The 43821-nt window shown below is 62.9% G+C and carries 49 protein-coding genes, 1 tRNA gene and 1 pseudogene; 14 read left to right on the forward strand and 37 right to left on the reverse strand.

The window, feature by feature from the left end; translation table 11 throughout:
• Together CIC12_RS08410 and CIC12_RS08415 are read right to left on the reverse strand one after the other, a co-directional pair.
• Nucleotides 1-422: aminopeptidase P family N-terminal domain-containing protein (locus tag CIC12_RS08410; RefSeq protein WP_174771965.1), on the reverse strand; the 422-nt coding region annotated here is incomplete at its 3' end.
• A 19-nt stretch (nucleotides 423-441) separates the two neighbouring features.
• On the reverse strand, nucleotides 442-696 hold the full coding sequence (locus CIC12_RS08415; protein ID WP_168663685.1) for a hypothetical protein: 255 nt from the start codon (nucleotides 694-696) through the stop codon (nucleotides 442-444).
• Between the two features lie 204 nt (nucleotides 697-900).
• On the opposite strand from CIC12_RS08415, the gene CIC12_RS08420 reads away from it, so the two are divergent.
• The 7 genes from CIC12_RS08420 to CIC12_RS08450 all read left to right on the forward strand — a co-directional run bounded on the left by CIC12_RS08420 (nucleotide 901) and on the right by CIC12_RS08450 (nucleotide 7094).
• Nucleotides 901-1611, forward strand: coding sequence for a response regulator transcription factor (locus CIC12_RS08420; protein WP_168663686.1), 711 nt, complete (start codon nucleotides 901-903; stop codon nucleotides 1609-1611).
• A gap of 74 nt (nucleotides 1612-1685) precedes the next feature.
• On the forward strand, nucleotides 1686-2972 hold the full coding sequence (gene hemA / locus CIC12_RS08425; protein WP_168663687.1) for a glutamyl-tRNA reductase: 1287 nt from the start codon (nucleotides 1686-1688) through the stop codon (nucleotides 2970-2972).
• Nucleotides 2973-3095: 123 nt separating this feature from the next.
• Complete coding sequence (gene prfA / locus CIC12_RS08430) at nucleotides 3096-4178, forward strand: peptide chain release factor 1 (RefSeq protein ID WP_168663688.1); 1083 nt, start codon at nucleotides 3096-3098, stop codon at nucleotides 4176-4178.
• A 5-nt stretch (nucleotides 4179-4183) separates the two neighbouring features.
• Nucleotides 4184-5092 carry a peptide chain release factor N(5)-glutamine methyltransferase gene (gene prmC / locus CIC12_RS08435; RefSeq protein ID WP_168663689.1) on the forward strand — a complete coding sequence of 303 codons (909 nt, stop codon included), beginning with the start codon at nucleotides 4184-4186 and terminating at the stop codon, nucleotides 5090-5092.
• A gap of 101 nt (nucleotides 5093-5193) precedes the next feature.
• Nucleotides 5194-5505 carry a Grx4 family monothiol glutaredoxin gene (grxD, locus tag CIC12_RS08440; protein WP_121315820.1) on the forward strand — a complete coding sequence of 104 codons (312 nt, stop codon included), beginning with the start codon at nucleotides 5194-5196 and terminating at the stop codon, nucleotides 5503-5505.
• Between the two features lie 44 nt (nucleotides 5506-5549).
• Nucleotides 5550-6149 (forward strand): UbiX family flavin prenyltransferase, encoded by a 600-nt coding sequence (locus CIC12_RS08445; protein ID WP_168663690.1) that lies wholly within the window; start codon nucleotides 5550-5552, stop codon nucleotides 6147-6149.
• 159 nt (nucleotides 6150-6308) lie between these two features.
• On the forward strand, nucleotides 6309-7094 hold the full coding sequence (locus tag CIC12_RS08450; protein WP_168663691.1) for a DODA-type extradiol aromatic ring-opening family dioxygenase: 786 nt from the start codon (nucleotides 6309-6311) through the stop codon (nucleotides 7092-7094).
• 130 nt (nucleotides 7095-7224) lie between these two features.
• Here CIC12_RS08450 and CIC12_RS08455 read toward each other — a convergent pair whose 3' ends face one another.
• On the reverse strand, nucleotides 7225-8820 hold the full coding sequence (locus CIC12_RS08455; protein ID WP_168663692.1) for an amino acid permease: 1596 nt from the start codon (nucleotides 8818-8820) through the stop codon (nucleotides 7225-7227).
• A 432-nt stretch (nucleotides 8821-9252) separates the two neighbouring features.
• Here CIC12_RS08455 and CIC12_RS08460 point away from each other — a divergent pair, with 432 nt between their 5' ends.
• Nucleotides 9253-9456, forward strand: a complete 204-nt coding sequence (locus CIC12_RS08460; protein WP_007180251.1) for a cold-shock protein — start codon at nucleotides 9253-9255, stop codon at nucleotides 9454-9456.
• Nucleotides 9457-9569: 113 nt separating this feature from the next.
• Here the strand turns inward: CIC12_RS08460 and CIC12_RS08465 are convergent, their stop codons facing one another.
• A complete protein-coding gene (locus CIC12_RS08465) occupies nucleotides 9570-10820 on the reverse strand; it encodes an Hsp70 family protein (RefSeq protein ID WP_168663718.1) in 1251 nt (416 codons plus the stop codon).
• Nucleotides 10821-11006: 186 nt separating this feature from the next.
• On the opposite strand from CIC12_RS08465, the gene CIC12_RS08470 reads away from it, so the two are divergent.
• Nucleotides 11007-12482 carry an MFS transporter gene (locus CIC12_RS08470; protein ID WP_168663693.1) on the forward strand — a complete coding sequence of 492 codons (1476 nt, stop codon included), beginning with the start codon at nucleotides 11007-11009 and terminating at the stop codon, nucleotides 12480-12482.
• Nucleotides 12483-12532: 50 nt separating this feature from the next.
• Here CIC12_RS08470 and CIC12_RS08475 read toward each other — a convergent pair whose 3' ends face one another.
• Together CIC12_RS08475 and CIC12_RS08480 are read right to left on the reverse strand one after the other, a co-directional pair.
• Complete coding sequence (locus tag CIC12_RS08475) at nucleotides 12533-13126, reverse strand: nitroreductase family protein (protein WP_174771966.1); 594 nt, start codon at nucleotides 13124-13126, stop codon at nucleotides 12533-12535.
• 204 nt (nucleotides 13127-13330) lie between these two features.
• Nucleotides 13331-14614, reverse strand: coding sequence for an MFS transporter (locus CIC12_RS08480; protein WP_168663695.1), 1284 nt, complete (start codon nucleotides 14612-14614; stop codon nucleotides 13331-13333).
• Between the two features lie 160 nt (nucleotides 14615-14774).
• Between CIC12_RS08480 and CIC12_RS08485 the strand changes: the two genes are divergently transcribed.
• Both CIC12_RS08485 and CIC12_RS08490 read left to right on the forward strand, forming a co-directional pair.
• Nucleotides 14775-15413 carry a TetR/AcrR family transcriptional regulator gene (locus CIC12_RS08485; protein ID WP_168663696.1) on the forward strand — a complete coding sequence of 213 codons (639 nt, stop codon included), beginning with the start codon at nucleotides 14775-14777 and terminating at the stop codon, nucleotides 15411-15413.
• A 126-nt stretch (nucleotides 15414-15539) separates the two neighbouring features.
• A complete protein-coding gene (locus tag CIC12_RS08490; RefSeq protein WP_168663697.1) occupies nucleotides 15540-16094 on the forward strand; it encodes a DUF1415 domain-containing protein in 555 nt (184 codons plus the stop codon).
• A 106-nt stretch (nucleotides 16095-16200) separates the two neighbouring features.
• Here CIC12_RS08490 and CIC12_RS08495 read toward each other — a convergent pair whose 3' ends face one another.
• A complete protein-coding gene (locus CIC12_RS08495) occupies nucleotides 16201-17043 on the reverse strand; it encodes a class I SAM-dependent methyltransferase (RefSeq protein WP_168663698.1) in 843 nt (280 codons plus the stop codon).
• 382 nt (nucleotides 17044-17425) lie between these two features.
• Between CIC12_RS08495 and CIC12_RS08500 the strand changes: the two genes are divergently transcribed.
• The gene (locus tag CIC12_RS08500; RefSeq protein ID WP_042329129.1) at nucleotides 17426-17746 is read left to right on the forward strand and encodes a hypothetical protein; all 321 of its coding nucleotides are present in this window, start codon (nucleotides 17426-17428) and stop codon (nucleotides 17744-17746) included.
• 105 nt (nucleotides 17747-17851) lie between these two features.
• Here CIC12_RS08500 and CIC12_RS08505 read toward each other — a convergent pair whose 3' ends face one another.
• A complete protein-coding gene (locus CIC12_RS08505) occupies nucleotides 17852-18061 on the reverse strand; it encodes a DUF1059 domain-containing protein (protein WP_168663699.1) in 210 nt (69 codons plus the stop codon).
• Nucleotides 18062-18494: 433 nt separating this feature from the next.
• On the opposite strand from CIC12_RS08505, the gene CIC12_RS08510 reads away from it, so the two are divergent.
• Complete coding sequence (locus tag CIC12_RS08510) at nucleotides 18495-19775, forward strand: TIGR03862 family flavoprotein (protein WP_168663700.1); 1281 nt, start codon at nucleotides 18495-18497, stop codon at nucleotides 19773-19775.
• A 298-nt stretch (nucleotides 19776-20073) separates the two neighbouring features.
• Here the strand turns inward: CIC12_RS08510 and CIC12_RS08515 are convergent, their stop codons facing one another.
• From CIC12_RS08515 to CIC12_RS08550, 8 genes are all read right to left on the reverse strand, one after another.
• Nucleotides 20074-21198 carry a methyltransferase gene (locus CIC12_RS08515; RefSeq protein WP_168663701.1) on the reverse strand — a complete coding sequence of 375 codons (1125 nt, stop codon included), beginning with the start codon at nucleotides 21196-21198 and terminating at the stop codon, nucleotides 20074-20076.
• An 882-nt stretch (nucleotides 21199-22080) separates the two neighbouring features.
• Nucleotides 22081-22156: transfer RNA gene (locus CIC12_RS08520), tRNA-Thr, on the reverse strand.
• A gap of 19 nt (nucleotides 22157-22175) precedes the next feature.
• The gene (locus tag CIC12_RS08525) at nucleotides 22176-22697 is read right to left on the reverse strand and encodes a ClpXP protease specificity-enhancing factor (RefSeq protein WP_168663702.1); all 522 of its coding nucleotides are present in this window, start codon (nucleotides 22695-22697) and stop codon (nucleotides 22176-22178) included.
• Between the two features lie 68 nt (nucleotides 22698-22765).
• A complete protein-coding gene (locus CIC12_RS08530) occupies nucleotides 22766-23377 on the reverse strand; it encodes a glutathione S-transferase N-terminal domain-containing protein (protein WP_006052302.1) in 612 nt (203 codons plus the stop codon).
• Between the two features lie 95 nt (nucleotides 23378-23472).
• A complete protein-coding gene (locus CIC12_RS08535; protein ID WP_168663703.1) occupies nucleotides 23473-24228 on the reverse strand; it encodes a cytochrome c1 in 756 nt (251 codons plus the stop codon).
• Nucleotides 24229-24250: 22 nt separating this feature from the next.
• Entirely contained in the window at nucleotides 24251-25630 is a 1380-nt protein-coding gene (locus CIC12_RS08540) for a cytochrome b (RefSeq protein WP_168663704.1), read from the reverse strand.
• The gene (gene petA, locus CIC12_RS08545) at nucleotides 25630-26253 is read right to left on the reverse strand and encodes a ubiquinol-cytochrome c reductase iron-sulfur subunit (protein WP_168663719.1); all 624 of its coding nucleotides are present in this window, start codon (nucleotides 26251-26253) and stop codon (nucleotides 25630-25632) included. The genes CIC12_RS08540 and petA overlap by 1 nt, the downstream gene beginning before the upstream one ends.
• Nucleotides 26254-26473: 220 nt before the next feature.
• Nucleotides 26474-27220: a Nif3-like dinuclear metal center hexameric protein gene (locus CIC12_RS08550; RefSeq protein WP_168663705.1), complete on the reverse strand. Its 747-nt coding sequence runs from the start codon at nucleotides 27218-27220 to the stop codon at nucleotides 26474-26476.
• A 19-nt stretch (nucleotides 27221-27239) separates the two neighbouring features.
• On the opposite strand from CIC12_RS08550, the gene CIC12_RS08555 reads away from it, so the two are divergent.
• Complete coding sequence (locus CIC12_RS08555; protein ID WP_121315836.1) at nucleotides 27240-28460, forward strand: Do family serine endopeptidase; 1221 nt, start codon at nucleotides 27240-27242, stop codon at nucleotides 28458-28460.
• A gap of 156 nt (nucleotides 28461-28616) precedes the next feature.
• Here CIC12_RS08555 and tatC read toward each other — a convergent pair whose 3' ends face one another.
• From tatC to CIC12_RS33015, 21 genes and pseudogenes are all read right to left on the reverse strand, one after another.
• Complete coding sequence (tatC, locus tag CIC12_RS08560) at nucleotides 28617-29399, reverse strand: twin-arginine translocase subunit TatC (RefSeq protein WP_168663706.1); 783 nt, start codon at nucleotides 29397-29399, stop codon at nucleotides 28617-28619.
• Nucleotides 29400-29433: 34 nt separating this feature from the next.
• Entirely contained in the window at nucleotides 29434-29952 is a 519-nt protein-coding gene (gene tatB, locus CIC12_RS08565) for a Sec-independent protein translocase protein TatB (RefSeq protein ID WP_168663707.1), read from the reverse strand.
• 39 nt (nucleotides 29953-29991) lie between these two features.
• The gene (gene tatA, locus CIC12_RS08570) at nucleotides 29992-30231 is read right to left on the reverse strand and encodes a Sec-independent protein translocase subunit TatA (protein WP_168663708.1); all 240 of its coding nucleotides are present in this window, start codon (nucleotides 30229-30231) and stop codon (nucleotides 29992-29994) included.
• Nucleotides 30232-30494: 263 nt separating this feature from the next.
• On the reverse strand, nucleotides 30495-30860 hold the full coding sequence (locus tag CIC12_RS08575; RefSeq protein ID WP_168663709.1) for a histidine triad nucleotide-binding protein: 366 nt from the start codon (nucleotides 30858-30860) through the stop codon (nucleotides 30495-30497).
• Nucleotides 30861-30941: 81 nt separating this feature from the next.
• Complete coding sequence (locus CIC12_RS08580) at nucleotides 30942-31337, reverse strand: DUF4870 family protein (protein ID WP_121315841.1); 396 nt, start codon at nucleotides 31335-31337, stop codon at nucleotides 30942-30944.
• An 84-nt stretch (nucleotides 31338-31421) separates the two neighbouring features.
• On the reverse strand, nucleotides 31422-31805 hold the full coding sequence (locus CIC12_RS08585; RefSeq protein ID WP_168663710.1) for a phosphoribosyl-ATP diphosphatase: 384 nt from the start codon (nucleotides 31803-31805) through the stop codon (nucleotides 31422-31424).
• Entirely contained in the window at nucleotides 31802-32212 is a 411-nt protein-coding gene (hisI, locus tag CIC12_RS08590; protein WP_342030512.1) for a phosphoribosyl-AMP cyclohydrolase, read from the reverse strand. Before hisI ends, CIC12_RS08585 begins: the two co-directional genes overlap by 4 nt.
• Nucleotide 32213: 1 nt before the next feature.
• On the reverse strand, nucleotides 32214-32987 hold the full coding sequence (gene hisF / locus CIC12_RS08595; RefSeq protein ID WP_121315843.1) for an imidazole glycerol phosphate synthase subunit HisF: 774 nt from the start codon (nucleotides 32985-32987) through the stop codon (nucleotides 32214-32216).
• Between the two features lie 212 nt (nucleotides 32988-33199).
• Nucleotides 33200-33952, reverse strand: coding sequence for a 1-(5-phosphoribosyl)-5-[(5-phosphoribosylamino)methylideneamino]imidazole-4-carboxamide isomerase (hisA, locus tag CIC12_RS08600; protein WP_168663711.1), 753 nt, complete (start codon nucleotides 33950-33952; stop codon nucleotides 33200-33202).
• A gap of 214 nt (nucleotides 33953-34166) precedes the next feature.
• Complete coding sequence (gene hisH, locus CIC12_RS08605) at nucleotides 34167-34808, reverse strand: imidazole glycerol phosphate synthase subunit HisH (RefSeq protein WP_168663712.1); 642 nt, start codon at nucleotides 34806-34808, stop codon at nucleotides 34167-34169.
• Between the two features lie 128 nt (nucleotides 34809-34936).
• Complete coding sequence (gene hisB / locus CIC12_RS08610; RefSeq protein ID WP_042329170.1) at nucleotides 34937-35524, reverse strand: imidazoleglycerol-phosphate dehydratase HisB; 588 nt, start codon at nucleotides 35522-35524, stop codon at nucleotides 34937-34939.
• 67 nt (nucleotides 35525-35591) lie between these two features.
• Nucleotides 35592-36662 (reverse strand): histidinol-phosphate transaminase, encoded by a 1071-nt coding sequence (gene hisC / locus CIC12_RS08615; protein ID WP_168663713.1) that lies wholly within the window; start codon nucleotides 36660-36662, stop codon nucleotides 35592-35594.
• 194 nt (nucleotides 36663-36856) lie between these two features.
• Nucleotides 36857-38191, reverse strand: a complete 1335-nt coding sequence (gene hisD, locus CIC12_RS08620) for a histidinol dehydrogenase (protein ID WP_168663714.1) — start codon at nucleotides 38189-38191, stop codon at nucleotides 36857-36859.
• A 63-nt stretch (nucleotides 38192-38254) separates the two neighbouring features.
• Nucleotides 38255-38941 (reverse strand): ATP phosphoribosyltransferase, encoded by a 687-nt coding sequence (gene hisG / locus CIC12_RS08625; protein ID WP_042329176.1) that lies wholly within the window; start codon nucleotides 38939-38941, stop codon nucleotides 38255-38257.
• Nucleotides 38938-40293: a UDP-N-acetylglucosamine 1-carboxyvinyltransferase gene (gene murA / locus CIC12_RS08630; protein ID WP_446727995.1), complete on the reverse strand. Its 1356-nt coding sequence runs from the start codon at nucleotides 40291-40293 to the stop codon at nucleotides 38938-38940. Before murA ends, hisG begins: the two co-directional genes overlap by 4 nt.
• A gap of 18 nt (nucleotides 40294-40311) precedes the next feature.
• Nucleotides 40312-40551 carry a BolA family protein gene (locus CIC12_RS08635; protein WP_007180203.1) on the reverse strand — a complete coding sequence of 80 codons (240 nt, stop codon included), beginning with the start codon at nucleotides 40549-40551 and terminating at the stop codon, nucleotides 40312-40314.
• 15 nt (nucleotides 40552-40566) lie between these two features.
• Nucleotides 40567-41331 (reverse strand): ABC transporter permease, encoded by a 765-nt coding sequence (locus tag CIC12_RS08640; protein WP_168663715.1) that lies wholly within the window; start codon nucleotides 41329-41331, stop codon nucleotides 40567-40569.
• Nucleotides 41328-42260, reverse strand: coding sequence for an ABC transporter ATP-binding protein (locus CIC12_RS08645; RefSeq protein WP_042329180.1), 933 nt, complete (start codon nucleotides 42258-42260; stop codon nucleotides 41328-41330). The genes CIC12_RS08640 and CIC12_RS08645 overlap by 4 nt, the downstream gene beginning before the upstream one ends.
• A 326-nt stretch (nucleotides 42261-42586) precedes the next feature.
• Nucleotides 42587-42889 (reverse strand): STAS domain-containing protein, encoded by a 303-nt coding sequence (locus CIC12_RS08650; protein WP_168663716.1) that lies wholly within the window; start codon nucleotides 42887-42889, stop codon nucleotides 42587-42589.
• A complete protein-coding gene (locus CIC12_RS08655) occupies nucleotides 42886-43518 on the reverse strand; it encodes an MlaC/ttg2D family ABC transporter substrate-binding protein (protein ID WP_168663717.1) in 633 nt (210 codons plus the stop codon). The genes CIC12_RS08650 and CIC12_RS08655 overlap by 4 nt, the downstream gene beginning before the upstream one ends.
• A 114-nt stretch (nucleotides 43519-43632) precedes the next feature.
• Nucleotides 43633-43821: pseudogene (locus tag CIC12_RS33015) on the reverse strand (MlaA family lipoprotein); the annotation flags it as partial.

Raw genomic sequence — 43821 nt, forward strand, 5'->3', positions numbered from 1 at the left:
CGCGCGCTCAACGCCTGACCCAACGCCCGCGCCGCCGCCACGCCGAGCACCGCCCCATCCACGCCGACCGTGCCGCCCCTCGCCACGTTCTGCGCAAGCCATTCGAAATGCGGCGAGGTCTGCTGACCGCCGGTCATCTTCATTAATTGCACGCCGGTGCCGGTTAATTGCGCGCTAGCCTGTTCCCAATAGCGGCTGTCCGTCCAGACGCCGGCGAAGTCGGCGGTGACGATCAGCGTGCCGGCTGAGCCGGTGAAGCCGGACAGCCACTGACGGCCTTGCCAGCGCTCAGGCAGATACTCGGACAGGTGCGGGTCCGCGGACGGCACCAGATAGGCGGCGACGCCTTCGCGCGCCATCGCGCTGCGCAGGCTCGCGAGCCGTTCGGGGATGGAGGAAGTTTCGGGGAGTCGGGCATTCATGGGAGTCACCTGCAAAGATTCATCGACGGGAAAGCAACCCGAGCGTCGCGGCAACGGCGATTACCGCGATGGCGGTGCATACCGGCCATTCCAGTGTATCGCCGTCATGAAAGAGACCGGTCACGTTGCCGGCCATGCGCGCGACGCTCGTGCCGAGCACGCCGGCCAGCAGCGCCATCCACCAACGCGCGCGGCTCGCGCGGCGCAACGGATGCAGCCACCAGCCCGCCAGTCCGATCGCCACCCCCAACACGATGATGCCGGGCCAACCCATTAGCGGCCGATCTCGCGCACTTTCAGATTTGTCTGATATTCGCAAGGGGGCAACACAGCTAGCATTTTTGTCTCATTAACTTTAGGAAGTTCAGCACGGCGCTTTCCGCATAGCGGTTGAGTTTAGGGGTCGGGATGATGTTAGGCAAGCCGCAAACTGTGCGGAAAAATCCAACTCCCGGTCGTTGCCAGCTGAAGCCGCGCCATGCGAATCGCCCTCATCGAACCGGATGTGCAACACGCCAAACTGGTCGAGCGGCTGATCTTCGCGGGCGGCCATGTGTGCCAGCCGTTCATTGCCAGCGCGCCCTTCCTGCAGCGTGCCGCCGACGAGTTCTTCGATCTTCTGATCACCGCCAGCTGGGCCGGCGACCATTGCGCCGAAGACGTGATCGCGCGAGCCCGCTCCATCCTGCCGAGCCTGCCGGTCATCGTGCTGATGTCGGCGCCGCGCGAAAGCCAGATCGTCGCCGCATTACACGCCGGCGCCGACGATTGCCTCAACAAACCGGTTCGCGGCCCGGAAATGCTGGCCCGGGTGGACGCGCTGCTGCGCCGAGCGGGCCTGCGGCGGCCGGCCAACCGGCGACGGGACACGATCGGCGGCTATGCATTCGACACCGCGCATTTCGCCGTCACCTTCCGCGGACTGACAGTCATCCTGACCCCCAAGGAATTCCGCCTCGCGCTGCTGCTGTTCAACAATCTGGCACGCCCCGTGTCGCGCGCGCATATCCTCGAAACCGTCTGGGCGCGCCGCCGCGACGTCAAGTCGCGCACCATCGACACGCACGCCTCGCGGGTTCGCAGCAAATTGCAGCTCCGCCCTGAACTCGGCTATGCCCTCACTCCGGTGTACGGCTACGGCTATCAGCTCGACACGATCCCGCCAGAGGCCGTCGCCGAGGCGGATTGAAGGCGGCTTGACGGGTCCAGGATGTAAGAATCGTGAAAACGCTATAATATTGGGCTAAATCATAGCTCCCCAAAATGCAGCTCCTAACGATCGGAATCAATCACCACACTGCGCCTGTCGCCTTGCGCGAACGCGTGGCGTTTCCGCTCGAACAAATCAAGCCTGCACTGGACACGTTCAAGAGCGTCTGGCTCGGCCGCACGGCTCGCACGGCGCCGGAAGCGGCGATTCTGTCCACTTGCAACCGCACCGAACTCTACTGCGCCACCGACGATCAGGCCGCGCGCGAAGCCGCGATCCAGTGGTTTTCCAGGTATCACAAGCTGCCCATCGACGAACTCGCGCCGCACGTCTACGCGCTGCCGCAGTCGGAAGCTGTGCGCCACGCGTTCCGCGTCGCGTCGGGGCTCGACTCCATGGTGCTCGGTGAGACGCAGATTGTCGGACAAATGAAGGACGCGGTTCGCACCGCGTCCGAAGCCGGCGCACTCGGCACCTATCTGAACCAGTTGTTCCAGCGCACCTTCGCCGTCGCGAAGGAAGTGCGCAGCACGACGGAAATCGGCGCGCAGTCGGTTTCCATGGCCGCCGCCGCAGTGCGACTCGCCCAGCGGATTTTTGACAAGGTCTCGAACCAGCGCGTGCTGTTCATCGGCGCGGGCGAAATGATTGAATTGTGCGCGACGCACTTCGCCGCGCAGCATCCGCGTGAGCTGGTGGTCGCCAATCGTACGGCCGAGCGCGGTTCGCGGCTCGCCGAACGCTTCAACGGCCGGGCTATTCCGCTCTCGGAGCTGCCGGCGCGGATGCACGAGTTCGACATCATCGTGTCGTGCACCGCGTCCACATTGCCGATCATCGGGCTCGGCGCGGTCGAGCGGGCAGTCAAAGCGCGCCGTCACCGGCCCATTTTCATGGTCGACCTCGCCGTGCCGCGCGATATCGAGCCCGAAGCCGGCCAGCTCGAAGACGTCTTCCTGTACACCGTCGACGACCTCGGCGCGATCGTCCGCGAAGGCAATGCGTCGCGGCAAGCCGCGGTCGCGCAGGCCGAAGCGATCATCGAAACGCGTGTGCAGAATTTCATGCAGTGGCTCGACGCGCGCAGCATCGTGCCGGTGATCCGTCACATGCATACGCAGGCCGACGTGCTGCGCCGCGCCGAAGTCGAGCGTGCGCAGAAGATGCTCGCGCGCGGCGACGACCCCGCCGCAGTCCTCGAAGCGCTGTCGCAAGCGCTCACCAACAAGCTGATCCACGGCCCGACGCACGCGCTCAATCGCGCAAGCGGCGATAACCGCGACACGCTCATCGAACTGATGAGCGGTTTCTACAAGCACTCCGGTTCCACCGAGCGTTAGCGGCGCAGCCAGCGCCGCGCTGTCCGCGCCGCCCGCGAGTGGCGCGCGACGTGCTCCCGATCAGGGCATCCGCCCACTCCCCTAGTCGCCGTCCTTGCCGGAGCCCGCTCCGAAACCCGTCCGATGAAAACGAGCATGCAACGCAAGCTCGACCAGCTCACCACGCGGCTGGCCGAACTGAACGACCTGTTGAGCCGCGAGGACATCACCTCGAACCTCGATCAATACCGCAAGCTCACGCGCGAGCACGCCGAGCTCGGGCCGGTGGTCGAGCATTACGCGCTGTGGCGCGAGGCGCGCAGCGACGAGGAAACCGCCGAGGAACTGCTGGCGGACACGTCGATGCGCGACTTCGCGGAAGATGAAATTCGCGCGGCGCGCGACCGGATGGAGCAGCTCGGCGCGGAGCTGCAGAAAATGCTGCTGCCGAAAGATCCGAACGACGACCGCAATATCTTCGTCGAAATCCGTGCGGGCACGGGCGGCGACGAGTCCGCTCTGTTTGCGGGCGATCTGCTGCGCATGTATCTGCGCTTTGCCGAGCGCAATCGCTGGCAGGTCGAGATGATGTCGGCGAGCGAATCGGATCTCGGCGGCTACAAGGAAGTGATCGTGCGGATCGCCGGCGAAGCCGCGTATTCGAAGCTGAAGTTCGAGTCAGGCGGACATCGCGTGCAGCGCGTACCGGCCACCGAAACGCAGGGCCGCATTCACACGTCTGCGTGCACGGTCGCGGTGATGCCCGAGGCTGACGAAATCGGCGAAGTCGAGATCAATCCCGCCGATCTTCGCATCGACACGTTCCGCGCGTCCGGCGCGGGCGGGCAGCACATCAACAAGACCGACTCCGCGGTGCGCGTCACGCACTTGCCGACCGGCATCGTCGTCGAGTGTCAGGACGACCGCTCGCAGCACAAGAACAAGGACCGCGCGCTGAAGGTGCTGGCCGCGCGCATCAAGGACAAGCAGTCGCACGAACAGCATGCAAAGGAAGCCGCCACCCGCAAGAGTCTGATCGGCTCGGGCGACCGTTCGGAGCGGATTCGCACGTACAATTTCCCGCAAGGGCGGCTGACCGATCACCGGATCAACCTGACGCTGTATCGGCTCGACGCGATCATGGATGGAGATCTCGACGAACTGATCGCGGCGCTCGTCAGCGAGCATCAGGCAGAGTTGCTGGCCTCGCTAGGCGACGCGGACTGACACCGATGATGCCCGCCACGCCAGACAACCCCGCCGACCGGGCGACCCCGGCCACGGCCAGCACGCCCGCCGCGCTGCTGCGCGCCTCGCCGCTGCCGCCGCTCGAAGCGCGGATTCTGCTCGCGCACGTGCTCGGCTGGCGGCACACGCAATTGATCACGCGCAGCGATGAAGCGCTCGACAGCGCGAGCGGCGAGCGTTACCTGACACTGCAAGCGCGGCGCGTGGCCGGTGAGCCGGTCGCGCAACTGGTCGGCGCGCGGGAATTTTTCGGGCTGGATTTCGAAGTCACGCCGGATGTGCTGATTCCGCGTCCCGAGACTGAATTGCTGGTCGAAACCGCGCTGGCGGCGATGGAAAACATCGCGGGGCCACGCGTGCTCGATCTCGGCACCGGCACCGGCGCGATTGCCGTGGCGATTGCCTCGACGCGACCCGATGCGCGGGTCTGGGCGCTCGACCGTTCAGCCGAAGCGCTGGCGGTGGCCGCGCGCAACGCCGCTCGCCTGCTGGACGCGAAACGCCCGGGCGGCGCTATGACCTTGAAGCAAAGCGACTGGTACGACTCGCTCGACCCCGCACTGCGCTTCGACATCATTGTCAGCAATCCGCCGTATATCGCGAGCGGCGATCCGCATCTGTCGGAAGGCGATTTGCGTTTCGAGCCGCGCGGCGCGCTCACCGATGAAGCCGACGGGCTCAGCGCTATCCGCGTCATCGTCGCCGGTGCGCCCGCTCGCCTCGCCGGTCATGGCGCATTGTGGATCGAGCACGGCTACGATCAGGCCGAAGCCGTGCGCGAATTGCTAACCGCACAAGGCTTCGCGCAAGTGCGCTCGCAGTACGATCTCGCCGGTATCGAGCGGATCAGCGGCGGGCGGCTCCGAGATCAGGCGCCCGCATGCGCTGAATAACCACAGTCGACGCACGGGCAACGCGCCCCTCGGCCGGCCGTACCGAAATCCGCTATCATTTCAGCCTATTCCCTACACATCACGGAACCGCAAGGTCAGTCATGGATACGCAACAACGCATCAAGCAAATCGTCGACGAAAACAACGTCGTCCTCTTCATGAAGGGCACCGCCCAGTTCCCGATGTGCGGCTTCTCCGGCCGCGCCATCCAGATTCTGAAAGCGTGTGGCGTCGGTGAGCTCAAGACCGTCAACGTCCTCGAAGACGACGAAGTCCGCCAGGGCATCAAGACGTTCTCGAACTGGCCGACCATTCCGCAGCTTTACGTGAAGGGCGAGTTCATCGGCGGCTCGGACATCATGATGGAAATGTACGAATCCGGCGAACTGCAGCAACTGTTCGCCGCGGCCTGAGCGGCCCCTGCCGTTCCGTTTATCCCGATAAGGCGCCGCGAGCCATGGAAATACGCGCTGCGGCGCCACGCCGGCTGATCGTCGCGATCACCGGCGCGACCGGCGCCATTTACGGCATCCGGTTGCTCGAGACGCTGCGCAGGCTCGGCGGCGTCGAGAGCCATCTGCTGATTTCAAGCGCGGGCTGGCTCAATATCCAGCATGAACTTCAGTTGAGCAAGGAAGACGTGCATCCTCTCGCGGATGTCGTCCATTCGGTGCGCGATGTCGGCGCGAGCATCGCGTCCGGCTCGTTCGCCACCGACGGCATGGTGGTCGCCCCCTGCTCGATGAAGACGCTCGCAAGCGTCGCGCACGGCTTCTCCGACAACCTGATCACCCGCGCCGCCGACGTCACGCTCAAGGAGCGTCGCCGCCTCGTGTTGCTCGTTCGCGAGACGCCGTTCAATCTCGCGCATCTGCGCAATATGACGGCCGTCACCGAAATGGGCGGCGTGATCTTCCCGCCGCTGCCTGCGTTCTACAACCAACCGGCCTCGGTCGACGAAATGGTCGATCACACTGTCGCGCGCGTGCTGGACCTGTTCGCGCTCGGCCCGGCTTTGTCGCGTTCGTGGACGGGATTGCGCGACGCTCAGCCGTAGCAGACGTCCTCCTACCGCCTCCCGGTGGACGGCGCGCCTGAATTGATAACAACGGCGACACAATCAATTCTCTTTTGGATCGTTTATCAAACGATGGTGCGGGTCTATATTGATAGCAACCCAACTTCTGCGCCGTATCCTCGCGACTGCGTTGCTGCCATGATCCGCCTACCCTCGCTTTTCCTGTCCCACGGCGCGCCGACGCTGCCGATCGATCCGTCGATGCCGTCCGCGGAGTTCGGCATATTAGGTGCGCAGCTGCCGCGTCCGGAAGCCGTACTGATGCTGTCCGCCCATTGGGGCACCGCGCATGCGCTCGCGAGCACGGCCACGACGCCGGAAACCATCCACGACTTCTACGGCTTTCCGCGTCAGTTGTATGAAATTCAGTACCCGGCGCCGGGCGCGCCCGATGTCGCGCGCCGCGCCGCCGCGCTGCTCGGCGAAAACGGTATCCTCGCGGACACCCAGCCGCACGGGCTCGACCACGGCGCGTGGGTACCGATGCTGCTGATGTTCCCGCACGCGGACCTGCCGGTCGCGCAGTTGTCGATCCAGCCGCACATGGACGCCGCGCATCATTTCCGCGTGGGCCGCGCGCTGCGCGCGTTGAAAGTCGATGGTGTGATGGTGATCGGCTCCGGCCAGATCACGCACAATCTGCGCGCCGCCGATTTCTCCGCGCGCCCGGAAGATGCCGATCCGCGCGTGACCGAGTTCACGGACTGGTTCGAAACGAAACTTGCCGCGCATGATATTGACGCGCTGCTCGACTACCGACGCCAGGCGCCGCACGCTGTGCTGATGCATCCCACCGACGAGCATCTGCTGCCCGTATTCGCCGCATTGGGCGCGGCGGACGACGATTATTCGCTGACCATCCAGTCGCTCGGCACTTATCAGCGCTCGCTCGCGATGACGAACTACGTGTTCGGCAACGCCTGACCCCGGCGCCGGTAAGCAGCACGCCACTCCCGCGCGACAGCCAACAAAAAAACCCGCCTGAGCGATTCAGACGGGCTTTTTCTCGTCCCGGACCCCCACTGCGATCCGGCCGACAAGCTCAGCGCGGCGACTAGTGCGCGCCCATGCCCTCGAGCACTTCGTCGTGAGTCCGACGCTCTTCCAGATACTCCGACCGGTAGCCGCTATTGACGCCCCAGTAGTAGAACGCCAGCGAGAACGCGATCACCACCAGCATGTCCCAGCCGTACGGCAGGATGCCGAAACCGCCGAACTCCTTGCTGCCGATCAGCGACAGAACCGCCATGATCGGCAGATAGGCGACCAGCCACCATGCCGCCTTCAGATCGCGGCCCCAGCCCGCAAAACCCGACTTCGCCTGGAAGTAGAAGTACACCGGCAACGCAACGACCATCAGCAGAATGATTTCGCCGGTCAGCGGCCATTTGGCCCAGTAAAGGATCAGCGACGCGCAAACGAACGCGAACGGCGCGATCACCTTCATGCCGACGATGTGTAGCGGACGCTCGAGGTCCGTCGCCGCGCGGCGCAGCGCCATCAGGCTGATCGGCCCCGTCAGGTACGAGATCACCGTGGCGACCGAAATCACCGCCGCCAGCGAGCTCCAGCCGCGGAAGAAGAACAGGAAAATGAATGACACGAACAGGTTGAACCACATTGCCTGACGCGGCACGCCATAGAACGGATGCACGTTGCCGAACATCTTCGGCATCGTGTTGTTCCGCTCCATGGCGTAGATCATGCGGGTGGTGGTCGCCATATAGGTCGTACCGGTGCCGCTCGGGCTGACGAAAGCATCGACGTACAGCAGGATCGCCAGCCAGTTCAGGTTCAACGCGATCGCGAGTTCAGCGAACGGCGACGCGAAGTTGAAGTGGCTCCAGCCCTTCATCACGTCGCTCGGGTTCACCGCGCCGATATACGCGATCTGCAACAGCACGTAGATCACCAGCGCCAGCAGGATCGAGCCGATCACCGCGAACGGTACGCTCTTGGCCGGATTGCGTGCTTCGCCAGCGAGGTTGATCGGGCTCTGGAAACCGTTGAACGCGAACACGATGCCGCTCGTCGCGACCGCCGTCAGCACCGACGACCAGCCGTACGGCGCGAACGTGCTTGTTTCGCCGAAGTTCTCCTTGTGAAAACCCGTCAGCATCAAGCCAAGGATCGTCGCGCCGGGGATCAGGAACTTGAAGATCGTGATCGCCGAATTGGCGCGCGCGAACAGTTTGACGCCCCAATAGTTCAGCAGGAAGTAAATGATCACGAGTCCCGCGGACAGCAATAATCCGTTAGTGGTTAATGATCCGTCAACGAAGAGCGCATGCGCCCACGCATAGGGCCATGTGCTCATGTATTGAATGGATGCCTCTGCCTCGATCGGAATCACCGAAACGATCGCAATCCAGTTGGCCCACGCGCTGATAAAACCGACCAGCGCACCGTGCGAATAGCGCGCGTAGCGCACCATACCGCCGGATTCCGGAAACATCGCACCGAGTTCCGCGTAGGTCAGAGCAATCGCGAGAATCACGACTGCGCCGATGACCCAGGCACAAATGGCAGCGGGACCGGCAATTTTGGCGGCCTTCCATGCGCCGAACAGCCAGCCCGATCCGATGATCGAGCCCAAGCCAGTCAGCAGCAGTGCGAACGGCCCGATGTTCCGTTGTATAGAACTTTTCACGTCTTCTCCTGTATCAGAACCATGTCGGCACCGCGTGACATCGCTTGTGGCGCTGGAGACGGGTGACGCGCATGCATTGCGCGGCGGACCCATTCCGACAGGTGCAACCGACGCGCGGCGCGTAGTTTAACGGTTGCACCGACTCGATGCAGCGAAACTAAGGGTTCTCCCTGACAAAAAGATCGAGGCGACAGCAAGGTTTGTAAGCAAAAACTGCGCCTACTCGTCAAATATGGGTAAAGAATCGACGATAGTGTTGACCTTCTCTCGAAATGGCCGTATAACGTTCGGGCAGGATTTCAAGCGGCGAGTGAATTGGTCTTTCGTAGTTCGCCCATCAACGGTACTCCGGTTGGTCCCATTACCCCCTTCCTTGATTTTCATGCACCCTCTGGGCTTCGGCCTTATTTACCATCTTTAGGAACAAGTAATATGGAAACCGGTACCGTCAAGTGGTTCAATGACGCAAAGGGCTTTGGCTTCATCACGCCGGACGGCGGTGGCGAAGATCTGTTCGCGCATTTCTCGGAAATCCGCACGGAAGGCTTCAAGACGCTGCAAGAAAACCAAAAGGTTACGTTTGAAGTGAAGACGGGCCCGAAGGGCAAGCAAGCCGCTAACATCAAGCCGGTGTAAGCGACACGCTTCCTTCCGGACGCAAAAAACCCCGCCTCGGCGGGGTTTTTTTATATCCGTCGCAACTGAATGCGCTGATTATCTTCGCAGTATGCGAGGGATTAGTTTGTTGGTTATCCGAACAGACGCCGCGCGTGAATTCCGAGTCCCGTTGCAACGCTGGCGAGTCGATCGCCGAATACCGCTTTCGCATCCGGAAATGCCGCCGCCAATGCGCCCGATAGAAACGCGAGCCCGGTAGACCCGCCGGTGAAATACACCGCGCTGACGTCGCGCGGCGCGACGCTGGCCGCCTGGAGCGTATCGCGCGCCGCCTGCACGATGCGCTGCGTCTCTTCGTGGCCGGCCTTGATGAGCTGGGCTTCGTCGAAGGCGAGGCGCAAGTCGTCTTCCACTTCGTCGAGATCGATGACGGTCTCGCCACCCGCCGCCACACCGATCTTCGCCTCTTCCGCATGGGCCGCCAGCGCGTGCCCCATACGGCGCTCCACGACGCGCATCAGGCGGTCGTGGTGCTTGACCTGAGTAAACAGGTGCCGCATCAGCGCGAGTTCGCTGATGCGCTTCGGCGCGTAGACCGTGTTGATCAGGTGCCAGGTCGCCAGATCGAAGTAGATACGGTTGGGGATCTCGCGCCCTTCCGGATCGAGCGACTGATAGCCGAGTTCGCGCAGGATCGTCGCCAGTTCCACGCGGCGGTCGAAGTCAGTGCCCGCGACGTGCACACCGTGATGCGCCAGCACGTCGTCCTTGCGCTCGACGCGCTTCATCCGTTCCGGCCCGACCCGCACCAGCGAAAAGTCCGATGTGCCGCCGCCGATGTCGGCCACCAGCACGAGCCCTTCCTCGGTCAAATGCGATTCATAGTCGAATGCAGCCGCGATCGGCTCATACTGAAAGTGAATCTCCCGCAGGCCGACCGAGCGCGCGGCGGCTTCCAGTTGCTGCTGCGCCATCTGGTCGGCGCGTGGATCATCGTCGACGAAAAACACCGGGCGGCCCAGCACCGCGCGGTCGATCGCGCCGCCGGCGCTCTTTTCGGCCGAGCGCTTGAGGTGATCGACGAAAATCGCGATCACGTCCGTGTACTTGATCGCGGAGCCGTCGCCGAGATCCGTCGAGTTTTCGGCGAGCGGCGAGCCGAGAATGCTTTTCATCGAGCGCATCAGCCGGCCGTCGAAGCCGTCAATGTACGCCGCCAGCGCCGCCCGCCCGAATTCACGGGTGTCTTCGTCGGTATTGAAAAAGACGGAGGTGGGCAGCGTCGTGTAGGCGCCTTCGACCGGCGCGAGCTTGAGCAAATCGCCGTCAGGCACGGCCACGGCCGAGTTGGAAGTACCGAAGTCAATCGCGCAATAGTTCATGGCAGGCATCGCCGCTCAGCTGGCGCGGACAGAAGGGGGAGCGGCTTTGTAACACGAAAGCTCAATTAGCATCAACTCACGCTTTCGAGCCGGCCGCAACGAGGCAAAAGTTCGCTCGACGGAACGAATATTGCTCTTTTCGACAGAATACGCCACCAAATTTCCTTATTGAGGAGACTTCAAGCAATGAGCGCGCCGCCGACTGCCGCTGTTCACGAGAAAAACGCCGCACTGATCGAAACGGACCTGCCCTCGCGGCTCGACCGCTTGCCTTGGGGCCGCTTTCATTCGCTGATCGTGGTGGCGCTCGGCATCACGTGGCTGCTCGACGGTCTCGAAGTGACCTTGGCGGGCGCCGTCGCGAGCGCACTGAAGTCCAGTCCGTTGTTGCGCTTTTCGAACGCCGACGTAGGCCTGGCAGGCAGCGCATACATCGCGGGCGCCGTGCTCGGGGCGCTGGGTTTCGGCTGGCTGACCGACCGGCTCGGCCGCCGCAAGCTGTTTTTCATTACGCTCGCCGTCTATCTGGCCGCAACGGCGGCGACCGCGCTATCGTGGAATCTGGCCAGCTTCATGCTGTTTCGCTTCCTGACCGGCGCGGGGATCGGTGGCGAATACACGGCGATCAACTCGACCATCCAGGAATTCACCCCGGCGCGGGTGCGCGGATGGACCGATCTGGGCATCAACGGCACCTTCTGGGTCGGCGCGGGGCTCGGCGCGGCAGGCTCGCTGGTGCTGCTCGATCCTCATCTGCTGCCGGCCGACTGGGGGTGGCGCGCATGCTTTTTCATCGGCGCAGTGCTCGCCCTCGTGATCCTGCCAATGCGCATCTGGGTGCCCGAGAGCCCGCGCTGGCTGCTGACGCATGGCGATGAGTCCGACGCGCGCTCGATCGTCGAAGGCATCGAAGCGCGTTTTCGCAAAGAAGGCCACGCCCTCCCCGACGCCCGGCTCACACGTCTGCGGCTGCGCGCGCGTGCGCACACGCCGTTGCGCGAGGTGTTCGATACGCTGTTCAACGTGCACCGGCGCCGCGCGCTGGTCGGCCTCACGTTGATGACCGCGCAGGCGTTCTTCTACAACGCGATTTTCTTCACTTACGCGCTCGTGCTCACCGATTTTTACCAGGTGCCGGGCGACCACATCGGCTGGTATCTGCTGCCCTTCGCGCTCGGCAATTTTCTCGGACCGCTGCTGCTCGGGCGGCTTTTCGACGTGATCGGGCGGCGCAAGATGATCGCGGCGACTTACGGCATGTCCGCGATTCTGCTGACGCTGAGCGGGTATTTGTTCGAGCAGCAGTTACTCACCGTCGTCACGCAGACGATTGCCTGGATGGTGATTTTCTTCTTCGCGTCGGCAGCGGCGAGTTCGGCGTACCTGACGGTCAGCGAATCGTTCCCGCTCGAAATCCGCGCGCTGGCGATTGCAATCTTCTACGCGTTCGGCACGGCGCTCGGCGGCATCATCGGCCCGGCGTTCTTCGGGAGGCTGATCGACACGCATCAGCGCAGCGCCGTGTTCTCGGGCTACCTGGTGGGCTCGGGGCTGATGCTCGTGGCGGCCATCGTGGCGGCGATCTGGGGCGTGGACGCGGAGCGGAAATCGCTCGAACATGTGGCGACGCCGCTCTCGAGCGTCGCGGACGAAGTGGAATAAAAAACGCGCGGACGTTGCCGCGCGCTTTTCCATCCAGTGCGGTGAGCTGCTCAGAGAGCCTTCTTCCAGCCGCCGCCGTAGGCGACGTCGGCCAGCGGCAGACGCTGACGCACCGATTTCTCGCGCTCGCGCAGCACCGGATCGAGCTTGTCGACTTCGCCGTAGTGCCCGAGCGAAATGATCGCGATCACGTCGACGTCGTTCGGCAGCGCGAACGTCGTGCGGAACGCGTTCGGATCGAAGCCGCTCATCTGATGCGCAGCCAGCCCGAGCGCATGCGCCTGCAACACCAGCGCCATCGCCGCGGAACCGGCATCGTACGCGGCGCAGCGGTTTACTTCGCCCTTGTTCGTCAGCGTGTGCGTGGTCACGGCGATCAGCACCGGCGCGCGCGAATTCCAGCCCTGGTTGAACGGCACCAGCGTCGCGAAAGCCTGCTTGAACGAAACTTCATCGACACTGCGATCGAAGACGAGAAAACGCCACGGTTGCGCGTTGTAAGCAGACGGCGCCCAGCGCGCCGCTTCGAGCACCGAGCGCAAATGCTCGCGACTCACCGGCTCGCTCGAATACGCGCGCGGGCTCCAGCGGCCTGCAATCAGCTCGTGAATGGCAACTTCGGTAGGGGCGGGTTTGATGGTCATGCGCTTCTCTCGGTCGAAATTCATGATCGCCGGGCGGTCGCCCGGGGTCACATAGCATAACCGGGGTTCGGCGCGCGCGCTCCAACAAGCGGTTAGTTTGTTTCCACGTGGCTTGCAAAAGGAACGGCCGCCGGTTTCACCCGACGGCCGTCGCATGTTGCTTCGTCGCTTCGTTGCTTCGTTGCTTCATTACGAAGCGCAGCTTTACACCGCCTGCGGCTCGGGCACTTTCGCCGGACGATTGATCCGCAACACGATCACTGCCGCGACCAGACACAGCCCACCTGAAATCATCGACGCCACCGTATAGGTGCCGAGGCTCGCGCGCAGCATGCCCGCGCCAAGCGCCGCAAACGCCGCGCCGAGCTGGTGGCCCGCGACCACCCAGCCGAACACCACGGGCGCCGCTTCCTTGCCGTACACGTCGGTTGCGAGACGCACGGTCGGCGGAACGGTGGCGATCCAGTCGAGCCCGTAGAACACGGCGAACAACGGCAGCCCGAAGAAGTCGATACCGAACGCGTGCGGCAAATACATCAGCGACAAGCCCCGCAAGCCGTAGTACCAGAACAGCAACACGCGGCTATTGAAGCGGTCCGACAGCCAGCCCGACAGCGTCGTACCGAACAGATCGAAGATGCCCATCGCGGCGAGCAGCGACGCACCTTGCACCTCGGTCATGCCGTAGTCGCCGCACATGGCGATCAGGTGGGTGCCGACGTAGCCGTTGGTGCTCGCGCCGCAGATAAAAAAGCTGAAGAACAGCAGCCAGAAATCACGGGTTTTGCTCGCCATGGCCAGCGTGCCGAACGCGATAGCGAGCGGATTCTGCCTGGTGACGGTGCTCGCGACCGGCGCGTCGTGCGGTTCGCCATACGGACGCAGTTTCATGTCGGCCGGGCGCTCGGGCAGCAGAAAGGCGACCAGCGGAATCACCACCGCCGCCGCGAGTGCGACGACCCACACGACCTGACGCCAGCCGTGATGCTCTGCGATGGCCGCGAGCATCGGCAGGAACACCAGTTGGCCGGTGGCCGAACTGGCCGTGAGAATGCCCATGACGAGGCCGCGGCGCGTGGTGAACCAGCGCGTGACCACGGTCGCGGACAGCGACAGCGCGGCGACGCCGGTCGAACCGCCCACCATCACGCCCCAGATCAGCACCATCTGCCATGGATGCGTCATCAGCGACGACAGCGCTACACCCGCCGCCATCGTGCCGAGCGCGACGAGCAGCGTGGGGCGCACGCCGAAGCGCTGCATGGCCGCCGCCGCGAACGGCCCCATCAGGCCGTAGAGTGCGATGTTCACGGAGATGGCCAGCGAGATCGTCGCGCGGCTCCAGCCGAACTGGTGCTCGAGCGGCACCATCATCACGCTCGGCGTGGCGCGCGTGCCGGCCGCCGCCAGCAATACCAGAAACACCACCGCGACTGTCAACCAGCCGTAGTGGAACCGTCCGCCAATCAGTCTCGCTGCCCAGTTCATTGGTTCTCCAATCGACGCTTCGCCTCGCGGGCTGCGTCGTTCGTATTATTACGGGTCCCGTAAAGGATTTGTGACAGATCAGTCACAATGGTGTTGCGATGTTAGTTACTGGTCGGTAACATGTCAAGGCGTCAATTCAGTTCCAATCAGGTGGCCCATCATGTCCGAGAGCAACACTCCCAAGCCGACCGCTAAAGCCCGTGCACGCGGTGCGCAGACGGCCGGGCCGCAGGCGCAGCGCAATCTGCTGCACGCCGCGAGCGAGCTGTTCTACCGCGAAGGCGTGCGCACGGTCGGCGTCGACGCGGTGGTCGAGCGTGCGGGCGTCAACAAGATGAGTCTGTACCGCCAGTTCTCGTCGAAAGACGAATTGGTGATGGCTTATCTCGAACAGCAGGACGAGCGGTTCTTCGGCTACGTGGAGAGGAGTTTCGCCAAGCATCCGGGCGAGCCGGCGAAGCAGCTTCAGCAGTATTTCGACGACCTCTCGGTGCGCGCGTCGGTGGACGACTATCGCGGCTGTCCGTTCGTGAACGTGTCGGTGGAGTTTTCGGACCCCGGGCACCCGGCCCGGCAGTTCGTCTTTCGCAACAAGCAGCGTTTGATGGGACGGCTCATCGAACTGTCGACGGCGGCCGCCGCTGACGATCCAGAGGCGCTCGCAAATGCACTGGGTCTGGTGATCGAGGGCGTCTATGCGGCCAGCCAGACCTACGGCCCAGGATGCGGACCTATCCTGGCCGCACCGAAAGTCGCCGCGCAGTTGATCGCCGCCGCATGCGGTGGGACGCGGGTTTGATCTGAAGCGGAGTCGAGCCGGGGGCTGCGCCCGTTGCGCGCCGGGAATCGCGCCGTGAGCAGGGCAGCGCCGGCTCGCGCCGTTAGAATGGTGCTTTTCGCCCCTTTATCCGCCGTGTCGCCTGCCATGCCGTTGCCCGTCGAATCCCACGATGCCGTCGTTGCCGCCACCCGTCACTGGCTGACCCAGGCCGTGATCGGACTCAATTTGTGTCCGTTCGCGAAAGCCGTGCACGCGAAGGGGCAAATTCGCTACGCCGTGAGCGGGGCCGCGGACATGGAGGCCGTCTTGACCGATCTCGAAGCCGAGTTGCAGACGCTGGTGGCCGCCGATCCGCAGGCCATCGACACGACGCTGCTGATCCTGCCGCGCGCGCCAGGCGATTTTCTCGACTTCAACGATTGCCTGTTTTTCGCCGACCGGCTCATCAAGCAGCTTCGGCTCGAAGGGGTCGTTCAGATCGCGAGCTTTCACCCCGCTTACCAGTTCGAAGGCAGCGACCCGGACGATATCGAGAACTACACGAATCGGGCGCCCTATCCGATCCTGCATCTGCTGCGGGAAGACAGCATCGAGAGAGCGGTTCAGGCGTTCCCCGATGCCGAAAATATTTACGGGCGCAATCAGGCGACGCTGCGGCGAATCGGTCTTGCAGGCTGGAACGAATTGATGAAGCGCTGAACGTAAGCGCGAGGACGGAGAGTTGCAATCCCGGTGGGGCCAGTGGCGCTCCCCCACAAAAGCCGCTTTCTCATTGAAGAAGCCTCACCTCGTCGGCCGGAACAAATCAGGCCTCAATAAAAAACCGCTCTTTCAACTCCTGAATACCGAGCGTGTCCATCACCTCATTGAGCCGTTCGGCCGGCCGGCGCCGCGGCAGATCCTTGTACTGCGCGATGATCAGTTCGTTTTTCATCGAATGCTCCCAGCCGACCAGTTCGGTCACGCTGACCTGATACCCATGCGCCTCGAGCTGCAGGCAGCGCAGCACATTCGTGATCTGGCTGCCGAATTCCCGCGTGTGCAACGGATGCCGCCAAATCTCCGTCAACGCATTGCCGAGCGACTTGCCCTTGTTTTGCCGTAGCACGCCGGCCACCTCGGCCTGACAGCATGGCACCACCACGATGTACTTGGCCCGCTTGTCGAGCGCGAACCGGATCGCGTCGTCGGTAGCGGTGTTGCACGCGTGCAGCGCCGTCACGATGTCGATCTGCGCCGGCAAACGCGTCGACGAAATCGACTCCGCGACTGACAGGTTCAGAAACGACATCCCCGTAAAACCCAGCCGCACAGCCAACTCTTCGGACTTCGTCACGAGATCTTCGCGGGTTTCAATGCCGTAAATGTGTGAAGCCCCACCCGCCGCGCTCTGAAACTCCTTGAAGAAAAGATCGTAAAGAATAAAACCTAGATATGACTTGCCCGCGCCGTGGTCGACGAGCGTCAAGGCGCCCTGCTTGTCCTTGAGGTCTTTGAGCAGCGGCTCGATGAACTGGAACAGGTGATAGACCTGCTTGAGCTTGCGCCGGCTGTCCTGATTCATCTTGCCGTCGCGCGTGAGGATATGGAGCTCCTTCAGCAACTCGACGGATTGGTTCGGACGGATTTCGTGGGTTTTGCTGGACATCGTACGTACCGCCAACTATTGCAACGCGAACGTGCGACAGATGACGGAAAAAGGGAAAAGTTGCTGCCAGTTTACCCAAAGTGCGACTCGATCACCCAGCGAGCCACGCAAACCAAGCGGAAATGCATCAACCTGGAACGCTTCCTGCTCGAAAAGCATCAGGAAAACGTGCCGGGGAGTGACTGAAAACAGCTTGCGCCCCGGCTCCGGCCGATCCCGCAAGCCGTGTCGCCGATAACAAGAAGCTGCCGGCCGTGGCACCGATCACGCGAACCGAATGCATGTGGGGAGGACGGCCGCGCAAAGCGGGCCGAACGTTACGTAACCAGCAGCGCGCCGAGACTTCAACCGGACGCGTGCTCGGATGACAGAAGAGGCGGCAATGGATACGGTACCCAACGGAAACGTGGAACAAAAATTTCAGGAAATGCTGGCGAAGCTCACCGCGACGCCGGCCTGGTCGGAGAAGCAGCAACTCGAACTGGAGATGGCGCGCGACATCTCCACCGAAATGCTGCGCCTCGCCGAAGTCATGCGCGATGGCAGCGTCGACATGGAAACGTGCCTGACTATGCTCAAGTACGCCAAAGTTCTCGACTTCGTGATGACCACGCTCGCGTCGCGTCGCGACATCAAACCGCAAACGCTGCGGGTTATTTTCAAGCTCGCCGGGCTGAAGGTGGACGAGGCGTATCCCGGCTAGCGTTCACGAGACCCCTCACACGAGAGAACGCCGCGATCCGCGGGCGACGGCACCAAGCCGCGCCCGGGTCGGACGAGACATTTTTGGTCCGTTAGGACGATTCCCTCACCCGCGCGGCGCCTCAACCGGCGGTGTGCCTTCATGAAACAGCGTCTTGAGTTGCGAACGCAGTTCCGGCGAATCCGTGTGCTTGTGGATCGCAACGGCGTGCTGCACGGCGGCTTCGAGCAATTCGCTGTCGCTGTCGGCGGATAGCGCGACGGTGCAGTTCATTTCGCTCGGGAATTCGCGGCAATCGATGTATTTGCGGCTCATGGCTGGCTCCTTGATTTTTCCGACGATCGACCACCCTCCACGCAAGCGGCGCACGCGCGAGCCATGACGCCGGCCGTCGCGCGGCGGCGATCGCTGCGAGGCCGGTATTCGCCGGCTGTGCGTGCAGCATTGATCGCAGCGGTGGCCGCGTCGAGGCGGTAAGCAGTCGGTGGCTGGTTTGAAGCGAGAAAGACGCGCACGGCGCCTGAAGGAAGGTGTTTGAAAAGTATAGGTCGCGCGGGTCCCCGACACAGATGCGAACGTGCGCCGGACGCCTGCGCAAGCGCCTGAACCCAGTTTTTTTGGCCTTCCCCCTTGGCAGTGCGTTTGCCCTGTGCCGTGCGCGGTGTGAAAATAGCGCCCGTCGCGCCGCTCGGGCTCGTCCGTTCCGGCCGGCGCGCCGCTTCTTCCTTCCGTTCATCCGCAGGACCGCATGCCCTCTTCCTTGGATTCCGCCCGCGTCGCCGTGATTGGCGGCGGCCCCGCCGGCCTGATGGCGGCCGAGGCTCTCGCCCGGCAGGGCGTGCAAGTCGACGTCTACGACGCGATGCCGTCGGTCGGCCGCAAGTTCCTGATGGCGGGCAAAGGCGGCATGAACATCACGCATTCGGAGGCGCGCGAGCCGTTTCTCGACCGCTACGGCGCGCGCCGCGAATGGATCGCGCCGCTGCTGGACGTCTTCGGACCCGACACGCTCCGGGCGTGGTTGCAGGATCTGGGAGTCGATACTTTCGTCGGCAGCTCCGGGCGCGTGTTTCCCACCGATATGAAAGCCGCGCCGATGCTGCGCGCGTGGCTGCATCGCCTGCGTGAGACGGGCGTGCGGTTCCATATGCGGCACAAGTGGCGCGGTTGGGGTCTCGACGCGGACGCCGCCGCCGCGCACACGCTGCGATTCGAGACGCCCGACGGCGAGCACACCGTGAGTCGCGATGCGGTCGTGTTCGCGCTCGGCGGCGCAAGCTGGCCGCGCCTCGGTTCGGACGCCGCGTGGGTCCCGCTAATGGCCGCCCGTCAGGTGCCGGTGACACCGCTGCGGCCCGCGAACTGCGGCTTCGACGCCGACTGGAGCGTGTATCTACGCGAGCGTTTTGCTGGTCAGCCGATCAAGCCGGTCGCCATCGCGCTCACCGATGTAGACGATAAAGTCCACAATCGACAAGGTGAAATACTTTTGACCGAAACGGGCCTCGAAGGGAGCCTGATTTACGCGATGTCGGCGGCGATCCGCGAGCGGATTCTGGCTGACGGCGAGGCGACGATCGCGCTGGATCTGGTGCCAGGCTTGACGCTCGAGCGAGTCGTCGCTGAAGTGACACGACCGCGCGGCTCACGCTCGATGGCAAGTCACCTGCACGGAAGAATCGGGATTGGCGGCGCAAAACTGGCTTTGCTGCACGAGATTTTGTCGAAGGAGGCGTTTGCCGACGCACCCGGCCTCGCGCATGCGATCAAGGCGCTCCCTGTGCGGTTCACGCGCGCCCGCCCTATCGCGGAAGCGATCAGCACCGCTGGCGGAATCCCGTTCGAGGCGCTCGATGCGCATTTGATGATCGAGCGGCTGCCCGGCGCGTTTTGTGCTGGGGAGATGCTCGATTGGGAGGCGCCCACCGGCGGTTATCTGCTTACCGCCTGCTTTGCCAGTGGATGGGTCGCCGGCACGGGGGCTGCGGTATATTTGAAGGCGCTAAAGGCGCGCGGCGCGCTGTCGTGATGCGACGGCGGGTTGCCGCTTTCTTGACTCGTGGCAGCACGCCTCACCATTTCTTCCGCCGTCCAATTAACGAACGTGCTTTGGGCGCTATAACGGCACGGCTGACGGGCGGCGCCTCGCAAGCTTCAAGACGCGAGATACCCCGACGTGATGCGCAGAGACGCAGCGTCCCCGTTACGCAGCAAACGCCCCTCTTACCAACTTTTGACCGCCAATACGCTGTTGGCACCACAACAGCGGCGCTTCCCAGGACGCGAGGCGCGTCAGCGTGATGCGCGAGGCGCCGCCTCACATCCGCCTAACGCACCTTGAGACGCCATAACGACGTCACCTCGGCCACCCGCGCCGTATGCAGCGCATCGGTCTCATCGGTCGACTTCGGATGGCGCGGGCGAATATCCTCGCGTCCCACCACCGTCAGTCCGGCCTTTTCGATTGCGGCAAGCAGCCATTCGCGCGAGCGCAAACCGAGATGCTCGGCGAAATCCGACAGGATCAGCCACCCCTCCCCGCCCGGCGACACATGCTCCGCGAGGCCGTTCAGGAAGCCGAGCAGCATGCGGCTTTCCGGATCGTAGAGCGCATATTCGATCGGTGAGGCGGGTCTCGCCGGCACCCACGGAGGATTGCACACGACGAGCGGCGCCCGGCCTTCGGGAAACAAATCCGTCTGCACGACCTCGACCTGCTGGTCGTAGCCGAGGCGCGCGAGGTTCTCACGCGCACACGCAAGCGCTCGCGGGTCCTGATCGGTGGCGATGATTTTCTTCACGCCGCGTTTGGCGAGCAGCGCGGCCAACACGCCGGTCCCGGTGCCGATATCGAACGCCTTGTTCAGCGACGGCAGCGGCGTGCGCGCGACGAGATCGACATACTCGCCGCGCACCGGCGAAAACACGCCGTAGTGGGGATGGATCCGCTCGCCGAGCGCGGGAATCTCGACACCCTTCTTACGCCACTCGAACGCGCCAATCAGACCGAGCAACTCGCGCAGCGACACGACCGACGCTTCGTCGTTGGGCGGGCCGTAGGTTTCCGTACAGGCCTGCTGCACGTCGGGTGCGCGGCGCAGTGGAATCCCATAAGCGGCGTCGAGCGGAATCAGGATCATGCCGAGCGTGCGCGCGCGTTGCGACTGCGCCTGGCGATGCAGGTTGAACGCGTCGACTGGTGTTTCGCCGCGCTTGCGCGGTTTGCGCTCTAGCCGGCGCGTGACCGCCTGGAGCAGCTGACGAGCGTTCTGGAAGTCGCCGTTCCACAGCAGCGCGGTGCCCTCGCAGGCGAGGCGGTAGGCGGAGTCGGCGGTGGTGCGATCGTCAGCGACGATGACGCGTTTGGGCGGCGGCACGGCGGCCTCGGACCGCCAGCGTGCGGTGCGGGGGCCGTCGGCTTCGGGCCAGGTAATGGTTGCGGGGCTGGTCATGATGAGGTGGGATCGGTGTTGCGGAAGCGACGTACGGAAAACGTGGCGTCGTTGGGGGCTGGCCGCCGGAGTTCTTATTAGCGATGCCGACTGACGCCCGAATAGTACCTCTGTCGCACGGTTTCGCGGTGCGCTATTCGCGGACGGGCGGGACTGGGAGGGGGAGTCGGCATACGAACCTGGACAAAAAAATCCACAATCGACAAGGTGAAAGAGATATGGTGCTTTTTGAGCCTTTGGCGGTCTCACCGATACCGCGCGCAACGGCTCGGTAGTCCGGCTAGCGGCCTTAGTGGCGAAAGGCAGAGCGATCCGCCATCGGACTGCCAATGCAATTGCACGCCAATGGCACCTCAATCACAGACCGGCCGACGACGACGATTGCCGATACGCGTCGTTTTCTCGATGCCGTGCAGTATTCATACTGTGGGACCAGAAAGCTTTAATGTCGAAAATATGCAAAACGAATAAATAGAGCGTCGACTGCCTATGCGTAATGCGATGTTCTAACATCGATATCAATAAGCCAAATAGACAGACGCTTATCCTCTCGGTATAGTTCTCGTTAGCAAAAATATGGCTGAAAGAAGAACCTGAGAGATTAAAAGTGGCGCGGCGCGGTACTCCGCCTAGCGTCCTAGTCAAACAAATAGGCCGTCCTTCAGTTGCGGACCCGTCGCGGTCCGCAACTCGTCTTTTTAACGTTTAATCGCCATTGGGCCGTCTCTGGCGTTTAACGCATTCAAGCTCATTTCCGTCCGCAATACCGCCATTTGTGCATCCCGGCACAGCCAAGTTAATCGCATACCCAGTGAATTGAATGGCGGGCCCGCAAATAAAAAACGGGGTTCCTGATTGAACAGAAACCCCGTTTCGTACTACTGGTGCCGGCTGCAGGACTCGAACCCGCCACCTCATGATTACAAGTCAAGCGCTCTACCTGATGAGCTAAGCCGGCATGAGGCCGTGATTCTACTTCATTTTACGATCTTGAGGCGAGCCCTTCCGCCACCTTTCGAACCATCATCGTCCGGGTGGGGGGCGTTCGTCGCACCATCCGCTTTCGCGGCAGTTGCGTCGCTCGCCGACGACGTCTCGACCGCGCGCGGCGCTGCGGGTGCACCCGGCGCCGCGGCCTCGTCCGCGGGGACTGCATCGGCGCCGGAATCCTGCGCCTCGCCGCCCGCCGACTCGACCGGAAACGCCATACCCTGGCCGTTTTCGCGCGCATAGATCGCGAGAATATTCGCGACCGGCACCTCGATCTTGTGCGACTTGCCGGAAAAACGCGCGCTGAACTCGATCCACTCGTTGCCCATCTGCAACTGGCTGGTTGCCTCGAAGCTGATGTTCAACACGATCTCGTTGTCGCGCACGAACTGACGCGGCACGCGCGTCTGATTGTCGACCCGGACCGCGATGTGCGGCGTGTAGCCGTTATCGGTGCACCACTCGTAGAGCGCGCGCAGCAGGTAAGGCTTCGTGGAAATCTCTTGCATCAACATTCCTCTTGCCGGGCTCGGGCCCGCGCAACGAGCTGCGCGGCGCCCTCACCCCAAAGCCAAACTCAACGACGCATCACCTTTTCCGAAGGCGTCAGCGCTTCGATATAAGCCGGGCGGCTGAAAATGCGCTCGGCGTACTTCATCAGCGGTGCGGCGTTCTTCGACAGCTCGATGCCGTAGTGATCCAGACGCCACAGGAGCGGTGCGATCGCGACGTCGAGCATCGAGAACTCTTCGCCGAGCATGTACTTGTTCTTCAGGAAGATCGGCGCGAGCTGCGTCAGGCGATCGCGGATCGCGAGACGGGCCTTCTCGTGATTCTTCTCCGCAGCCTTGCCCTTCTCGTTTTCGAGCGTGCCGACGTGCACGAACAGTTCTTTTTCGAAGTTCAGCAGGAACAGACGGGCGCGGGCGCGCTGCACCGGATCGGCCGGCATCAGCTGCGGATGCGGGAAGCGCTCGTCGATGTACTCGTTGATGATGTTCGATTCGTACAGAATCAGGTCCCGTTCGACGAGAATCGGCACTTGACCGTACGGATTCATCACGGCGATGTCTTCCGGCTTGTTAAACAGGTCGACGTCGCGGATTTCGAAGTCCATGCCCTTTTCGAACAACACCAGCCGGCAACGCTGGGAGAACGGGCAAGTTGTGCCGGAATACAGAACCATCATGTTTACGTTTCCTCAAAAAGCTGAAGGGCCAGCGCGCGGAAAAACCGTTCAGCAGGTTTCTCCTGGCGCCGGCCCCACGCCGGGTGACGGCGTGATTATTTGATATGTTTCCAGTACGCGGCGTTCAGTCGCCAGGCGAAAAAGCTCAGGATACCGAGGAACAGCAGCACCCACACGCCAAGCTGTTTGCGGGTTTTCTGCGTCGGTTCGGACATCCATGACAGGTACGACACGAGGTCGGCCACAGCAGAATCATAATCTACCGGCGACATCGTCCCCGGAGTGAGCTGCTGGAAGCCGACGAATTTGTGTACCGTCTCGCCAGTTTTTTCGTCGGTTTCGTCACCGAACTTCGCTGCACGTTGCCCCTGGAGCTGCCACAGCACGTGAGGCATGCTCACGTTCTCATACACCAGATTGTTCCAACCGGTGGGCCGCGTATTGTCGCGATAAAAACTGCGCAAATACGTGTAGAGCCAGTCCTTGCCTCGCGCCCGCGCTTCCACCGACAGATCCGGCGGCGCGGCCCCGAACCACGCTTTCGCGTCGTCCGGGCGCATCGCCACGGTCATCGTGTTGCCGACCTTGTCCGTGGTGAAGAGCAGGTTTGCCTGAATTTCGCTCGGCGTGATGCCGATATCGGTCAGGCGGTTGTAGCGCATCAGACTCGCACTGTGGCAATTCAGGCAGTAGTTTACAAACAATTGCGCGCCGTGCTGCAAAGAAGCGAAATTCTCCGCGTTATCCGGCGCGCGGTCGAGATGGAAATTCTCGTCCGCGTGAGCAGGAGCGGCCAGCACCGCGAGCAGTGTCGCGCCGATCAGCGCGCACGTCGAAAGCAGTTTCTTCATTTCGTGTTCTCCTGGCTCGCGATTAGTGAGGCTTGAACCGCACCCGTTCGGGCGGCTGCTTGAACTTGCCAAGCCGCGTCCAGAACGGCATGCCGAGGAAAAACGCGAAGTAGATCAGCGCACACACCTGAGCAATCAACGTCGAGGCAGGCGAAGGCGGTTTAGTGCCGAGGAAGCCCAACGTCAGGAAAGCGAGCACGAAGATCCCGTAGAACACCTTGTGAAAAAACGGCCGGTAACGGATCGATTTCACCGGCGAGCGGTCGAGCCACGGCAGGAAGAACAGCGAGATCACCGCGCTGCCCATCACCACCACACCCCAGAACTTCGACTCGGTGAAGGCCATCGCCAGGATCACCAGCACCGCGAGCACCGGCAAGCCGAACTTCCACTTGCCGCGTGCGCGCACCAGCGCGAGCAGGCCGAGCAGCGCGATCACGATCATCAGCACGATCTTGAATGGATCGGTGGTGGCGCGCAGCATCGCGTAGAAGGCCGTGAAGTACCACACTGGCGCGATTTCCGGCGGCGTCTGCAGCGAATTGGCCGGCACAAAGTTGTTGGCTTCGAGGAAATAGCCGCCCATTTCCGGCGCGAAGAAGATGATCGCCGCGAAGATCAGCAGGAACACCGTCACGCCCATGAAGTCGTGCACCGAGTAGAACGGGTGGAACGGAATGCCGTCGAGCGGCACGCCGTCCGGCCCTTTCTTCGCCTTGATCTCGATGCCGTCCGGATTGTTCGACCCCACTTCATGCAGCGCGACCAGGTGGGCGATCACGAGGCCGACGAGCACCAGCGGAATCGCGATCACGTGAAACGCGAAGAAGCGATTAAGCGTGACGTCGGAGACGACGTAGTCGCCGCGAATCCACAGCGACAGATCGGGGCCGATGAACGGAATCGCCGAGAACAGGTTGACGATCACTTGCGCGCCCCAGAACGACATCTGCCCCCATGGGAGCAGATAGCCGAAGAACGCCTCGGCCATCAGGCACAGGAATATCAGGCAGCCGAAGATCCACACCAGTTCGCGCGGCTTGCGGTACGAGCCGTACATCAGCCCGCGGAACATGTGCAGATACACGACGACGAAAAACATCGACGCGCCGGTGGAGTGCATATAGCGGATCAGCCAGCCCCACGGCACTTCGCGCATGATGTACTCGACCGACGAGAACGCGAGCGTCGCGTCGGGTTTGTAGTTCATCGTGAGGAAAATGCCGGTGACAATCTGGTTAACCAGCACCAGCAGCGCGAGCGAACCAAAGAAGTACCAGAAGTTAAAGTTCTTCGGCGCGTAGTACTCGGAAACGTGCTTCTTCCAGGTGGAAGTCATCGGAAAGCGCCGGTCGATCCAGCCGACCAGCCCGGTCGTCTCTACTTCGTGGTCGCTCGCCATTACGCTTCTCCTTTCTCGTCCTTCCCGATCACGAGGCCGGTGGCCGACGTGAACATGAAGCGCGGGATATCGAGGTTTTGCGGCGCAGGTTTGTTCTTGAAGACGCGGCCGGCCATGTCGTAGGTCGAGCCGTGGCACGGGCACAGGAAACCGCCTGGCCAGTCGTCCGGAAGATTGGGCTGCGCGCCCGGCTGGAAACGCGGCGTCGGCGTGCAGCCCAGATGGGTGCACACGGCGACGGCGACTAGAAGGTGCTTGTTCTCGGCCCGTGAACGGAATTCGTTGTTGCAGTACTCCGGCAACGGCATCGAAAAGGGATTCTTGGTGAGGGGATCCGCTACCTGGTTATCGGCTTTCTGGACATCGGCGAGCATCTGGTCGGTGCGGTTGATGATCCACACCGGCTTGCCACGCCAGGCGACGGTCATCATGTCGCCGGGCTTGAGATTGCTGATATCGACTTCGACCGGGGCGCCTGCTGCCTTGGCCTTTTCAGATGGTGCAAACGAACTAACAAAGGGTACGACAATGGCAACACCTCCGATGCCACCTGCTACGGTCGTCGCTACCAGCCAGTTACGGCGGCTGCCGTCGACGACGCGTTCATCTTCCTTGTCTCGCATCACACGCCCCACTTCTGAGTTGGATTTTTCCTTCACGTCGCTTCTACCGCCGCTAGTTTGCGCGAATGGAGTCGCCATTTACAAGGGCCGATTGCCAAAAACCGTGCGAAGCCCTTGATAACTCAGGGTTTCTCCGTACGGATCGCAAACTTTTTTGCACCTCCTTTTAAGTGCCCTCTGCGTTATTCGTGCCTTTTTCTTCTTTAATGCAATTCGCAATTCAAACTGGATTAGGGATATCGATAAATAGGTGTTCGATATCGAACTCCTCGGACAGATGCTTGCCCACCGCCTGCACGCCGAAGCGCTCGGTTGCATGGTGTCCGGCCGCGAGAAACGCAACGCCGCTCTCCGCCGATGTGTGCATGACCGACTCCGAGACTTCGCCGGTCAGGTAGACGTCGGCACCCGCGTTGATCGCCGCGTCGAACATACCTTGCGCGGCGCCCGTGCACCAGCCCACGCGCCGCAGTTCGCGGTCCGGGTCGCCGAACACGAGCGGCGTGCGGCCGAGTGTCTGCTCGATTTCCGCGGTGAAGTGTGCGAGCGTGATCGGCATCGGAAAAGTGGCGAGCCAGCCGAGATCGTTCTCGCCGAAGCGCGCGTCGCTGATCCAGCCCATCTTCGCGCCGATCTGCGCGTTGTTGCCGAACTCGCGGTGGTCGTCGAGCGGCAGGTGATAGGCGAACAGGTTCAGGTCGTTGCCGATCAGCAGTTTCAGGCGCGCATGTTTGCGCCCGGTGATCTGCGGCGCTTCGTTGCGCCAGAAATAGCCGTGGTGGACCAGCACGGCGTCCGCGCCCCAGTCGAGCGCGGCTTCCAGGAAGGCCACCGACGCGGTCACACCGGTCGCGAGTTTATTGATCCGGCGCCGCCCTTCGACCTGCAATCCATTGGGGCAATAGTCCTTGAAGCGCGCGGTTTCAAGAAGATTGTTCAAGTACAATTCAAGTTCGATCCGATCCATATAAACCTCTAGTCTTCAGATGCTTAGACGCTTTTGGCTGTTCTTTGCCCAAGCGGTGACTGTGCTGTTGGCGCTGATGTTCATCATTGCGACCCTCAAACCGCAGTGGCTCCAGCGTCAAGGGCAATTCGGCAAGCAGCTCGCCGAACCGATCGTCGCCCTGCGGGAAGTGGCGCCAGGCATCGGCAGCGGCCCGGCCCAGGCGTCCTACGCGGACGCCGCACAAAAGGCCATGCCCGCGGTCGTCAATGTGTTCTCCAGCAAGGATGGCTCACTACCGCCCGATCCGCGCGCGAAAGATCCGCTGTTCCGTTATTTCTTCGGCGACAAGAACAAACGCAATCAGCAGGAGCAACCGGCATCCAACCTCGGCTCCGGGGTGATAGTGAGTTCGGAAGGTTACATTCTAACGAACCAGCACGTCGTGGACGGCGCCGATCAGATTGAAATCGCGCTGGCCGACGGCCGCACCACCAATGCGAAGGTGATCGGCATCGATCCTGAAACAGACCTGGCGGTGCTCAAGGTCAACATGACCAACCTGCCTACCATCACGCTCGGCCGCATGGACCAGACGCGCGTCGGCGACGTGGTGCTCGCGATCGGTAATCCGTTCGGCGTCGGCCAGACGGTGACGATGGGCATCGTCAGCGCACTCGGGCGCAACCACCTCGGCATCAACACGTTCGAAAACTTCATTCAGACCGACGCGGCGATCAACCCGGGCAACTCGGGCGGCGCTCTCGTCGACGAGAACGGCAACCTGCTCGGCATCAACACGGCGATCTATTCGCGCTCGGGCGGCTCGCTCGGCATCGGCTTTGCAATCCCCGTGTCGACCGCGCGCAGCGTGCTGGAGAGCATCATCACTACCGGTACGGTCACGCGCGGCTGGATTGGCGTCGAGCCGCAGGACGTGACGCCGGAGATTGCCGAGTCGTTCGGGCTCGACCAGAAGTCGGGCGCGATCGTCGCGGGCGTGCTGAAGGGCGGCCCTGCCGACCGCGCAGGGGTCAAGCCTGGCGACATCCTGATAAGCGTGAACGGCCAGGAGATCACCGACACCACGCGCTTGCTGAACGTTATCGCGCAGATCAAGCCGGGCACGGCCGCGAAGGTGCATCTGGTGCGCAAGGGTCGCGAGATCGACCTGGACGTGACCATCGGCAAGCGCCCGCCTCCGCCGAAGCAGCCGGTCGAAGATAACGGCGGCGGCGATCAGGACGACGATGCAGGCTAAGGCAGAAGGAAGAATGTACGCGGGGGGTCGCATAAGGGCATAGCGAGCGACCCGCCAACGCCGAAAGCAAAAAGGGCAGTCCGCGACGGGCTGCCCTTTTTGCTTTTTGCTTTGCGCGGGCCACGGTTTTTCTGCGAGCGCCCGGCGAGAGCCGATTCAACCCGGCGGCGAACTCGCGTCTTCGACCACGGTCGGCTGCTTGCGGACAATCAGGCGCGCAGCAATGATCCCCGCTTCATACAGCACGACCAGCGGAATCGCCAGGATCAGTTGCGAGAACACGTCCGGCGGCGTCACCACGGCCGAAATGACGAACGCGCCGACGATCACATACGGCCGGATCTCCTTGAGCTTCTTCAATGTGACCACGTTCATGCGAACCAGCAGCACGACGACGATCGGCACTTCGAATGTCACGCCGAACGCGATGAACATCGTCAGTACGAAGCTCAGGTAATTGTCGATGTCGGTCGTCATTTCCGCGCCGAGCGGCGCGTTGTAATGCGCCATCACGCGGAAGATGGTCGGGAACACCACGAAGTACGCGAATGCCATGCCGCACAGAAACAGCGTGTAGCTGCTGGCGACGAGCGGCACCACCAGCTTCTTCTCGTGCTGATAGAGCCCCGGCGCGACGAACGCCCAGATCTGGTACAGCACGATGGGCAGCGCGATCACGAACGCGACCAGCATCGTCACCTTCATCGGCACGAAAAACGAGCCGGTGACGTCGGTGACGATCATCTTGCCGTCCTTCGGCAGGTTCTGCATCAGAGGACGCGCCAGCAGCCGGAAAATGTCCGGCGCCCAATACACGAGTCCAATGAACACCACGATGACGGCAAGGCCCGCGCGGATGATGCGGTCGCGCAATTCGACGAGGTGTGAAATGAAGGTCTCTTCGGTGCCTTCGTTCTGAGTATGCTGGGGGTCGCTCACACCGGCCCTCGGTTAGAGATTGTCGTTCTGATCATCAGAAGAACCGCGTCGGACGACGCAGGGTGGCGGGCGTATGCCGCGCGACGCGCGCCGCCCCCGATTGCACGCGCGTGCGACGCGTGGTGGCGCGTTTGTACCAGGTGGGCATGGCGGTCTGCTTGACGCGCCAGTTCTTGCGCCTGGGCGCCGTGGCTGGTGTGCTGCTCTGCCACGACGAATTGCCGACGTCTTCGAGCGCGCCGCCGGCAATGCTCGGCGACACCGACGTGCCGCTGTTCCACGCGTCGTTCAGTTCGCTCTCGTGCTTGCGCAGATTGTCCTGAACGGAGGTTTCGACATTGCTCGCGGCCGTTTCAAACTCGGTCTTCATGCGTCGCAATTCGTCGAGCTCGATTTCGCGCGTGACTTCGGACTTCACGTCGTTGATATACCGCTGCGCGCGGCCGAACAGCGCGCCAGCCGTACGGGCAACGCGTGGCAGGCGCTCCGGTCCGAGTACGACGAGCGCGACGACGCCGATCAGCGCCATCTTGGTTAGACCGAGGTCCAGCATGAAGTGGAATGTCCGTCAGTAACGCGGGTGAGCCGCGGCTTAGCGGTAATCGCCGGAACGCGGCGCTTTTTCCTTCGCATCCACATCTACCGCCCCGTTGCGCGGCAATTCGCGCTGCTGCGCGTCACCTGCCGGCGTTTCGGCTTCCTTCACGCCTTCCTTGAAGCCCTTCACCGCGCCGCCCAGGTCGGCGCCGATATTGCGCAGCTTCTTCGTGCCGAACACGAGTGCCACGATCAACAACACGATCAGCCAATGCCAAATGCTCAACGAACCCATGACTACTCTCCTTAACCCCGACACCGCACCGCGATGCGGCAAAATTCGTGCGCCTTGCGGCGTGACCGAAGCGCCTGCGCCCGTTCTGCCGCGCTTGCGCTTCCTCTATACGTGACCGCGGACCGTTCCGACTCAACCGGCGACAGGACGAATGTCATTGTGGCCGAACCATCGCGTCGTCGTTATTACAGTGCTTAAAAACGACAGCCGCGCTATTGTCCACGACCAAAACTCGCAGCGAACGCGTATAACCCCGCTTTGCGTCAGCCCATCCGTTGCCATGGGCGCGGTCCCGCGAGAATGTGCGCATGCAAGTGATATACCTCCTGCCCGCCGCCGGGACCGGTATTGATTACCGTGCGAAAACCCGTTTCGCCGCCGGTGTAGGCAACCCCGAGCTGATCGGCCAGACGCGCCACCAAAACAATCATTCTACCAAGCAGAGGCGCATCGCTTCCGGTGCAATTCGACAGCGTGGCGATGTGTTTGCGCGGAATCACCAGCACATGCGTGTCGGCGGCCGGACGGATGTCGCGGAAGGCAACGAACTCTTCGTCTTCGTGGACTTTGGTCGACGGGATCTCGCCAGCGGCGATCTTGCAGAAAAGGCAGTTCGGGTCGTGACTCATCGTATTCCTGACGCGGTATGACTGGAGCGCGAAGCGACGCAGCAGGATGCGAGCAAAGCCCGATAAACGGGCGCACTACACTCAGACCCAGGCACGCGGATTCGCCAGCGGCTTGTTATCGTACAGATACAGCCAGCCTTTGATAATACGGTACAACATCCAGATGCTAACGGCCCACAGGACCGGAATGCCGATCACCACGAGCAGCAGCATGGCGCCGATCGCGTAACCGAGCAGACACAGCCAGAAGGAACGGATCTGCCATTCGAAGTGGGCTTCGTACGGCGTGCCCGCCACGTCGGGCCGCTTCACGTAGTTGATGATGATCGCGATCAGGATCGTCAGACCGCCTGTCAGCCAGTGGACCGCGTATAGCGCATACAGCACGTGAGTGAGCGTGCGTAGGCTGCGTTCGCGTTCCGGCTCCATTGCGTGGCGATAAACCGGCGGCGGGTAGCTCTCGTTTGGCTGTTCCATGATTGCGTCCTCCCGATGATGCGCTCAGATGCGTTCAGTGCAATATGGGCACCGGTGCGCGCGGCTTCAAGCCGGGCCGGCCGATCAATCGCCGTTCTGTTCGCGTTCGCGGCTCTTTCGCAGCGCCTTTTCCTCGATGCCCGACAGGCCTTCGCGGCGCTCGAGTTCGGCGAGCACGTCCGCCGGACTCAGATCGAAGTGCGACAGCATCACGAGGCAATGGAACCACAAGTCCGCGACCTCGCCGACCAGCGCCTTCGGCGCACCGCCGTGGCGCGCGTCCTTGGCGGCCAGCACGACTTCGGTGGCCTCTTCGCCGATCTTCTTGAGCACCGCGTCATCGCCCTTGTGGAACAGGCGCGACACGTAGGAAACGTCCGGGTCGCCGCCCTTGCGGCTGTCGATGATCGCCGCGAGGCGCAGCAAGGTATCGGGGGTAGACGACGTGGTTTGAGTGGATTGCGTCATTTGTAGATGTGTTCGGGGTCTTTCAGCACGGGATCGACGGCGAGCCAGTCGCCATCATCCACCGAGCCTTCGAATTTCTGGAAAAAGCACGAGTGGCGGCCGGTGTGGCACGCGATGCCCGACACCTGCTCCACCTTCAGCAGCACGACGTCTTCGTCGCAATCGAGCCGCACTTCGTGCACGCGCTGCACGTGGCCGGACTCCTCGCCCTTGAACCACAGGCGCTGACGCGAGCGCGAGAAGTACACCGCACGGCCCAATTCGATGGTCTTCGCCAGCGCTTCGCGGTTCATCCACGCGAACATCAGCACGTCGTTGGTCGACGCTTCCTGCGCGATCACAGGCACGAGGCCGTTCGCGTCCCACTTGACCTTGTCGAGCCAATTGACTGCCGAGGGATTCACCACGTCACAACCTCACCGAAATGCCTTGATCGGCCATGAAGCGCTTGGCCTCGCCCACGGTATGCTCGCCGTAGTGGAAGATGCTCGCGGCCAGCACCGCGTCCGCGTGACCGTTCCTGATGCCGTCGGCCAGATGCTGCAGGTTGCCCACGCCGCCCGACGCGATCACTGGAACCGGCACCGCGTCCGACACCGCACGCGTGAGCGCGAGGTCGAAGCCGCTCTTGGTGCCGTCGCGGTCCATGCTGGTCAGCAGGATTTCGCCGGCACCGAGTTCGGCCATCTTGCGCGCCCATTCGACCGCTTCGAGGCCGGTGGCCTTGCGGCCGCCATGCGTGAAAACTTCCCAGCGCGGCGGCTCGCCGTCCGCGGACACGCGTTTCGCATCGATCGCGACGACGATGCACTGCGAGCCGTATTTGTCGGTCGCGTCTTTGACGAGTTGCGGGTTCGCGACCGCCGACGAGTTCATGCTGATCTTGTCCGCGCCAGCGTTCAGGAGGCGCCGCACGTCTTCGACGGCGCGCACGCCACCGCCGACCGTCAGCGGAATGAACACCTGCGAGGCGACCGCTTCGATGATCGGCAGGATCAGATCGCGCTGGTCGGAGGTGGCCGTGATGTCGAGGAAGGTGAGTTCGTCGGCGCCCTGATCGTCGTAACGGCGGGCGATTTCGACCGGGTCGCCTGCATCACGCAGTTCGACGAAGTTGACGCCCTTGACCACGCGTCCAGCCGTGACGTCGAGACAGGGGATGATGCGTTTAGCTAGAGCCATGATCTTGCAATTCTGCCAATACCGCTGATGAGGCCGCTCGCCCGGGGGCTTGCGGCGCTATGCCCGGCGCGACCAGCCCCGCGAGGCTGCCAAGGCTGGTCGCGCCGCGAGTCAAGCGCGGCCACGACGCGCAACGTGCTATTCCGCGGACGCAGCACATCGGACCGCCGCGACGGCCGGGTTCGAAGTCCCGCCGCGAGCGCGATTCGGGGTTACGCGTCGTCCGATTCGCGCAGCCGGTCCGCGAGCGTCTGCGCCGCCGTGAAGTCGAGATCGCCCGAGTAGATCGCACGGCCGCAAATCACGCCTTCAATGCCCTCGTCTTCGACTTCGCAGAGCGATTCGATGTCCGTGAGGTTCGACAGACCGCCGCTCGCGATCACCGGAATCTTCACCGCGCGCGCGAGCCGCACCGTCGCTTCGATGTTGATGCCTTGCAGCATGCCGTCACGGCCGATGTCGGTATAGATGATCGATTCGCAGCCGTAGTCCTCGAACTTGCGCGCGAGATCGGCAACTTCGTGGCCGGTCAGCTTGCTCCAGCCGTCGGTCGCGACCTTGCCGTCTTTCGCATCCAGCCCGACGATGATGTGGCCGCCGAACGCCGTGCACGCATCCTGCAGGAAGCCGGGATTCTTCACCGCCGCGGTGCCGATGATCACGTACGACAGACCGTCGTCCAGATAGCGCTCTATCGTGTTCAGGTCACGGATACCGCCGCCCAGTTGCACGGGAATCTCGCCGCCCACTTCCTCGATGATCGCCCGGATCGCCTCTTCGTTCTTCGGCTTGCCGGCAAACGCGCCATTCAGGTCGACGAGGTGCAAACGACGGGCGCCACGCTCGACCCAATGTCGGGCCATCGCCGCCGGTTCCTCGGAAAATATCGTCGCCTGGTCCATATCGCCTTGTTTGAGGCGTACACACTGACCGTCTTTCAGGTCGATGGCGGGAATCAGCAGCATAGCAATCGGGTGTTGTCTGGGAAGGGGTTGAAGGTCGGCGGCAGCGGCTGAAAAGTCAGTGCGTCAAAACGCCGTTTCGCTAGTTTAGTACAAGTCTTTCGACGCCCTTGCTGAGCGCCCTCTGCAAGCGAAATCGCAGTGCTGCGGTTACGGCGCACGCCGGACGCCGCACTTGCGGCGCAATGGCGCGTGGCGACCGGATGAAAAAAGGCGCTCACGGGTTCCAGTGCACGAAGTTGCGATACACGCGCAGCCCCGCGTCGGCGCTCTTTTCCGGGTGGAATTGGGTCGCGAAGATGTTATCCCGCGCCACCGCCGAGGTAAAGGGCACGCCGTACACCGTTTCGCCTGCGGTATGACCCGCGTTGTCCGGCTGCACGTAATAACTGTGCACGAAATAGAAGAACGCGTTGTCCGCGACGCCGTCCCACAGCGGATGCGGCTGCGCCTGGCGCACGCGGTTCCAGCCCATTTGCGGGACCTTGAAGCGTGAGCCGTCGTCCTGCACCTGGCCTTCCAGGTCGAAGCGCAGCACCTTGCCCGGCAGCAGGCCCAAGCCCGGCGTATCGCCTTCCGCGCTCCAGTCGAACAGCATCTGCTCGCCGACGCACACGCCCATCAGCGGCTTGCTGCGCGACGCCTCGATCACGGCTTCCTGCAAGCCGGACTCGCCGAGACTGCGCATGCAGTCGGGCATCGCGCCTTGGCCGGGCAGCACCACGCGGTCGGCGGCGCGGATCGCTTCCGGCTGGTCGACGATCGCCACGTCCGCTTCCGGCGCAGCCTTGCGCAATGCCTGGGCAACCGAACGCAGGTTGCCCATTCCGTAATCCACAATCGCTATCGAAGTTTTCATTTCAAATTTGGCGGCGACGCCGTCGATCGATCGACGGTGAGGTTCAGCGCCGAACGACGGTCGGCCGACGCGCGGCGCAGGTCAATGAGTCGTCTGAAGTTGAGCGGCTGAATGCGGCTTGGTTAGGCTTAAAGGCTGCCCTTGGTCGACGGAATCTGCCCCGCCGCGCGTTCGTCCATTTCCGTGGCCATACGCAGCGCCCGGCCGAATGCCTTGAACACCGTTTCCATCTGATGATGAGCGTTCAGGCCGCGCAGGTTGTCGATATGCAGCGTGACGCCCGCGTGATTCACGAAACCGCGGAAAAACTCGATCGACAGATCGACGTCGAACGTGCCGATGCGCGCGCGCGTGAACGGCACGTGGAATTCGAGACCCGGACGGCCGGAAAAGTCGATCACGACGCGCGACAGCGCTTCGTCGAGCGGCACGTAGGAATGACCGTAACGGCGGATGCCCTTGCGATCGCCGATTGCCTTCGCAACGGCCTGGCCGAGCGTGATACCGGTGTCTTCGACCGTGTGGTGGTCGTCGATATGCAGGTCGCCATGCGCTTCGATCTCGAGGTCGAACAACCCATGGCGGGCGATCTGGTCGAGCATGTGATCCAGAAACGGCACACCGGTGGCCAGCTTCTGCTGACCGGTGCCGTCCAGATTGATCTTCACACGGATCTGCGTTTCGCTGGTGTTGCGAACGACTTCCGCAAGGCGCATGGTAATTCCTCGAATCTAGCTAGAAAGCGATAGTAGTGTGGAGTGGGAAAACGGCAGCGCCGTTCGTTCAGTGCAGCACGAGTTTGAGGCCGGCCAGCAATTGCGCATTCTCCTCCGGCGACCCGACGGTCAAACGCACGCAATTGGCCAGCAATGGATGCATTTTACTCACGTTTTTGATCAGAACCCGCGCGGTGAGCAGGGTTTCGAACATAACGGACGCATCGGGCACGCGCACCAGCAGGAAGTTGCCGGCGCTCGGGAACACGTGCGCGCCGGGTAACGCGGCCACCGCCTGCGCGAGTTTCGTGCGTTCTTCGCGCAATTGCGCGGCTTGCGCATCGAGCACGTCGACGTGCTCGAGCAGGAAATCGGCGGCAGCCTGTGTCAGCACGTTGGTGTTGTACGGCGGCCGCACTTTGTCGAACTCGGTCAGCCACGCGGGCTTGCCGACCAGGTAGCCGAGACGGATGCCGGCGAGGCCAAGCTTGGACACCGTGCGCATCACGACGACGTTGTCGAACGCGTCGGCGCGTGGCAGCCAGCTTTGCTGCGCGAACGGTTGATACGCCTCGTCGATCACCACGAGGCTCTTGCCTGCCGCGGCAATGATGCGTTCCATGTCGGCGTCGTCGAAGAGCGTGCCGGTCGGGTTGTTCGGATACGCAAGATAGACGATCGCGGGTTCGTGCTCAGCGATCGCGGCGAGCATCGCTTCGGTATCGAGCGTGAAATCCGCCTTCAACGGCACGCCCACGAATTCGAGATTCGCGAGCTTCGCCGACATCTGGTACATCACGAAACCCGGCACCGGCGCGAGCACCTTCGCACCCGGCTTCGCGCACGCGACCGACACCATGCTGATGATTTCATCCGAACCGTTGCCGAGCAGCACGTCGCAGCCGGCCGGCACGCCCATCACGCGCTTGATCTTTTCGATTAGCGCGTCCGGGCGCGGCGCCGGGTAGCGGTTCAGCGCAACGCCGGCGAGATGCTCGCCGAGATGCGCGGCCAGCACCGGCGGCAACGGAAACGGGTTTTCCATTGCGTCGAGCTTGATAAAGCCCGTGGCGTCCGGAACCGGATAGCTCGTCATCGCGAGCACGTCGCGGCGGATGATGTCTTGAGGTGTCGTCATAGCTGTATGGAACCGGCCGCGAGGGAAGATGCCGGCCGGGCATCGGCGGCGCTCAGGCCGCCCTGGTTGGGCTCTATTGTCGTCATTAACGGGAGGAGCAACGAGCGCGCGCAATCCGTCGCTGAAGTGTGCGGGCACCCGCTCGCTGGCTGCCCGCTTATCTTCCGTGTCAGAGTCGCAGCGCCCCGCCGCTCCTAGCCGCGATCGTTGCTATTCTGCCGCATCCGGTATTCGGCGCTGCGGGCATGCGCCTGCAGGCCTTCGCCATACGCGAGTTCAGCGGCGATCTCGCCGAGCGTCTGCGCGCCTTCCGCGCTGACTTCAATCAGGCTGGAGCGCTTGAAGAAATCGTAGACGCCCAGCGGCGACGAGAACCGCGCGGTACGCGACGTCGGCAGCACATGATTCGGTCCCGCACAGTAGTCGCCGAGGCTCTCGCTGGTGTAGCGGCCGAGGAAGATCGCGCCCGCATGGCGAATCAGCTGGCCCCACTGATGCGGCTCCAGCGCGGAGATTTCGAGGTGTTCCGGGGCGATGTCGTTGGCGATCGCACAGGCTTCCGCCATGTCGCGCACCTTGATCAGCGCGCCACGCCCTTCGAGCGACGCGCGGATCACGTCCTGGCGCGGCATGGTCGGCAGCAATTCGTTGATCGCATCGTGCACGCGCGCGATGAACGCGTCATCCGGGCATAGCAGGATGGATTGCGCGAGTTCGTCGTGCTCGGCTTGCGAGAACAGGTCCATCGCGACCCAGCGCGGGTCGGTGGTGCCGTCGCATAGCACGAGAATTTCCGACGGCCCGGCGATCATGTCGATGCCGACCGTGCCGAACACGCGGCGCTTGGCCGATGCGACGTACGCGTTGCCGGGACCGCAGATCTTGTCGACCGCAGGCACGGTTTGTGTGCCATAAGCCAACGCGCCCACCGCCTGCGCGCCGCCGATCGTGAACACGCGATCCACGCCGCCGAGGAGTGCTGCCGCCAGCACCAGCGGATTCTTCACGCCGTCCGGCGTGGGCACGACCATGACGATTTCGCGCACGCCGGCCACGCGCGCCGGAATCGCATTCATCAGCACCGACGACGGATACGCGGCCTTGCCGCCCGGCACGTAGATGCCCGCGCGATCGAGCGGCGTGACCTTCTGGCCGAGCACCGTGCCGTCAGCCTCGGTGTACTGCCAGCTATGGCTGCCGCACTCGATCTTCTGCTTTTCGTGGTAGCCGCGCACGCGCGCCGCCGCCGCTTCGAGCGACGCACGACGCTTCGGCTCCAGACCTTCGAGCGCCGCTTCCAGCTCGGCCATCGGCAGCTCCAGCGCGGCGACGCTCTTCGCGTCGAGCCGGTCGAAGCGGTTCGTGTAGTCGAGCACCGCCGCGTCGCCGCGCGCCTTCACGTCGTTCAGAATCTGCGCGACCGAGCGCTCGATTGCTTCGTCTTCGCTCGCCTCGAACGCGAGCACCGCATGCAGCGACTTGTGGAAGTCGGGAGCGGTGGAATCGAGTTTGCGAATCTTGATAGACATACGGGTATCCGTTTTCGGTAAGGCGCGCTTTACAGCGTGGTCACAACATTATCGGGCCGCCGTTCAGCCGGCTTTCGACGCACGTTCGAACGCGTCGAGAATCGGCCGCAGCGCGGCGCGCTTCAGTTTCAGCGCGGCCTGGTTCACGACGAGGCGCGACGAAATCTCCATGATCTCCTCCACCTCGACAAGGTTGTTGGCGCGCAAGGTATTGCCCGAACTCACCAGGTCGACGATCGCATCGGCGAGGCCGACGAGCGGCGCCAGTTCCATCGAACCGTACAGCTTGATCAGATCGACGTGTACGCCCTTGGCGGCAAAATGCTCACGTGCGGTCTCAACATACTTGGTCGCCACCCGCAGGCGCGCGCCCTGGCGCACAGCCTTCGCATAATCGAAACCCGCTGCGACCGCGACCGACATCCGGCAGCGCGCGATATCCAGGTCGACGGGCTGATACAGGCCGCTGCCGCCATGCTCGAGCAGCACGTCCTTGCCCGCCACGCCGAAGTCGGCCGCGCCGTATTCGACATAGGTCGGCACGTCGGTGGCGCGCACGATGATCACGCGCAGGTTCGCGTCGGTGGTCGGCAGAATCAGCTTGCGCGAGGTTTCCGGGTCCTCGGCCACTTCGATGCCGGCTGCCGCCAGCAGCGGCAGCGTTTCTTCGAAGATACGCCCTTTCGACAGCGCGAGCGTGAGCGGTGCGCTCACCGCCGGCGAGGACGACGTTTGCGGCATCGAACTCATGCCTGGCTCCCGGACACGCGGCGCACCTTCGCACCAATCGCGTTGAGCTTGGTCTCCATCCGGTCGTAGCCGCGATCCAAATGATAGATACGGTCAATCAGCGTTTCGCCTTCGGCACGCAACGCGGCGATCACGAGACTCGCGGACGCGCGCAGATCGGTCGCCATCACCATCGCGCCGGACAGCTTGCCGACGCCGTTCACGAGCGCGGTGTTGCCGTCGATCGTGATGCTCGCGCCGAGGCGGTTCAATTCCTGCACGTGCATGAAGCGGTTCTCGAAGATCGTTTCGACGACCTGCGAGGTGCCGTCCGCGATCGTGTTCAGCGCCATGAACTGCGCCTGCATGTCGGTCGGGAACGCGGGATATTCGGAGGTGCGGAACGTGACGGCGCTCGGACGCTTGTCCATGCGCACGCGCATCCAGTCGTCGCCTTCTTCGATCGTGACGCCCGCTTCGCGCAGCTTTTCGGTCACGGCTTCGAGAATCAGCGGACGCACTTTACGCAGCGTGACGTCGCCGCCGGCTGCCGCCACCGCGCACAGGAACGTGCCGGCTTCGATGCGATCCGGAATCACCGTGTGCTTCGCGCCATGCAGCTTGTCGACGCCCTGGATCACGAGGCGATCCGTGCCAATGCCTTCGATCTGCGCGCCCATCGCGACCAGCAGATGCGCGAGGTCACCGACTTCCGGCTCACGCGCCGCGTTCTCGATGACCGTTTCGCCCTCGGCCAGCACCGCCGCCATCAGCAGGTTTTCGGTGCCGGTCACGGTGATCATGTCGGTGACGATGCGCGCGCCCTTCAGACGCTTCGCGCGGGCTTCGATGAAGCCGTGCTCGATCGTGATTTCGGCGCCCATCGCCTGCAGGCCCTTGATGTGCTGATCGACCGGACGTGCGCCGATCGCACAGCCTCCCGGCAGCGACACCCGCGCGTGGCCGAAGCGCGCGACCAGCGGGCCGAGCACGAGGATCGACGCACGCATGGTCTTGACCATCTCGTACGGCGCGACGACGTTGTCGACCTTCGACGCGTCCAGCGTCACACGGCCTTCGCCGCTCTCGATGCGCACGCCCATCTGGGCGAGCAACTTGAGCATCGTGCGCACGTCCTGCAGGTCAGGCACGTTATCCAGATGCACCGGCTCCGCGCTGAGCAAACCCGCGCACAGAATCGGCAATGCCGCGTTCTTCGCACCCGAGACGACGACTTCACCCGACAGCGGGTAGCCACCTTCAATGACGAGTTTATCCATGCCTGTCAGTTCCTGATTGACCCGGACTTCGGCCGGGGCTGCATTGACCGTGTTCGACGCGCCGCTACCCGCGTCGCGCCCTTCTTGAGTAATTCGCACTAAATTTCCAGATTACGCGTTCTGCCATTCGGCGGGCGTCAGCGTCTTCATGCTGAGCGCGTGGATTTCTTCGCGCATGCGGTCGCCGAGCGCCGCATACACCAGTTGATGACGCTGGATCGGACGCTTGCCTTCGAAGCTCGGCGACACGATGGTCGCGAAGAAGTGCTGGCCGTCGCCTTCGACTTCGAGATGCTGGCAAGCGAGCCCAGCCGCAATGTATTGCTTGACCTGTTCGGGAGTCGGCAACATGAGAGAAGCTCCTGATCAGTGGCGCAGTTTGTAGCCGGAAGCGAGCATGCGCATCGCCACCACGGCCAGCACCACGAAGAAACCGGCGACGATCGCAAGGCTCAAGAGCGGATTGATATCCGACATCCCGAAGAAACCGTAGCGAAAGCCGTCGATCATGTAGAAAAAAGGATTGAGACGCGACACTTCGCGCCAGCCCGGCGGCAGCGTATGCGTCGAGTAGAACACGCCCGACAGGAACGTGAGCGGCATGATCAGGAAATTCTGGAACGCGGCGAGCTGATCGAACTTCTCCGCCCAGATCCCGGCGATCAGACCGAGCGTGCCGAGAATCGCCGCGCCGAAGAGCGCGAACAGAATGATGTAGAGCGGCGCGGTGAAGCTGACCGGCACGAACCAGATCGTCACGATGAACACGCCGAAGCCGACCGCGAGCCCGCGCGCCACTGCCGCGAGCACATAGGCGGCGAACATCTCGTAGTGCGACAGCGGCGGCAGCAGCACAAACACCAGGTTGCCGGTGATCTTCGACTGGATCAGCGACGACGAGCTGTTCGCGAACGCGTTCTGCAACACGCTCATCATCACGAGACCCGGAATCAGGAAGCTCGTGTATTCGACACCCGGATAGACCTGCACGTGGTCGCGCAATGCGTGGCCGAAGATGGTCAGATAGAGCAGCGCGGTGATGACCGGTGCGAGCACGGTCTGGAACGCCACCTTCCAGAAACGCAGCAACTCCTTGTAAAACAGCGTACTGAATCCACTGTAGCCGCTCATGCAAGCCCCTCGATCACTTCCGGACCGTTCATCACCTGAACGAACACATCTTCGAGGTCGGCCTTGCGGACCTCGATTTCTTCGAACGTACAGCCCGCTGCGCGGCACTGCGCGAGAATCCGCTCGACGTCGTCGTAGCTCGTGAGGCGCAGCAGATGCTGACGGCCATTGCCGTTGCCCGCGCCACTTTCTGCTTCGAGCGGACGCAGCTCCGCTGGCAGCACGCCCTGCGCGAAACGCACGAACAGCTGCATGCCGGCGAAGCGCTGCAACAGCGTGCTGGTGCGCTCCAGCGCGACCACTTCGCCACGCCGCAACATCGCGATGCGGTCGCACAGCGACTCGGCTTCTTCGAGATAGTGCGTGGTCAGCACGATCGTGTGGCCTTCGCGGTTCAGGCGCGAGATGAATTTCCACAGCGTTTGACGCAGCTCCACGTCGACGCCCGCGGTCGGTTCGTCGAGGACGATTACCGGCGGGCGGTGCACGAGCGCCTGCGCGACCAGCACGCGACGCTTCATGCCGCCCGACAGCGCGCGCATATTGGCGTCGGCTTTATCGGTGAGGTCGAGATTGGCCATGATCTCGTCGATCCACGCGTCGTTGTTGCGCAGGCCGTAGTAGCCGGACTGGATGCGCAAGGTTTCGCGGACGGTGAAAAACGGATCGAACACGAGTTCCTGCGGCACCACGCCGAGCGCGCGTCGCGCGTCGCGGAAGTCGGTCACGACGTCGTGGCCACGCACCGCGATACTGCCTTCATCGGCGCGCGCGAGGCCGGCGAGGATGCTGATGAGCGTCGTCTTGCCCGCGCCGTTCGGCCCGAGCAATCCGAAGAACTCGCCTTCTTCGACTGTGAGGCTGACGCCCTTGAGCGCCTGCAAGTCTTTGTAGCGCTTCTTGACGTTACGAATTTCTATGGCTGACATGACTGTGGGCCGCGTGGGTCGCAGCGCCTAAATGAACCCTGTGGGAGCCTTGAGCAGCCCGGAGCAGGGTCAACAAAATGCTGGGAGAAACGGAATTGGGGCCGGTAACGAGCACCAAAAAACGTTTGATTATAGGGCAAAAATCAGCGGGCCCGACTCGACCGGAAGGATTGAAAGTGACGCGGAGGGAGCGTCAATGCGGCGATGGTGGGGGAGCGGCGTGGGCGCCAAAGCGGGAAGCCCAGAGACTCGCGTTGCGTCGGGCCGGAGTATGCGCGAAAGCGCTAACCCCGGTCGACTCGCGTTGCGTGGGACCTGGATGAGCGCTAAAGCGCCAACTCTGGTGGACACACCAGCGTATCGACGCCGTAGGCCTGCGCGAGACTGGCGAGACCAGCCGGCAGATTGACGATCTTAAATTTGAGGCCGCGAGCCTCAGCGGCACGCTGCCATGCGAGAAACACGGCCAGCGCGGAGGAATCGAACTGCGTGAGCGGCGCGCAATCCACACCGGTCGCGCCGGCCGAGATGCGTTGCAAACCCGCCGAGAGCGCGGCCTTCGCGCTCTCGTGGGTCAACGTTGCACCGCTCTCGAAGCAGTTCGCGACGGCGCTCAGCACTTCGCTCACGACTGCTTGCCCGCGGCGAGTTGCTGGTTGCGCTGCGTGAGGAACTGGATCAGCCCGTCAACGCCCTTCTGCTGGATCTGCTCATTGAACTGCTGTTGATACGCCTGGATCAGCCATGCGCCGAGCACGTTGATGTCATACACGCGCCAGCCTTGCGGCGTCTTGTACAGGCGGTAGTCGAGTTCGATCGGCGAGCCGTTGTTCATCACCACCGAGCGCACCACCGTGTCGGTGTCGTCCGGATTCATGCGGAACGGCTTGTACTGGATCTGCTGGTCGCGCACCTGCGCGAGCGCGCCCGAGTACGTGCGGATCAGCAGCATCTTGAACTGCTCGACCACCTGATTCTGCTGCTCGGGCGAGGCCGTGCGCCAGTTACGGCCCATCGCCAGTTGCGTGGTGCGGCGGAAATCCGTGTACGGCAGAATCTTTTCGTTGACGAGACGAGTGATGTGCGAAATGTCGCCCTGCTGGATCGACTTGTCGGCGCGCACCGCGTCGATCACCTGCTGGGTGACGGTCTTGATCAGGACGTCCGGCGAATTCGTGTCCACGGTTTGCGCCGATGCCCCGGCACTCACAAAGGAAAACAACGCAGCGAACAACGGAATCAGGAAAAGTTTTTTCATATCGAGCCTAGTCTTAAAAGTAGTGCAAGCGTTTGAGCCGACCTTAGCACGCGAGTTCGACGGCAATCCATGCGCAAACTGCGAGAGTCGTATCGATCTGTTACCGCCGCACGTTCAGCGCAATTTGAATGACGGAAAATTGAAACGCGTCGGTGGTACCAGTTGGCCTGCCGGAATTTGCGTCGTTTCGGGACCGCCGTTCAGGTCGAGCGGCGGGGTGTCCGACTCGCCCGACGCGGCTCCCGACGCCGCTTGCGGCGGTGTCGCGGCGGCCGGACCGGATGCCGGCGCAGCCTTCGCAGC

It is taken from the genome of Paraburkholderia sp. SG-MS1, assembly GCF_012275575.1.
Lineage (GTDB): Bacteria > Pseudomonadota > Gammaproteobacteria > Burkholderiales > Burkholderiaceae > Paraburkholderia.

What these genes read in the sequence shown, in the direction of transcription:
- CIC12_RS08485 (WP_168663696.1), top strand. Translation starts at nt 14,775, where the DNA reads ATGTCCGAGAGCAACACTCCCAAGCCGACCGCTAAAGCCCGTGCACGC.
- hisC (WP_168663713.1), bottom strand. Translation starts at nt 36,662, where the DNA reads ATGACGACACCTCAAGACATCATCCGCCGCGACGTGCTCGCGATGACG.
- CIC12_RS08495 (WP_168663698.1), bottom strand. Translation starts at nt 17,043, where the DNA reads ATGTCCAGCAAAACCCACGAAATCCGTCCGAACCAATCCGTCGAGTTG.
- grxD (WP_121315820.1), top strand. Translation starts at nt 5,194, where the DNA reads ATGGATACGCAACAACGCATCAAGCAAATCGTCGACGAAAACAACGTC.
- hisD (WP_168663714.1), bottom strand. Translation starts at nt 38,191, where the DNA reads ATGTCTATCAAGATTCGCAAACTCGATTCCACCGCTCCCGACTTCCAC.
- CIC12_RS08470 (WP_168663693.1), top strand. Translation starts at nt 11,007, where the DNA reads ATGAGCGCGCCGCCGACTGCCGCTGTTCACGAGAAAAACGCCGCACTG.
- CIC12_RS08540 (WP_168663704.1), bottom strand. Translation starts at nt 25,630, where the DNA reads ATGGCGAGCGACCACGAAGTAGAGACGACCGGGCTGGTCGGCTGGATC.
- CIC12_RS08465 (WP_168663718.1), bottom strand. Translation starts at nt 10,820, where the DNA reads ATGAACTATTGCGCGATTGACTTCGGTACTTCCAACTCGGCCGTGGCC.
- CIC12_RS08635 (WP_007180203.1), bottom strand. Translation starts at nt 40,551, where the DNA reads ATGTTGCCGACTCCCGAACAGGTCAAGCAATACATTGCGGCTGGGCTC.
- CIC12_RS08515 (WP_168663701.1), bottom strand. Translation starts at nt 21,198, where the DNA reads ATGACCAGCCCCGCAACCATTACCTGGCCCGAAGCCGACGGCCCCCGC.
- CIC12_RS08450 (WP_168663691.1), top strand. Translation starts at nt 6,309, where the DNA reads ATGATCCGCCTACCCTCGCTTTTCCTGTCCCACGGCGCGCCGACGCTG.
- CIC12_RS08645 (WP_042329180.1), bottom strand. Translation starts at nt 42,260, where the DNA reads ATGTCAGCCATAGAAATTCGTAACGTCAAGAAGCGCTACAAAGACTTG.
- CIC12_RS08530 (WP_006052302.1), bottom strand. Translation starts at nt 23,377, where the DNA reads ATGATGGTTCTGTATTCCGGCACAACTTGCCCGTTCTCCCAGCGTTGC.
- hisF (WP_121315843.1), bottom strand. Translation starts at nt 32,987, where the DNA reads ATGGCTCTAGCTAAACGCATCATCCCCTGTCTCGACGTCACGGCTGGA.
- prmC (WP_168663689.1), top strand. Translation starts at nt 4,184, where the DNA reads ATGATGCCCGCCACGCCAGACAACCCCGCCGACCGGGCGACCCCGGCC.
- CIC12_RS08415 (WP_168663685.1), bottom strand. Translation starts at nt 696, where the DNA reads ATGGGTTGGCCCGGCATCATCGTGTTGGGGGTGGCGATCGGACTGGCG.
- petA (WP_168663719.1), bottom strand. Translation starts at nt 26,253, where the DNA reads ATGCGAGACAAGGAAGATGAACGCGTCGTCGACGGCAGCCGCCGTAAC.
- hisA (WP_168663711.1), bottom strand. Translation starts at nt 33,952, where the DNA reads ATGCTGCTGATTCCCGCCATCGACCTGAAAGACGGTCAGTGTGTACGC.
- CIC12_RS08555 (WP_121315836.1), top strand. Translation starts at nt 27,240, where the DNA reads ATGCTTAGACGCTTTTGGCTGTTCTTTGCCCAAGCGGTGACTGTGCTG.
- hemA (WP_168663687.1), top strand. Translation starts at nt 1,686, where the DNA reads ATGCAGCTCCTAACGATCGGAATCAATCACCACACTGCGCCTGTCGCC.
- CIC12_RS08460 (WP_007180251.1), top strand. Translation starts at nt 9,253, where the DNA reads ATGGAAACCGGTACCGTCAAGTGGTTCAATGACGCAAAGGGCTTTGGC.
- tatB (WP_168663707.1), bottom strand. Translation starts at nt 29,952, where the DNA reads ATGCTGGACCTCGGTCTAACCAAGATGGCGCTGATCGGCGTCGTCGCG.
- CIC12_RS08585 (WP_168663710.1), bottom strand. Translation starts at nt 31,805, where the DNA reads ATGACGCAATCCACTCAAACCACGTCGTCTACCCCCGATACCTTGCTG.
- CIC12_RS08525 (WP_168663702.1), bottom strand. Translation starts at nt 22,697, where the DNA reads ATGCAAGAGATTTCCACGAAGCCTTACCTGCTGCGCGCGCTCTACGAG.
- CIC12_RS08480 (WP_168663695.1), bottom strand. Translation starts at nt 14,614, where the DNA reads ATGAACTGGGCAGCGAGACTGATTGGCGGACGGTTCCACTACGGCTGG.
- CIC12_RS08505 (WP_168663699.1), bottom strand. Translation starts at nt 18,061, where the DNA reads ATGAGCCGCAAATACATCGATTGCCGCGAATTCCCGAGCGAAATGAAC.
- CIC12_RS08575 (WP_168663709.1), bottom strand. Translation starts at nt 30,860, where the DNA reads ATGAGTCACGACCCGAACTGCCTTTTCTGCAAGATCGCCGCTGGCGAG.
- tatA (WP_168663708.1), bottom strand. Translation starts at nt 30,231, where the DNA reads ATGGGTTCGTTGAGCATTTGGCATTGGCTGATCGTGTTGTTGATCGTG.
- prfA (WP_168663688.1), top strand. Translation starts at nt 3,096, where the DNA reads ATGAAAACGAGCATGCAACGCAAGCTCGACCAGCTCACCACGCGGCTG.
- CIC12_RS08655 (WP_168663717.1), bottom strand. Translation starts at nt 43,518, where the DNA reads ATGAAAAAACTTTTCCTGATTCCGTTGTTCGCTGCGTTGTTTTCCTTT.
- hisG (WP_042329176.1), bottom strand. Translation starts at nt 38,941, where the DNA reads ATGAGTTCGATGCCGCAAACGTCGTCCTCGCCGGCGGTGAGCGCACCG.
- hisB (WP_042329170.1), bottom strand. Translation starts at nt 35,524, where the DNA reads ATGCGCCTTGCGGAAGTCGTTCGCAACACCAGCGAAACGCAGATCCGT.
- CIC12_RS08535 (WP_168663703.1), bottom strand. Translation starts at nt 24,228, where the DNA reads ATGAAGAAACTGCTTTCGACGTGCGCGCTGATCGGCGCGACACTGCTC.
- CIC12_RS08490 (WP_168663697.1), top strand. Translation starts at nt 15,540, where the DNA reads ATGCCGTTGCCCGTCGAATCCCACGATGCCGTCGTTGCCGCCACCCGT.
- CIC12_RS08640 (WP_168663715.1), bottom strand. Translation starts at nt 41,331, where the DNA reads ATGAGCGGCTACAGTGGATTCAGTACGCTGTTTTACAAGGAGTTGCTG.
- CIC12_RS08510 (WP_168663700.1), top strand. Translation starts at nt 18,495, where the DNA reads ATGCCCTCTTCCTTGGATTCCGCCCGCGTCGCCGTGATTGGCGGCGGC.
- CIC12_RS08550 (WP_168663705.1), bottom strand. Translation starts at nt 27,220, where the DNA reads ATGGATCGGATCGAACTTGAATTGTACTTGAACAATCTTCTTGAAACC.
- CIC12_RS08580 (WP_121315841.1), bottom strand. Translation starts at nt 31,337, where the DNA reads ATGGAACAGCCAAACGAGAGCTACCCGCCGCCGGTTTATCGCCACGCA.
- CIC12_RS08500 (WP_042329129.1), top strand. Translation starts at nt 17,426, where the DNA reads ATGGATACGGTACCCAACGGAAACGTGGAACAAAAATTTCAGGAAATG.
- CIC12_RS08445 (WP_168663690.1), top strand. Translation starts at nt 5,550, where the DNA reads ATGGAAATACGCGCTGCGGCGCCACGCCGGCTGATCGTCGCGATCACC.
- CIC12_RS08475 (WP_174771966.1), bottom strand. Translation starts at nt 13,126, where the DNA reads ATGACCATCAAACCCGCCCCTACCGAAGTTGCCATTCACGAGCTGATT.
- hisH (WP_168663712.1), bottom strand. Translation starts at nt 34,808, where the DNA reads ATGAAAACTTCGATAGCGATTGTGGATTACGGAATGGGCAACCTGCGT.
- CIC12_RS08420 (WP_168663686.1), top strand. Translation starts at nt 901, where the DNA reads ATGCGAATCGCCCTCATCGAACCGGATGTGCAACACGCCAAACTGGTC.